This is a genomic window from Stenotrophomonas sp. YIM B06876, assembly GCF_030711595.1.
In the GTDB taxonomy this organism is placed as follows: Bacteria; Pseudomonadota; Gammaproteobacteria; order Xanthomonadales; family Xanthomonadaceae; genus Stenotrophomonas.
Window position 1 is genome coordinate 1 of the sequence record NZ_JAUJUJ010000026.1, and the last position, 41,357, is coordinate 41,357.

Below are 41,357 nucleotides of genomic sequence, written 5' to 3' on the forward strand. Positions count from 1 at the left end.
GACGTGACCGATGGTGCCGACGTTGACGTGCGGCTTGGTGCGCTCGAACTTACCCTTGGCCATGGCTGCTTCTTCTCGGTGATCGGTTGAATGTGGTGCGTCAGTAAGATGGTGCTCACGAAAGGAATCGAACCTTCGACCTCCTCCTTACCAAGGAGGTGCTCTACCGACTGAGCTACGTGAGCGAGTTGTCTATTGTGACACGTATTTTCGTTCAATGGAGCGGGAGACGGGAATCGAACCCGCACCATCAGCTTGGAAGGCTGAGGTTCTACCGTTGAACTACTCCCGCACCGGGAACTACTGCCACAACGTGAAACTGGTGGAGGGAGGTGGATTCGAACCACCGAAGGCGTAAGCCAGCAGATTTACAGTCTGCCCCCGTTGGCCGCTTGGGTATCCCTCCTTCTCATCCCTGCCGCAGCGGCCGTGGCCATTTCGGTATGGGTTGGAAGAGCCGACAATTTTGGAGATGAATCAGGAGTCTGTCAACAGTCTTTTCGATTATTTTCACAAAAAGAGCGCATCGCATCCGCAACCCGCTCAATTGCCCGGATCGGGCAGCGTCTCATCGGCAAAAATCGCGACATGCGGGATACCGTCCACACCAATCCAGCCACGATACATGCCCTGGGTATTGAATGGCAGCCCGATTCTGCCGTCGGCGCCCAGAACGATCGCGCCACCATCCCCACCGAGTTGCGGAATACGCTGGTTGATCACCGCATCGCCCGCCTGTGCCGGGGTCTGCCCGAGATAGTCGATCCGCGCACAGATGTCGTGGGCGGCAGCGGTACGGATATAGAACTCGCCCCAGCCGGTTGCCGACACCGCGCACTTGGCATTGGCATAGGTACCGGCACCGATGATCGGCGAATCCCCTACCCGCCCGTAACGCTTGTTGGTCATGCCACCGGTGGACGTACCGGCGGCCAGCTTGCCGGCGGCATCCAGCGCTACCGCGCCGACCGTGCCGAAATGTTTGGCGGTCTCAAGATCGGCGTGCGCCTGGCCGGCCGCCTCCTCCTTCAACGCCCGCTGCAACTGCTGCCAGCGCTTGTCGGTGCGGAAGTAGGAAGGATCCACCAGGGCGACCCCCTGCTCCCTGGCAAAGGCCTCGGCGCCATCGCCGACCATCATCACATGCGCGGATTTCTCCATGACCGCCCGCGACAACAGAATCGGATTGCGCACCCGGTGCACGCCAGCCACCGCACCGGCACGCAGCGTGGCGCCATCCATCAGCGAGGAATCCAGCTCGTTCACCCCGACATGGTTGAAGACCGCGCCCCTGCCCGCATTGAAGGTGGGATCGTCCTCCAGCACGGTGATCGCGGCGGTAACCGCATCCAGCGCCGGCCTGCCCGCCGCCAACTGCTCATGCCCCTTGCGCAATGCCGCCTCCAGCGCCGAACGCGCGGCCCGCTCTTCTTTCGCGTTCAGATCCTGCCGCTCGACCCCCGCGCCACCATGGATCACCAGCAGCGGTGACGGTGCGGCCACAGCCAGACCGCACGAAACCGTGGTCAACGCCAGCAACAACGCGGAAGTCAGCTTCATCAATCGAACTCCGTAAAGGGGTCCGCGATTCTAGGCATGCCAGCGGCCAAGTAGATAGCCTTCCGCCTTCGGCCGGCAGGGAGGCTCCGGAGGGCTATTCCGGCTGCAGCCGCAACTCACCGGCACTGACGTCGGCCACCGCGGTGAACGCGGCATCGTCGACGCGGAAACCATCCAGATACAGACGGCTGCCGGTACCTACACCGGTGACCGGAATCGAGGTGAAATCCAACGGCTCGCCATTGCGCAGGCGATCGGCCGTGCGCTGCGGCATCACCAGCCAGGCGTAGCCCTCGCTGCGGGTGTAGACCCGGCCACGGCCATCGGCCTCGACACACAGCGCGGTGTCCTCGTCCACGCCGATTCCCACGACATCCTCCCGCCCGCGCTCCTGCGCGGCCCGGGCGACAAACACGATCAGGCGCCCGAGCCGGTCACGCTTGGCGAAGTGGGTGTCGGTAACGACATTGGACAGGTAAGGCATGCTCAGGAAATCGCTGTCCATGGTCACCTCGCTGCCCATCGGATCGGCCAGCGCGGTAGGCGAATCCACACTGCCCCCATCGAGCGCGCCATAGCTGTACCCGCCCAGGATGGCCAGCCCGGCACTGGTGCCGGCGATCGGCTTGCCGGCACGGACGTGTTCGTTGAGCGCGGTATTGAGCGCGCTGCCTTTCCAGAAGCGGATGTAACGCGACTGGTCGCCGCCGGCGATGAAGATCGCATCGGCGCTGCGCACCACCCGCAATACGGCCGGATCATCGGCCGCCCGGCGGCTGTCAAACACCAGCGTCTGCACCGCGGTGACCCCGCCGATGTCGTGATACAGCTCGTCCTGCAACTCATCGGCACCCGAGGCGCGCAGGATCACCACCCGGCCATTGCCGGCACGCCTGACCCACCACTGGAAGGCCTCGGGCACCCACTCGCCGCCGCCCATCAGCATCATCGCCGCCTCGGTTTTCCCCGGGCGCGCCGCGTCCAGATTGCCTACCTCGTAATAGCGGTAGCCGGGCTGCGCAAGACCCCGCACGTCCCGCGCCGCAACGGTGCCTGCCATACCCAACGCAAAGACGATCAGGGCAACCCGGGGCAACCAGGACAGGCGACGGTTCATGCAAGCTCCTCGGGCGGAAAATGTAACCGGTTACACCCCTAATGCCAGATCGGACGCCAGTGGTCAAGAACGTAAAAAAGTAGTTACATGAGCTTACCCATTCACACTTTTCCTGAACGGGCCGCGCGCATCCGCCGGATGCCCGACATGACCTTCCAGAGAACCGACTTCATGCGCAGACACGCAATGGTGTGCTCCATCCAATTGGCGCTGCTGGGCACGGCCCTGCCCGCTGTCGCACAGACCACCGGCAACAGTGGCGTCCAACAACTTGATGCGGTGCAGGTAACGGGATCCCGCATCCCCCGCACCCAGGTCGAAGGTCCGGCGCCGATCACCGTAGTCACCGCCGAGCAGATCAGATCCGCCGGCTTCACCTCCGTTCCGGATGTGCTGCGCTCGCTCAGCCAGAACAGCGGCACCACCCAGGGCCAACAGAACACCACCGGTGCCCAATCCACCCCCGGCGCACAGGCGGTGGATCTGCGCGGGCTTGGCCCCAACCACACGCTGGTACTGGTCAACGGCCGCCGCACGGCCGACTTCCCGTTGCCGCTCAACGGCAAGAGCAACTTCACCGACATCGGCAACATCCCGCTGGGGATGATCGACCGCATCGAAGTGCTGACCGGCAGCGCCTCGGCGGTCTACGGCTCCGACGCGATGGCCGGCGTGATCAACTTCATCCTGAAGAAGTCCGCCGACGGCACCACCCTCGACTACCGCTACGGCGACACCAGCCGCGGCGGCGGCGAATCGCACGACCTGACCCTCACCACCGGCTTCGAGCACGGCAACTTCAGCGGCATCGTCGGCGTGGAACTGCAGGACAAGCGGCCGCTGTGGGGCACGCAGCGCAGCGTGCAGGACTCGACGCTCGATGGCCCCACCCCGCGCAGCGTCCTGCCTCGCGTCATCGCCCAGATCAACAAGAGTGCCCCGCCCGATGGCTGCAAGGCGCTGTCCGGCCTGAACGATGGCACCACGGTGTTGGCAGAAGACACCCGCGGCCGGCTCTACTGCGGCAGTGATCGCGCCATCGCCTATCGCACCATCCAGAACGAGCGCAAGGGCGCCAATGCCTACGGCTCGTTCGAGTATCGCTTCGACGACAACCTGTCCTGGTTCGCCGATGTCCAGGTCGGCCACCAGAAGGTCCGCCTGCTCTCCGGCACCAACGGCAACGTTGTCACCGGCAAAAGCGGCGTCGGCAATGTGGTGAGCGATTACATGGGCTGGGCCTTCCAGGACCCGAATTCCACCGATGTCGACGACAACATTTTCTACAACGACGTCACCGGCCGCTATGAAGTCTGGCAGCGGCAGTTCAGCCCCGAGGAAGTCGGCGGCCTGAAAAACCGTATGCATACCACCACGCAGAAGACGCTGGCGGTGACCAGCGGGCTGAAGGGCACGCTTGGCGAGAGCTGGAACTGGGAGGCCGCCTACAACCACTCCCAGTACAAGGCGGACGTGGCAATGCCGCGCATCAAGGCAGATGCCGCCAATCGTTTCTTCCTGGGCGAGCGCCTGGGCTACGACGACGATGGCTATGCCATCTACGCCCCCGATCCCACCCGCCTTTTCACGCCGCTGACGCCCGCCCAATTCGCATCCATCGCCGCCATGTCCACCTTCCACCCGAAGGCGGAAAACGACAACCTGAGCCTTATTTTCGATACGCCGGCGCTGTTCACGCTGCCGGCAGGCGACGTCGGCTTCGCGGGCGCGCTGGAGTACGGCAGGCAGTCCTATGCCATCCATCCCGACCCTCTCGCCCTGACCGCCGACGCGTATTTCGGCCCGCAGTATGGTGACGGCAGCGCCAGTCGCAATCGCTGGGGCGCTGCCGGTGAGCTGCGCGTGCCGGTGGCCTCCACGGTGCAGGCCAGCCTGGCCGGTCGCTACGACCAATACCGCTATGGCGGGCAAAATCCAGGGAAATTCACCTACAACATGGGCCTGGAATGGCGCCCGCTCGACAGCCTGCTCGTGCGCGGTTCCTACGGCACCGGGTTCCGTGCCCCGGACATGCACTACCTGTTCGCTGGCAACGATTACTACCGCAAGATTTCCACCGACTATTTCGCCTGCCGCAGCGATGAGCCGGACTTCAGCAACGGCGACTGCTACGACGAGGGCGACTGGGATACCAGCACGCGCGATGTGTATTCCGGCAACCGCAAGCTGAACGTGGAAACCAGCACGTCGTTCTCGGCCGGTTTTGTGTGGTCCCCGCTGGACAGCCTCGATCTGGCGGTGGACTACTACAAGATCAAGGTGACGAACCAGGTGCAGACCCAGGACCGCGAGCGGCTGCGCATCATGGAAGCCGACTGCCGTCTCGGCAAGACCGACAACGGTGCGGCCGTGGACATCAACTCGCCCACATGTCAGGACGCCCTCGCCCGCGTCATCCGCAGCCCCATCACCGGCGATATCACCAGCGTCCATTTCCAGCCGATCAACATCGCCAGCGAGGAAACCTCGGGAATCGACGTGGCCGCCAACTATCACTGGCAGACAGCGGCCGCCGGCGATCTCCGCATCAGCACCAACTACACCTGGACACGCCGCCACACCTTCCAGCGCTATCCGGGTGATCCGTCCGAGGACATGCTGGACTACCTCAGCTACAGCCCGGCCCTGCCACGCAACAAGGCCAACCTTGGCGTCAGCTGGGACAAGGGCGCGTGGGGCGCCAGCCTGTTCGGCAACTATCTCGGCCACGTCCCCAACTACGACGATGATGCCTGGACCCAGTCCACCTGGCGTTTCAACGCCGGCGCACGCTACGACATCAACGACCACCTGCGGGTCTCGCTGTCGGTCAACAACCTGTTCGACAAGATGCCGCCGAGGGATGCAACGTGGTCGGCCTACCCGTACTACGACACCTCGTGGTTCGACAGCGTGGGCCGCAGCTACTTCGTGCAGGTCACCTGGAAGCTGGGGGGCAAACCGCTGTAAGCGACTCCCGCAACAAGCCCGTCACACGCAGGGACGAAGGCACTGCCTTCGTCCCTTTTTCTTTGCGGGGATCCACGCCATCCACGCCGCGCATCGGCTCCCTTTCCCATCCCGCCACACCATCGGCCCCGGTAGCTGCGACAAAAAAAGAGCGAAATGCATGGCAACACAGTTCCCCACAGCGCAGGTGGAAAGACCCATGAGCAAACTGTGGACAAGTACGTGCAGGCCATACACGGCAAGACCCGTCAGCAACTGGCGATTATTTGGCCAGCATCATTGCGACAACCCGCTCGGCCGAATACACAAACGCCCCGCATTGCAGGGCGTTTGTTCAATCAGCCAATCGCGCGAATCACACGTTGAAGCGGAAGTGCAGGATGTCGCCCTCTTTCACGCGGTACTCCTTGCCTTCCAGGCGCAGGCGCCCGGCTTCCTTGCAGCCGGCTTCGCCGCGGTACTTGATGAAATCATCAAACGCCATGGTTTCAGCGCGGATGAAGCCCTTCTCGAAATCGGTGTGGATCACGGCGGCGGCCTGCGGCGCGGTGGAACCGGCCTTGACCGTCCATGCACGGACTTCCTTCACCCCGGCGGTGAAATAGGTCTGCAGCCCGAGCAGGCTGTAGGCGGCGCGGATCACCCGGTTAAGGCCCGGCTCTTCCAGCCCCAGATCGGCCAGGAACGCATCACGGTCGGCGTCTTCCAGCTGCGACAGCTCTTCCTCGATCGCGGCCGACACCGGCACCACTTCGGCACCTTCGGTAGCCGCACGCGCGCGCACCGCCTCCAGGTGCGGATTGTTCTCGAAGCCGTCTTCCAGCACGTTGGCGATGTACATCACCGGCTTGAGCGTGAGCAGGAACAGGTCGCGCACCAGCGCCTTTTCCTCCTCGTCCAGCCCGGCCGCACGGCCGGCCTTGCCGTCGGACAGCGCCGCCTGCAACTTGGCCAGCACCGGCTTGCGTGCGGCCGCATCCTTGTCGCCCCCCTTGGCCGCGCGCTCGGCGCGGTTGAGCGCCTTCTCGACGCTGTCCAGATCGGCCAGCGCCAGCTCGGTATCGATGGTGTCGATATCCGACAGCGGATCAACCTTGTTGTTGACGTGGATGATGTCGTCGTTCTCGAAGCAACGCACCACATGGGTGATCGCATCGACCTCACGGATGTGGGCCAGGAACTTGTTGCCCAGGCCTTCACCGCTGGCCGCCCCGGCCACCAGGCCGGCGATGTCGACGAACTCGACCGCGGTCGGAATCACCTTCTGCGGGTTGATGATCTCCGCCAGCTGGTTCAGGCGCGGGTCGGGCACCGGCACGATGCCCGTGTTGGGCTCGATCGTGCAGAACGGGAAATTGGCCGCAGCGATACCCGCCTTGGTCAGCGCATTGAACAGGGTCGATTTGCCGACGTTGGGCAGGCCGACGATGCCGCATTTGATACCCATGGGAACTCCACGATTCGAAACTCGGGATTGCGGTTTCCTGCGGGCGCACGCCGGCAAAAACCGCAAGCCCGAATCACGGCTTGGGGGTGTGCAGCCGCTTCATGGCCTCGTTGAAATCACCGGCCACCGCCAGCGGCAGCACCGAGACCGCATCGTCCACGGCGTGGCCGATCAGTACATCGTCATCCCTGCCCGGCCGCCCCAGCACCCACGGCACCACGCGGTCCTTGTGGCCGGGATGACCGATGCCGATACGCAACCGGTGGAACTTGCCATGGCCGAGCAGGCGGATGGTGTCGCGCAGGCCGTTCTGGCCGCCGTGACCGCCATCGAACTTCAGACGCGCCGTACCTGGCGCCAGATCCAGCTCGTCGTGCGCCAACAAGGCTTCTTCGGGCTCGATTTTCCAGTAGCGCAACGCGGCCGTGACCGATTTGCCACTGAGATTCATGAATGTGGCCGGCTTCAACAGCCATACCGGCTGGCCGCCGACGTCGATCTTGGCGATCTCGCCGAACAGCTTGGCATCCAGGCCCCAGCGCACGCCGGCTTGTTCCACCAGGGCATCAACGAAACGAAACCCGGCATTGTGCCGGGTCTGGGCGTGTTCGGTTCCGGGATTGCCCAGACCGACGATCAATCGCAAGCCAGTCATGTCAGATGCATTCGCTGCGCCCACCCCGACAGGGCAGGCGCAGCTGGAACGCTTACTCGGCCGAAGCGGCTTCGTCGGTTTCCTCGACACCCATCTTGGCAATCACGACGGCATCGTCGTGGGTCTTGCCGAGCTTGAGCGCGGGAATTTCAACGCCCGCCGGGAGCTTGAGGTCCGACAGGTAGATGATGTCACCCACCTTCAGCTCGCCCAGGTCGACCGTGATCGACTCCGGCAGATCCTTCGGCAGGCAGGCGATGCTGACTTCCTTCAGCTCGTGGGTGACCACAACGTCAGCGGACTTGCCGGCCGGCGAGGTGTCTTCGTTGATGAAGGTCAGCGGCACGTTGACGTGCAGCACTTCGTTCGCGTTCACGCGCTGGAAATCCAGGTGCATGATCAGCTGCTTGAACGGGTGGCGCTGGATATCACGCAGCAGCACGTTGTGCACCTGGCCGTCGAGGTTCAGGGCGATGATCGAGGAGTAGAACCACTCGTTCTGCTGCGCCAGCCAGATTTCGTTGTGGTTGAACTGCACGCTGGCCGGGGCGCTGTCGCCACCGTAGACGATACCCGGGACCACACCGGCGTGACGCAGGCGGCGGCTCGCACCCTGCCCGAGCTGTTCACGACGCTGGACCTTGATTTCATGACTCTTGGACATTTCTTCACTACCTAGGTTGAGGTGCCGCCAGAGGGCGACACGGTTTGGCACTTCCGCGACCAGAAGTGCCAGGGTTCCACCGGCCGTTGCCGGCCGGCAGGAAAATCAATCGACGTACAGCGAGCTGACCGATTCGCCAAAGGCGATGCGGCGCATCGTCTCGGCCAGCATCTCGGCCACGCTGATCTGGCGGATCTTGCCGCATACCCGCGCCGCGTCGGACAGGGGAATGGTATCGGTGACCACCAGTTCGTCGAGCTGGGAATTGTTCAGGTTGTCCACCGCCGGGCCGGAAAGCACGGCGTGGGTGCAGTAGGCAGCCACTTTCAGGGCGCCGCGCTGCTTGAGTGCGGCCGCGGCGGCGCACAGGGTGCCGGCGGTATCGACGATGTCATCGACCATCACGCAGGTCTTGCCCTCGACGTCGCCGATGATGTTCATCACCGTGGACACGTTGGCGCGCGGACGGCGCTTGTCGATGATCGCCAGATCGGCGTCATCCAGCCGCTTGGCGACCGCGCGCGCACGCACCACGCCGCCCACATCCGGGCTGACCACGATCAGGTTTTCGGTGCCGTAGGCGCGCCAGATGTCGGCCAGCAGCAGCGGCGAGGCATAGACGTTGTCCACCGGCATGTCGAAAAAGCCCTGGATCTGGTCGGCATGCAGGTCCACGGTCAGCAGCTGGTCGGTATGCACCGCGCTGAACATCTTGGCGGCCACCTTGGCGGTGATCGGCACGCGCGAGGAACGCATGCGGCGATCCTGGCGGGCATAGCCGAAGTACGGCACCACCGCGGTCACGGTGGCGGCCGAGGCGCGCTTGAGCGCGTCGATCAACACCAGCAGCTCCATCAGATTTTCCGCGCTCGGCGCGCAGGTCGGCTGAATCACGAACACGTCCTGCTTGCGCACGTTCTCCTGGATTTCGACCTGCACTTCCCCATCGGAGAAGGTCGACACCAGCGCCTTGCCCGGGCGCACGCCCAGTTCCTTGCAGATGCTTTGCGCCAGGCGCTTGTTGGCATTGCCGGAAAAAACCAGCAGGTTGGGAGCGTCTTGCATGAAGTTCTCTCGGGCGGGGGCGAGCAGCGGAGAAGCGGAATCGTGTCCAGGTACGACGCGCGACGGGTGCGATTTGCGCACGTCCTTGGCGCGGACCAACCGGGAAATCAGCAAGTGGCAGGGGCGGTAGGATTCGAACCTACGAATGCCAGGATCAAAACCTGGTGCCTTGGGCCTCTTGGCGACGCCCCTGCATCAAACTGTTTCCGTCGTCTCCAGCGCATCGAGCAATGGCGAGCGATCAACGCCCGCAACCACCCATGCCCGCAGTTCTTCCGGCAATTGCGCCAGGGCCTGCTCTGCAGCAGCGCGCGTGGCGAACTCGACGAAACAACCGCTTCCCGACCCCGTGAGCCGTGCCCGGCCAATACTGGACAACGCCTGGAAGACCGCCTCGATGGCAGGTTCCCGGCGACGCAGTACCGGTTCGAACGCATTTCCGAGGACGGTCCCGGAAGCGAAGTCGGCTATTTTCACGGGCGCGGCATCCCGCGTCAAATCCTGTGATCGGAAAAGGACGGCGGTGGGCACGTGAACCCCCGGGTCGACCAGCAAATACCAGGCTTGCGGCAGCGTGATCGGCACCAGCTTTTCACCCACGCCTTCGGCCCAGGCACTGTGTCCGCGCACGAAAACCGGCACGTCCGCGCCCAGCTGCAGGCCCAGTGCGGCCAGTGCGGGTTCATCCAGGCCGGTACCCCACAATGCGTTGAGGGCCACCAGCACGGTCGCGGCATCAGAGGAGCCGCCACCGAAGCCGCCCCCGGCAGGAATTTTCTTTTCCACCCGGATATCGCCCCCCAGCGCGCAGTTGGCGGCACGTTGCAAGGCGATGGCGGCACGGACCACCAGATCATCGGCCTCCGCGACACCGCTTGCCGATTCGCCGACACGCCGTATCCGGCCGTCGTCGCGCAGGCGCAGGCCGATCCGGTCGCCCCAGTCCAGCAGCCGGAAGACCGTCTGCAACTCGTGGTAGCCGTCGGCGCGACGGCCGGTGATCTGCAAAAAAAGGTTCAACTTGGCCGGTGCCGGCCAATACGACCAGTCCGCCGTCGGCGCATTCATTCCCTTCATGACTACTGCGCCCCCCAGCTGTCGACAATCAGCCGCACCTTGGCGTCGCCACTGACCGCTTCCAGGCGCCGCGGCAAGGCCGGCTGGTCCGCCGTGGCGGGAAACCAGTCCATGAACCGGATATCCCAGCCGCGCTGGTGGATGCGCCGCGGGCGGCCGTCGGCATCACGCTGCACCTGGTCGGGCGCGGCGGCGTCCACGGCCACCAGGCCCCGCACCCAGTCGGGCAACTGGTCGACAGGAATCTCCCAGCCGGTGGCCTCCCACAGCAACTGCTGCGCGTCGGCACCCTCGCGCGGGCCACCTTCCAGCCCTTCCAGGCGCCCGCCCGCACCGGCGCCGCCACTCAGGCGCCAGCTCTGCCGGGTGACCGGTGCACTGAGCTGGATCCGGTACTGGCCGGCCCGCTGCTGCCAGTCGATGCGGCCGCTGCCACCGTTGCGTCCCTTGCTGACCGCCACCCGGCCCTGGAAACCCCATTCAGTCTCGGCCTGCAGCGCCTGTTCGCGCGCCGCCTCGGCCTGCTGCGCCAGTGGCGACACCTCGACCACCGCTTCGGCGGTGCCACGGGGCTGCAGCGTCGAGCACGCGGCAAGTGCCAGCAATGCCAGCGCCAGCAGCGGCGTTTTGAAGATCATACGGTTCATACACCCAGCTTCTGGACGGCACGCTGCAGCGCGCGGTTTTCGGGATCCAGCTTGCGGGCCTCGTCGAAGAAGCGGCGCGCCTCCTCCTGCTGGCCCAGCCGCCACAGCACCTCGCCGACGTGAGTGGCGATTTCCGGGTCCTTGGCCAGCGTCCACGCCCGTCGCAGTTGTACCAGCGCCTCCTCGTTGCGGCCCAGGCGGTGCAACACCCAGCCATAGCTGTCGACGATGGCCGGATTGTCCGGTTCCGCCACGCGCGCGCGATCAATCAGCTCCAGCGCCTCCTGATAGCGGCTGGTGCGGTCGGCCAGGGTGTAGCCCAGCGCATTGAGTGCGGCGACGTTTTCCGGCTCGGTCACCAGGATCTTGCGCAGATCGGCCTCGGCCCGCGCGACGTCGTCGGCGCGCTCCCAGGCCAACGCCCGCGCGTACAGCAAGGCGTTGTCATCGGGGAACGCGGCCAGTCCGCGGCCCAGCACCGCCACTTCGGCGGCGCTGTCGCCATCGCGCTGGAACAGCTCGGACTCAAGCAGATAGGCGTCGCGGCGGACGTCGTCCTCGACGGTGGCATCGGCCTGGACCGCCTGCACCTCCTTCAACGCCTGCAGCTTGTTGCCCAGCTCATGCTGCGCGCTGGCCGCACGCAGCCGCGCCTCGCTGCGATGCGGCCCGTCGGTCACGCCGTGATACCAGTCCACGGCCTCCTGGTAGCGCTTGAGGAATTCGGCCATCTTGCCCAGCAGCAGGCGCTGGGCCGCATCCGGCGCCGACGACTGCGCGGCGATGTCCTGGTACAGCGCCAGCAGCGCCGGCTGGTCGTGCTGTTTGGCCAGCAGCGAGGCACGCATGCCCCAGGTCTGCAGATCCTGCACGCCGACGGCCAACACCCGGCCGGCCGCTGCCGGCTCGCCCAGCGCGTCGTAGGTGAGGGCCAGCGCGTTGCGCAATTCCATGTCCGTGGCCGCCTTCGGCTCGACCTGCTTGAGCACGGCCAGCGCCTCGTCCTTCTTTCCGGCCTGATCGAGCTGGGTCGCATGCAGCAGTGCCACGCGCGGCTCATCGGGGAAGCGCTTGACCACTTCGGCCACGATGCGCCGCGCCAGGTCCGGCTGGTCCATCCGCAGCGCCAGCCGGCCGAATTCCTGCCAGGCGTCGAGCTGGTCCGGAATGGCACCGGCGTCGACCAGCTCGCCGAGCACCTTGGTCGAGGCGGCCGGATCGCGGCTGCCACCGGCCAACGCCAGCAGCGCGAAGCGCCAGCCATCCGGGCCGGGGGTGCGCAGCAGCCCCAGCAGGTCGCGCCTGGCCAGCCGCAGATCACCGGTACGCAGCGCCAGCGCGGCGCGCGTGCTGCGCATGCCCAGTGACGCCGGATCACGCTTGGCCCACAACGCCAGTGCCTCGCGGGCGCGGGCATCGTCATCGGCAAGCATTGCAATCCGCGCCGCGCGCTCGGCCAGGCCGACGTCATCCTTGCCGGCCTTGGCCGCTTCCAGGTACCAGCGCGCGGCATCGGCCAGCTTGCCGGCCTGCAGCGAAAACTCGCCGGCCAGCACCGGGGTCAGCGGCGCGACTTCGTCCACCGGTGCGGCGACCACGGCCGGTGGACGGGCCGCCAACAGCGGGAAAGCGGGCAGCGAAAGCAGCAGAATGCTGCATATGCGAATCAATACGGGCATCTGGCGCCACCGGACCGTAAAATAGGGGTCTTGAATGGCCAGCAGCTTATCGCAAGCAACTGAACGAATGACCCTGTGGGTGCTCGGACTGAATCACCAGACCGCGCCGGTGGAATTGCGCGAACGCGCCTCCTTCGGCGGCGACGCGCTGCCGCGGGCGATGGATTCGCTGCGCCAGTCGCCGCAGCTGGCCGAAGCGGTGCTGCTGTCCACCTGCAACCGCACCGAGCTGTACGCGGTGGCCGACAACAGCCAGGCGCTGTCGCAATGGCTGGAAGCCCATGCCGGCGGACTGCAGGGCTACCTGTACCAGCACCGCGATGGCGAGGCCGTGCGCCACCTGTTCCGGGTCGCCACCGGGCTGGATTCGATGGTGCTGGGCGAACCGCAGATCCTGGGCCAGGTGAAGGATGCCTGGGCGCTGGCGCACGACAGCGGCGTCATCGGCCAACGCCTGGACCGTCTGTTCCAGCAGACGTTCTCGGTGGCCAAGCGCGCGCGCACCGATACCCGCATCGGCGCCAATCCGGTTTCGGTCGCCTCCACCGCCGTGCGGCTGGCGCAGAACTCGTTTGCGCGACTGGATGAATCCACCGTGCTGCTGGTCGGCGCCGGCGAAACCATCGAGCTGGCCGCCAGGCACCTGAGCGATGCCAGGGTGAAGCGGCTGCTGATCGCCAACCGCACCCTCGCCCACGCCCAGGACCTGGCCACCCGCCATGGTGGCGTGGCGTTGCCACTGACCGAACTGGAACGCCACCTGGGCGAGGCCGACGTGGTGTTCTCGGCCACCGCCGCACGCGAACCGGTGATCCTGCACCGGCATGTCGCCACCGCGCTGGGGTCGCGCCGGCACAAGCCGATGCTGCTGTTCGATCTGGCCGTGCCGCGCGATATCGACCCCCGCATCGCCGAGCTGCCCGACGCCTACCTGTACACCGTCGATGACATGGAACGGGCGGTGGAAGAAAACCGCCGCAGCCGCCGCGAGGCCGCCGCCGAGGCCGAAGCCATCATCGACCTGCAGGTGGCGCGCTATCTGGAAATCCTGCGGGCTGGCAACCTGCACGCCCCGCTCAAGCGCCTGCGTGCCTATGGCGAGGCCACCCGCAGCGAAATGCTGGAAAAGGCCCGGCAACAGCTGGCCCACGGCAGACCGGCCGACGAGGTGCTCGAGCAACTTGCGCACACCCTCACCAACCGCCTGTTGCACCCGCCAAGCGCCGCCCTGCGCGAAGCGGCGCTCAATGGCGATACCGACCTGACCCGCGCCGCCGAACGCCTGTTCCCGGCGGCTCCGGGCTATCACCACCCTGTAGTGAGCAACGATGACGCCGACCCTGCGCCGTAAGCTGGAGGCACTGGCCGAGCGCCGCGAAGAACTGGAGCGTCTGCTGTCCACGCCGGAAGTGGTCGCCGACAACGAGCGTTTCCGCAATTTCTCGCGCGAGTTTTCGCAGCTGGAGCCGGTCGCCACCGCCCTGGCCGATGAAGCCCGCGCCAAGGCCGATCTGGCCTCGGCCGAGGCGATGCGCGCCGACCCGGAACTGCGCGAGCTGGCCGAAGAGGAAATCGCCGCCGCGCAGCAGCGCCTGCAGCAGCTGGACCAGGCGCTGGCGCTGCTGCTGGTGCCGCGTGACCCGCGCGACGACGGCAACCTGTTCCTGGAAATACGCGCCGGCACCGGCGGCGACGAGGCGGCGATCTTCGCTGGCGACCTGTTCCGCATGTACGCCCGCTATGCCGAACGGCAGGGCTGGAAGGTCGAGATCGAGTCGGACCATCCCGGTGAACACGGCGGCTACAAGGAGGTGGTGGCGCGCGTGGTCGGGCGCGGCGCCTATTCGCAGCTGAAGTTCGAGTCCGGCACCCATCGGGTGCAGCGCGTGCCGGCCACCGAATCGCAGGGCCGCATCCATACCTCGGCCGCGACCGTGGCGATCATTCCCGAGACCGACGAGGTCGATGAGGTCGTCATCAATCCGGCCGACCTCAGGGTGGACACGTACCGCTCCTCCGGCGCCGGCGGCCAGCACGTCAACAAGACCGAGTCGGCGATCCGCATCACCCACGTGCCCAGCGGCGTGGTGGTGGAATGCCAGACCGAGCGCAGCCAGCACGCCAACCGCGACAAGGCGATGAAACGGCTGCGCGCGCAGCTGCTCGACGCCGAACGCGGCAGGCACGCCGCCGCGCAAGCCGAGAGCCGGCGCCTGCAGGTGGGCAGTGGCGACCGCAGCCAGCGCATCCGCACCTACAGTTTCCCGCAGGGCCGCATCACCGATCACCGGATCGAAGGACTGACCCTGTACGACCTGCCCAACATCATCGAGGGCGACCTTGGCGATCTGGTCAGCCGCCTGCAGCATGAACACCAGGCCGACGAACTGGCCCGGCTGGCCGAAGGCCCATGAGCGGTTGCCGGCCGCAGCGCGCGTGGACCGGGTGGCAATGAACCCGGCGCTGGCCGAACGCGAACACCTGCGCCAGGCCGTGCGGCGGCAGCCGTCCGACTTCATCGCCTGGGTGATGCTGGCCGATGCCGAACTGGAGATTGGCGATACCGGCGCCGGCGATGCCGCCGCCCAGCGCGCGTTGCAGTTGCGCCCCGGCCACCCCGAGGCATTGGCGCGGCTCGGCCGTACCCGCTGGATGCAGGGCCGTCATGGCGAGGCGGCCACCCTGTTGCAGCAGGCCTCGGATCTGGTGCCGCAACACCCGGGCATCGCGCTGTGGCTGGGACATGCACTGGAAGACGCGCAGCAGGCCGAAGCCGCCGCCGCGGCCTATCGCCGCGCCCACACGCTGCTGCCCGATGAACCCTATATCGCCGCGCAGCTGTTGAACTGGCAGCGCCGGCTGTGTGACTGGCGCGGCATCGACGCGCTTTCGCAGCAGGTGCGCAGCGCCGTGACCCAGGGCCGTGCCGCGGTGGAACCGTTCGCCTTCCTGAGCGAAGACGCCAGCGCCGCCGAGCAGCTGGCGTGCGCCCGCCAGCGCGCGCACGGGGTGCTGCAAGGTCTGCGGCCGTTGCCGCCCAGCCGCGTGCGCGGCCACGGACCGTTGCGCATCGGCTTCCTGTCCAATGGCTTTGGCGCGCACCCCACCGGGCTGCTGACCGTGGCGCTGTTTGAAGCCTTGCGCGCGGACCGCGACCTGCAGCTGCATCTGTTTGCGCTCACCGGCGACGATGGCAGCGCGATCCGCCGGCGCCTGCACGCCGCCGCACACACGCTGCATGAGGTCGCCGGCCGGCGTCATGCCGATATCGCCCTGCACATCCGCCACAGCGGCATCGACCTGCTGTTCGACCTGCGCGGCTGGGGCGGCGGCGGCACCCCGGAAGTGCTGGCGATGCGGCCGGCGCCGCTGCAGCTCAACTGGCTGGCCTATCCCGGCAGCTCCGGGGCGCCGTGGCTCGATTATGTGCTGGCCGACGGTTTCGTATTGCCGCCGGCGCTGAAGCCGCATTTCAGCGAGCAGGTCCTGCGCCTGCCGCGCGCCTTCCAGCCGTCGGACAGCACCCGCGCGATCGGCGTGCCGCCGTCACGCAGCGAATGCGGGTTGCCGCCGGACGCGGTGGTGTTCTGCTGCTTCAACAACAGCTACAAGCTCAATCCGCGCAGCGTCGCGCGCCTGTGCGAAGTGCTGCGCGGAGTTGCCGGCAGCGTGCTGTGGCTGCTTTCCGGACCCGGCGACGCCGATGCCCGGCTGCGCGCCGCCGCTGCGCGGCACGGCGTGGACCCGGCGCGACTGGTGTTCATGGCCAAACTGCCGCACGCCGACTACCTGGCCCGTTACCGGCACGCCGACCTGTTCCTGGACACCCATCCCTACAACGCGCACACCACCGCTTCCGATGCGCTGTGGGCCGGCTGCCCGGTGCTGACCGCCCCCGGTGACACCTTTGCCGCGCGCGTGGCCGGCAGCCTCAACCATCACCTGGGGCTGGATGACATGAACGTGGCCGGCGACCGCGCTTTCATCGATACCGCCATCCGCCTGGGCAACGACCGCGCAGCGCTGCAGCACCTGCGCCAGCGCCTGTCCGCACAACGGCAGACGTCGGGCCTGTTCGACATGGAAGGTTTCGCCCGCGACTTTGCCCGCGTGCTCAGGCAACTGGCCCGCACTGCCGGCTGGCAGGGCGCTGACGCCACCTGAATCCGGCGTGCGGCAGACTCCGGCTTCCACACCGGGAGTGACCATGGCCAAGCTAAAACGCAAGCCGTACGAACGGCTGCTGCAACCGATGCAGCTGGAACTGGCGCAGATGGCGCGCTGGGCCCAACACAGCGGGCAGCGCATCCTGGTCCTGTTCGAGGGCCGCGATACCGCCGGCAAGGGCGGGGTGATCCAGGACATCGCCCGGCACCTCAACCCGCGCCAGTGCCGGGTGGTGGCGCTGCCCAAGCCGAACGACCGCGAGTCCAGCCAGTGGTACTTCCAGCGCCACGTCGCGCACCTGCCGGCGGCCGGGGAAATCGTGCTGATGGACCGCAGCTGGTACAACCGCGCCGGCGTGGAGAAGGTGATGGGCTACTGCAGCCAGGCGCAGTACCACGCCTTCCTCAAGCACACTCCGATGTTCGAGCAGCTGCTGGTCGACGACGGCATCCTGCTGTTCAAGTACTGGCTGTGCGTGGACCAGGAACCGCAGGAGAAGCGCTTCGCGCAACGCCGCGACGACCCGCTGAAGGGTTGGAAGCTGTCACCGGTGGACCTGCAATCACGCCAGGCCTACAGCGAATACACCGCTGCCCGCGAGGCCATGCTGCAGGCCACCCACCGCCCCCATGCGCCATGGACGCTGGTGGAATTCAACGACCAGAAGCGCGGCCGCCTGACCCTGATCCGCAACCTGCTCGACCGCCTGCCCGACACCCGCATTGACGACCCGCCGGTCGAATTGCCACCGTTGCCGGGCAAGCCGAAAAAGGAAAAGTACAGCGTGGTGAAACCGCTGCCCTCCATCCCCATTGCAACGACATAGGTTGCAAGGCGGCGGCGCTCAAGGCAGCGCAGCGGCACCGGGTTTGCGGGGAATCCTCCGCAGCCCTGCCGATCCTGCGACGGCACAGGGCCGCTGCAGGGCGGCGTGCGGGCAGGCCGCGGGCTTACCCCACCTTGCCCCCGGCCACCACAATCGCCTGTTCGATCTCCTGCGCGTTGACCGGGCCGAGGAACTGCCTGGCGACCTTGCCGTCCGGTGCGATCAGATAGGTCATCGGCAATCCGCGCGGGGTGGCGAAATCCTTGGGCGGGTTGTAGGTGTCGACGATGGCGACCGGATAGGCGACCGGGTGTTTTTCAAGGAAGCCGCGCATCTCGGCCGGCTCGATATCCTCGTACGCCAGACCGATCACCTCGATGTTGTCGCGCATCGCATGCAGCGCCGACAGCTCGGGCATCTCCTTCAGGCACGGGGCGCACCAGGTCGCCCAGAAGTTCACCACCACCCACTGTCCGCGATGGGCGGCCAGATCGTAGCTGCCTCCGTCCACGGTCGCCAGCTGCAGCACCGGGATCTGGGCCGTCTGCTGCACCACCTGGGGCTGCCCGGCGTCACTGGGTGGCTCGGCCGCGACGCCGGGCGGTTCCGCCGGGGGTGCGACCGGGGCCTGCGGCGCCGGCTTGCAGGCCGCGAGCACCAGCAGGGTCAAGGCCAGCGGAAACATCTTCAACGTCATCGGCTCTCTCCGGATTGATCGTAAATATCGCCGACGCGCCGCTTCAGCAGCTCACGCAGCGGCACGCGCAGTTCGTCCAGCGCGCGGCAGGCAGCCTGCCCGAGGCTGTCGTCGCGGAACGGCAGCCACGCCTCGGCGGCCGGAATGCGCAGCTGCGAGCTCTCGTAAAGCTCGTGCAGCGTCACCTTGTCCAGATCACGCGCCAGCAACCATTGCCCGCGTTCGTCGCGACGCACCAGCCGGATCGCTTCCAGCTCGCACAGCAGTTCCTGCAGCAGCGAGTCGGTCAGCATCGGCTCCAGTTGCAGCAGTTCGTCCTCGTCCAGCCCCTGCCCGCCGTCCCGCGCTTCACGCAGTCGCCCCAGCAGGCGCAACAGCGCGTAGAACTCGCACCCCTGCGGCAGCCGGATCGCCAGCGGCTGGTAGCGGAATGCGGCGATGGACGAAGACAGCGAGGCGCCCAGCAGCACCGAGACCCATCCCAGATAGATCCACAGCAGCAGGATCGGCACGAACGCAACCGTGCCGTACAGACGCTGGTAGGACTGGAAGCTGCCCAGATAGATGCCCATGCCCCACTTCACCAACTCCAGCATCAGCACCGCCAGCAGCGCCCCGGGCACGGCATGGCGCCACTTCACCGTGTGGTGCGGCACCACCCGGTAGGCCAGCATCACGCAGATGAATTCAATCAGCACCGGCGTCAGCGTCAGCGCCACATCGGCCAGCCAGCGGCCTTCGACGGTGCCGAACAGCGGCAGCGCGAAGACCTTGGCCGAAATCGCCAGCGAGGCGGCGGCCAGCATCGCGCCCAAGGTCAGCACCGTCCAATACACCAGGAACCGGGTCAGCCGCGGCCGCGCCGAGGCCACCCGCCAGATGCGGTTGAAGGTCTGCTCGACGCTGTTGAGGGTGATCAGCAGCGACACCACCAGCGCGATGAAACCGGCGGCGGTGAGCTGGCCGGCGCTGGCCGAGAACTGGCGCAGATAGCCTTCGGCCGCGCGTGCCGCGGTGGGTACGAAATTGGAGAACACATAGTCGCTGAGCGCCTCGCTCCAGCGCTCGAACACCGGGAACGCCGACAGCACCCCGAACACCACGATCGCCAGCGGCACCAGCGCGAACACGGTGGTGTAGGCCAGCGAGCCGGCCGCCTGGAACAGGCGGTCATCCAGGAAGCGATGCCAAAGGAAACGGGCGAAACTGGTGGTGCGTGGCCGGTCACGCACCCGTTCCATCCATAGATTGAGCGTATCAAGCGGTTCCATCGGCCAAGGGTACCCGATGCAAAGCGACGCCGGCATCGCCGATACTGCCGGTCCCTGCATGACAAGTTGAAGGCCCGATGGCGGAAATACTGGTGCTGTACTACAGCCGTGGCGGCGCGGTGGCGCGACTGGCGCGGCAGATCGCACGTGGCATCGGCGAAGTTGCCGGCATGAGCGCGCGCCTGCGCACGGTCCCGCCGGTCGCCACGGTGACCCAGACCAGCGCCCCGCCGGTACCGGAGGACGGCGCACCCTATGTGGAAATCGCCGATCTGGGTGAGTGCAGCGGCGTGATCCTGGGCAGCCCGACCCGCTTTGGCAACATGGCCGCGCCGATGAAGCACTTCCTCGACAGCCTCGGCGCCGAATGGGTCAACGGCACCCTGGCCGGCAAGCCGGCAGCGGTGTTCACCTCGACCGCCTCGATGCACGGCGGCCAGGAATCCACCCTGCTGTCGATGCAGTTGCCGCTGCTGCACCACGGCTGCCTGATTGTCGGCATTCCCTTCACCGAACCGGCCTTGAGCCACACCACCAGCGGCGGCACCCCGTATGGCGCCAGCCATGTCTCCGGCGCTGACGGCAATCTGCAGCTCAGCGACGACGAGGCGCACCTTGCCCGGGCACTGGGCAGGCGGGTGGCCGATATCGCGCAGCGGTTGGCGCGATGAACGGCCGTCGGCGCGACCTCGCGCTCGCCGCGGCGTTGCTGGCGCTGGCAGTGCTGTTTGGCGGCTGGTTCCGCAATGACAAATACCCGCTGGCGGCGCTGCTGGTGTTCAGCCTGCCACCCCTGCTGCTGCTCGCCGGGGTGCTGGCCGGCAAGGCGGTCGCCCGCTTCTGGGCCGGGGTGCTGGCCCTGTTCTGGTTCAGCCACGGGGTGATGAGCGCCTGGGCGCAGCGCGAGACGGCGCTATATGCCGCGGCCGAGATCGCGCTGTCGCTGCTGATCATCGCGCTGGTCAGTGTGCCCGGCATGCGCGCGCGCTTTGCCGCCAGGCGCACCGCGGCCGGCGCTGAACCACGGCCTTGAGCGGCTTCCGCCGCGATGCCGCGCCCCTGCCGGGAACCGCGGTCGCGCTTTATCATGCGCAGCATCGCGGCGCCCCCGCCGCTGGCAGTCACCGCAAGGATTTACCGCAATGATGGAAGAACTCCTGATCGTCACCACCGGTGGCACGATCGACAAGATCTACTTCGACGACAAATCCGACTACCAGATCGGTGATCCGCAGATCGGCATGATCCTGCGCGAGCTGGGCGTCACCTTCCGTTTCAATGTGATTCCGATCCTGCGCAAGGATTCGCTGCACATCACCGACGATGACCGCGAACTGATCCGCGCCACCATCGCCGCGCAACCGACCCGCCATGTCCTGGTCACCCACGGCACCGATTCGATGGTCGCCACCGGCAAGGTGCTGAGCACCATTCCCGGCAAGACCATCGTGATGACCGGCGCGCTCAGCCCGGCCCGGTTCCGCGGCTCGGACGCCGAGTTCAACATCGGCTGCGCGATCGGTGCGGTGCAGTCGTTGCCCGAAGGCGTCTACATCGCCATGAACGGTCGCATCTGGGACCCGCAGAAAGTCCGCAAGAACGTCGACGCCAACCGCTTCGAAGCGATCTGATGGCCAAGGGCACCCGCGCCACTGCCGCGCTGGACAAGGCCGGGATCGCCCACGGCCTGCACGGGTACGACTACTCGGCCGAGGTCGACAGCAAGGGCCTGGCAGCGGCGCAGGCACTGGGCATCGACCCGGCGCGGATGTTCAAGACGCTGATGGCCTGGGTGGACAAGCAGCCGCTGATCGCGGTGATTCCCAGCGACCGGCGGCTGTCACTGAAAAAGCTCGCCGCCCGGTGTGGCGGCAAGCACGCGCAGCTGATGGAAGTGTCCGAAGCCGAGAAGCGCAGCGGCTACAAGGTGGGCGGTATCAGTCCGTTCGCGCAGCAGCGCCCGGCCAGCATCGTGTTCGCCGATGACGTGCAGCAGCACGGGACGGTCTACATCAACGCCGGCCAGCGCGGCCTGTTGCTGGATCTCGCCCCCGCTGACGCGTTGCGCTTCCTGCAGGCACAGTTGGCCGATATCTGCGAAGACTGAAAGCCGGCATGTCACGCAAAAGAAAGCCCCGCATCGAGCGGGGCTTTGCTGTTTGACGCAGCAGTGCCGGACTCAGCCGTCCAGACGCACCAGCCAGCCATGGCGATCAGCCTGGCGACCGTACTGGATATCGGTCAGTTCCTTGCGCAGCGACATGGTCACTTCACCGGCCGGGGCATTGATGTCGCCCACCGAGAAGTCTTCACCCTTGAGCTGGCCGATCGGGGTGATCACCGCAGCGGTGCCGCAGGCAAACACTTCGGTGATCGCGCCGGAGGTCACGCCATCCTTCCACTCGTCGATGCTGACCTTGCGCTCGACCACCTTCATGCCGCGGTCGCGCGCCAGCTGCAGGATGCTCTCGCGGGTGATGCCTTCCAGGATGCTGCCGGACAGTTCCGGCGTCACCAGGGTGCCGTCCTTGTAGACCAGGAACACGTTCATGCCGCCCAGTTCCTCCAGGTACTTGCCCTCGACCGGGTCGAGGAACAGCACCTGCGAGCAGCCCTGCGCCTGCGCCTTCTGCTGCGGCAGCAGGGAGGCGGCATAGTTGCCGCCGCACTTGGCCGCACCGGTGCCGCCCTTGGCCGCACGCGCGTAGTCGGTGGACAGCCAGATCGACACCGGCGCCACCCCCTTGGCGAAGTACGGACCGGCCGGGCTGGCGATCACGTAATACGTGGCCTTGTGCGCGCCGCGCACGCCGAGGAACGCCTCGTCGCCGATCATGAACGGGCGGAAATACAGGCTGGCCTCATCGGCACCGGACACCCAGTCCTTGTCCAGCGCGACCAGCTGCTTGAGCGATTCGACAAAAATCTCCACCGGCAGCGACGGCAGCACCAGACGCGCGGCCGAGCGCTGCAGGCGCGCGCCGTTGGCTTCCGGACGGAACGTCCAGATCGAGCCGTCGGCGTGACGGTAGGCCTTGATGCCCTCGAAGATTTCCTGGCCGTAATGCAGCACGGCCGCGGCCGGGTCCAGCGAAATCGGGCCATACGGCGTTACCGCCGCATCATGCCAGCCGGTGTCCTTGTCCCAACGTACGGCCACCATGTGGTCGGTGAAGTACACACCAAACCCCGGCTTCTCCAGGATCTTGGCGCGCTCCTCGGCGCTACGCGGATGGTCCGAACGGGTGACAGCAAAGCTCAGCGAAGACTGGGACACCGGATAATTCCTTCCAGATTGCGGGATGGGACACCGCCCGATGCCCTTGCGGCATCAGGTCGGGCTTACAACATGCCGGTTTCGAGCCGGGCGGCTTCGGACATCATGTGCCGGCCCCATGGTGGATCGAACACCAGATCGACATCAGCTTGGGCCACCGTCGGAATCATTTCCAGCTTGCTGCGCACATCATCGACCAGGATCTCGCCCATGCCGCAGCCGGGCGCGGTCAGCGTCATCTTCACATCGACCTCGCGCTGGCCATCGTCCAGGTGCTTGATGTCCACTTCGTAGATCAGCCCAAGGTCGACGATGTTGAACGGAATTTCCGGATCAAAACAGGTGCGCAGCTGCTGCCACACCAGCTTTTCGACGTCCTCGTCGGCGGCGTTCTCCGGCAGCTCCAGCCCCGGCGGCGGTTCCTTGCCGATCGCATCGCCATCCTTGCCGGCAAGGCGGAACAGGTTGCCTTCGACAAACACGGTATAGCTGCCACCCAGCGCCTGGGTGATATAGCCATAACTGCCGGCCGGAAGGGTGACGACTTCGCCCTGCGGCACCATGACGGCCTGGCAATCGCGCTCGAAGTGGACGGGTTCGCTGCTACGGGAATACATGGGCATGGATATGGGGACGCGGACAGTTCCCGCAAGGCCACCATTTTATCCGACTGGGCGCCCTCTCCGCTGAAAGGCTATGCTGTGGCACTTCTTCAGGAACCCCCATGGCTCCCACGTCCGCAGCGGCCAGCCGCACTGTCCACTGGCTTTGGCCCCTGCTGTTGGTGCTGGGCAGCGTCACCCTCACCATCGCCTGGCTGCTCGTGGCGCTGTCCACCGGAACCCAGGCCGGCTGGATGGCGGTGGTGGCGGCACTGGAAGCGGCGTGGATGCTGCGACTGGGCACGTTCCGTCCTGGCCGCGCGCGGGTACTGGTCGCGGCAGCCGCCACGCTGCTGATCACGCTGGCGGCCAACTGGAGCATCGCGGCGGCCCATATCGGCAGCACGCTGGGCCTGACCCCGTGGGAATCCTCGCTCAAACTCGGCCCGCACCTGGCCTGGACCCTGTTCGGGCTGGCCAATGGCCTGGGCGAACTGCTGTGGCTGCTGCTGGGCCTGGTGGTCGCCTGGCGCCTGGCGCGCTGAGCCCCTGCCGCCGTAGCGCATCGGCGCCGGTGCCGGCGGTCCCTGTAGTGCCGGGCAACGCCCGGCAGCGCTTGGCTGGCAGCGCTTGGCCTGTAGCGCTTGGCCGGCAGCGCTTGCCCAGGAAGCCCGCAGCGGGGCAGCGCATCGGCGCCGGTGCCGGCGGTCCCTGTAGTCCCTGTAGTGCCGGGCAACGCCCGGCAGCGCTTGGCTGGCAGCGCTTGGCCTGTAGCGCTTGGCCGGCAGCGCTTGCCCAGGAAGCCCGCAGCGGGGCAGCGCATCGGCGCCGGTGCCGGCGGTCCCTGTAGTCCCTGTAGTGCCGGGCAACGCCCGGCAGCGCTTGGCTGGCAGCGCTTGGCCTGTAGCGCTTGGCCGGCAGCGCTTGCCCAGGAAGCCCGCAGCGGGGCCGCGCATCGGCGCCGGTGCCGGCGGTCCCTGTAGTCCCTGTAGTGCCGGGCAACGCCCGGCAGCGCTTGGCTGGCAGCGCTTGCCCAGCAAGCCCGCAGCGGGGCGCTGCCTCGTTCTTGTCTGTCCGCAATCTGCCGCGTCAGTGCCCGCTATCCAGCGCCTTCAATTCGCTGACCAGCGCGCCGGCCATTTCGGCGCCATCGCCGTAGAGCATGCGGGTGTTGTCGGCGTAGAACAGCGCATTTTCGATACCGGCAAAGCCGGTGCCCTTGCCGCGCTTGATAACGATGGTGTGCCTGGAATTGACCACATCCAGGATGGGCATGCCGTAGATCGGGCTGGCCGGATCGGTCTTGGCGACCGGGTTGACCACGTCGTTGGCGCCGATCACCAGCGACACGTCGGTGTTGGCGAACTCGGGGTTGATGTCGTCCATGTCGGCGATCAGGTCGTAAGGCACGCCGGCCTCGGCCAGCAGCACGTTCATGTGCCCGGGCATGCGCCCGGCCACCGGGTGGATCGCGAACTTCACCTTGACCCCGCGGTCGATCAGGCGCTGCGCCAGCTCCCAGATCTTGTGCTGGGCCTGGGCCACGGCCATGCCATAGCCGGGCACGATCACCACGCGCTCGGCAAACGCCATCATCGCCGCCACGTCGCCGGCCTCGATCGGCTTCTGGCTGCCGCTGATGTCCTGGGCCTGGCCATTGCTGCCACCGAAGCTGGAGAACAGCACGCCGCTGATCGGACGGTTCATCGCCTTGGCCATCAACCGGGTCAGCAGGATGCCGGCCGCGCCCACCATCATGCCGGCGATGATCAGCGCCTCGTTGCCGAGCACATAACCCTCGAACGCCACCGCCAACCCGGTGAACGCGTTGTACAGCGAAATCACCACCGGCATGTCGGCACCGCCGATCGGCAGCGTCATCAACACGCCCAGCACCAGCGCCACCACGAAGAAACTGACGATCGCCAGCGGCTCGAGGCTGAGCGCGGCCCACGTCCCCAACGCCACCATCGCCACGGCGACCAGCAGGTTGAACGCCTGCTGCCCGGGGAAGGTGACGCGGCGGTCGAGCCGGCCGTCGAGTTTGGCCCAGGCGATGACCGAGCCGGACAGCGAGATCGCGCCAATCGCCGCACCGATCACGCCCAGCGCCAGCACCGTGGTCGAGGGCTGGCGCGCGGCCAGTTCGGCCAGGGCCGGCGCGCTCCAGTGGCTGGTATCGCGATGGGCCAGGAACGAGAAGCGCAGCAGTTCCACCGCACCGATCGCCGCGGCCGAACCGCCGCCCATGCCGTTGTACAGCGCCACCATCTGCGGCATGTCGGTGATGGCCACCTTCTTGGCCGACACCCAGGCCAGCCCGGTGCCCAGCACCAGCGCCAGCGCGATCAGCGCGATGTTGTGCAGCCCGGGCAGGAAGAACGTGGCCACGGTGGCGATCAGCATGCCCAGCCCGGCCCAGCGGATGCCGCTGCGCGCGGTCATCGGCGAGGCCATGCGTTGCAGGCCCAGCAGGAACAGGGTGGCGGCGGCCAGGTAGCTGGTGTTCACCAGCCAGGCAAGCACTCCGGCAGTGGTCACGTTCAAGCCTTGTGCTCCGGCTTGGCGACGGGTTTGCGGCTGGACTTGAACATGTCCAGCATGCGCTCGGTCACCACATAGCCGCCGGCGGCGTTGCCCGCGCCCAGCAGCACGGCGACAAAACCCAGCGCCTTTTCCAGCGTGGTATCGGCATGCCCCAGCACCACCATCGCGCCGATCAGCACGATGCCGTGGATGAAGTTGGACCCCGACATCAACGGTGTATGCAGGATCACCGGCACCCGCGAGATGATCACGTGGCCGGCGATTGCCGCCAGCATGAAGATGTACAACGCTACGAACCCGTCGCTCATTGGCTGTCCTCTCCGAGGCTGGAATCGCCCGTCCGGCATCATAACCGCGGCCGGAAAGCGGATGCGAACCCGGTCGTGTCAACCGCGTGCGCCTCCGGACGTTTGCACAGATGACCACGTCCTGGAACGCTAAGCTGTGCTGGTGCCGAGCCCCACCCTTCCGCCGCAGAACCCCGCCGAGACCGCGACCCCGGTTTCGCTGGACGCCTTTCTGGCGGGCATCGGCCCGCGTGCGTTCCGTTTCGCCGAGGCCGGGCTGCGCCAGCGCGAAGATGCGCTGGATGCGGTGCAGGACGCGATGGAACGGATGCTCGGCTACCGCGACCAGCCGCCACAGGAATGGACGCCGCTGTTCTGGAGCATCCTGCGCCGACGCATCATCGATCTGCAGCGGCGGCGCAGCTTCCGGTTGCGCTTCTGGGCGCCGCAGCAAACGCACAGCCAAGACAGCGCCATCGACTGGGCCGACGAGGCGGCCGGTCCGGCGCAGCAGCACGAGCAGCGCGAAGGCTACGCGCGCCTGGTCGCCGCGTTGCGCACGCTGCCCGCCCGCCAGCGCGAGGCGTTCACCCTGCGCGTGCTGCAGGAGCTGGACGTGGCCACCACCGCCAAGGCGATGGGCTGCTCGGAAGGCTCGGTCAAGACCCACCTGTCGCGGGCGCGCGACGCTTTGCACAGACAACTGGAGGCCCCCCGGTGAACAGCCGCTCCCACAGCGACCCATTCGAGCAGTCATTGCAGCACCTGCATGACCGCGCGCTGGCGTCGGTTTCATCCTCCACGCTGGCGCAACTGCGCCATGCCCGCCACAGCGCCCGTGCGGCACCGGCGGTTTCGCCGTGGCGGCAGCATCGCTGGTGGCTGGCGACCGCCTGCTCGGCGGTGCTGGCGGTGACCGCGGCACTGAACTTCCACGCGTTCGCCCCCCACCAGACGGCGCCGGTGCGCCCCCAGGCCGCCAGCACGGCCATGGCGGATGATGACACCCTGCTGTTGGACGAAAGCCCGGAACTGTACCTGTGGCTGGGTTCGGACAACGCCTTGGCCATGGAGTAAACCCGATGAAAACGTACCTGCCGCTGCTCTTCCTGCTGGCCTGCATCAGCACCCGGGCGGCCGCCCAGCAAACGCCGTTGCCCGAATGGGACAAGCTCAGCGCGCAGCAGCGCGAAACCCTGATCGCGCCACTGCGCGACCGGTGGAATGCCGCGCCGGAACGGCGCCAGCGCATCTACGAGCATGCCCGCGACTGGCAGGCCATGACCCCGCAGCAGCGGCAGCAGGCGCGCACGGGCTTGAACCGTTTTGAAAACATGCCGCCGCAGCAACAGCGCGAGGCACGCGCACTGTTCGCCAGGATGCGCGGCATGGACAAGGCACAGCGCGAACAGCTGCGCACCCAATGGCAGGGCATGAACGCCGAACAGCGCCGGCAGTGGACCGAGGCCAACCCGCCACCGCGCGAGGTGCCGCGCCCCGCGCGCTGAACAGCCGCTGGCGGGCACGGCGGGTGCCCGCTGCAGTAACCGGATCAGACCGGCGGAATTTCCCCGGTGACCGGACGTGGCGGCCATACCGTGCGCGCCAGCAGTTCATCGTTCCAGTCGAACGCCAGCGCACCGTCTTTCAAGAACAGCGCGACGAAGTTGTAGACGTTGCGCGCAAACATCTCGCTGGCATGCACCGCGCCCATGCTGGCCAGATCGCGCGGACCGGCAACGGTCACCCCGTCCACCTGCACGGTTTCCCCCGGTTGCGTCGCCGCGCAGTTGCCGCCGCTTTCGGCGGCCAGGTCGACAATCACGCTGCCCGGTTTCATCCCGGCCACCATCGCCGCACTGATGATTTTCGGCGCCGGTCGCCCCGGTACCGCCGCGGTGGTGACGATCACGTCCACCGACTTCAGATGCTCGCCCAGCCGCCGCTGCTGTTCGGCCAGTTCCTCGGCGGTCAGTTGCCGCGCGTAGCCTCCCTCGCCGGCCGCATTGACCCCCAGATCGAGGAACCGCGCGCCCAGCGACTCGATCTGCTCACGGGTTTCCGGCCGCACGTCGAACCCTTCCACCTGCGCGCCCAGACGCCGGGCGGTGGCGATCGCCTGCAACCCGGCCACCCCGGCGCCCACCACCAGCACTTTCGAGGGCCGGATCGTACCGGCGGCGGTGGTCAGCATCGGGAAGAAGCGCGGCGCCAGCTGCGCGGCGATCAGCATGGCCTTGTAACCGGCCATGCCCGCCTGCGAACTGAGCACGTCCATCGATTGCGCGCGGGTGGTGCGTGGCAGCCGCTCCAGTGGGAACGCGCACACCTGGCGTGACTGCAGGGCCTCGGCGCGCGCGGCGTCAGCCTGCGGCTGCAGACTGCCGACCAGCACGGCTTCCGGCTTGAAGTGGGCGATCACCGCCGCGGGCGGCGCCTGCACGCACAGCACCACGTCGGCGCTGGCAACACTGTGGGCCTCGGCGATGTGCGCGCCGGCCTCGCGATAGGCCTGATCTCCAAAACCGGCGGCACTGCCGGCGCCGGCCTCGATGCGTACCGTGGCGCCTGCGGCCGTCAGCTTCCTCACCGTTTCCGGCGTTGCCGCCACCCGCCGCTCGCCTGCGGCGGACTCCTTCAACACCAGCACTTCCACGGCCATGCCTGTTCCCCGATCCGCGACGGAATATCTCCAGGATCCTAACAAAGCCCTCTCGCGGCCGCTGCGCTCAGTGCACGGTGGGGGTCTTCAGCTGCGGGTCGAGGCGCTCGATGACGCCCGCCATGGCACTGTCGAACGCGCCGTCGTCGACGTGGGTACGCAGCCGTCCCAGCCGCACCATCACCGCCAGCTCTTCCGGCGAGGCGACGCAGAACCGCACGCCGCGGCGGTTGACGAACAGCAGCCGCGAGGAGATCGGACTGACCCACGACAGCTTGCCGGCCTGCACCTTGCCGTCCTTGTCGACAAAATCCAGCCAGGTACCGATCTCCAGGGTGCGGAAACGGTCGGCATCGGCGTTGTCGAAATCCTCGGCCTTGGCCTCGCCAGCCAGCTCCATGGCAGGCGCCTCCTGTGCCGGCGGCAGCGGCAGCGCCACCTGCGGCAATTCCGGCAACGCGCGCTCCAGCTCCGGCCGGGTCTCGGCGATCGCCTGCAGCGTGTCGTGCAGCACGTCGATCGCCGCACCGCTGCTGTCGCCATGCAGGCCAACGCTGGCAAACACCTTTTCCAGTGCCGGCTGGCAGGACTGCAACCACGGCTTGCCGACGATATGGCGGCGCGCCTGGGCAACCTCCTCGAGCATGTCATCGGCCAGCTTCAGGGTTTCCTGCACAGCCTCGCCCTCTTCGCCTTCGCGCAGCAGGTTCAAGGTCAGGTGATGGCTCCACGGCTGGCGCAGGAAATCCTCGATGGCCTTGGGCAGCGTGGCCGAACCCACCCGCGTGTCCAGTTCGGCGGCAGCGCGGGCGCGGGCCAGCTCCAGCTTTTCCTGGCCGCGCTGGGTCTCGGCGGCACGCCGTTCGGCAATCTCGATCCGGCGCCGGTGCTGGGCCAGAAAGTCGCGGAATTCTTCTTCCAGGGTCAGGAAGATCGCCAGGTTCTCATTGAATTCGGCCACCAGCCGCTCGATGATTTCCTCGACCTTGCCCATCAGCACGCGCTCGGAGGCGCTTTCGCCGGTATTGCCTTCACAGGCCTCGGCCAGCGAATTGAGCAGCTTGCGCGCCGGGTGGGTCTTCTGCACGAACATGCGCCGGTCAAGCATGGCCACCTTCACGAACGGCACCACCAGGCGCCCGATCAGCTCGCGCGAGCGCCCTTCCAGGTCGCGCTCGTCGAGCATCACGTCGAACAGCATGCCGACCAGATCGATCGCATCCTCATCCTGCGGGTCCAGCCGCGCACTGGCCGGATCGACCCCGAGCTGGGTGGCTCCGGACAGCACTTCACTCTTCAGCCGCTGCGCCAGCGATTCGCCGTCCTCGCCGATCGCCGCGCGCAACGTGGCGCTGGGCGTGGCCTGCAACAGCGACAGCACCGACATCATTTCGCGCTGGCTCAACGGCCGCTGCTGGCCCACGGCCGCCTGCGCCGCGGACGTCGCGTCCTCGCGCACGCTGCGGGTCTGCGCCAGCAGGCCATGCAGGGCCTCCATCAGCATTTTCTGGTTGCCGGCGACCGCATCGGCTTCATTCGCATAACCGCCGTCACCGCCACCGGGCATGCGCCCACGGTTTTGCGGCCAGCGTTCGGCAAAACGTCGCGCCCACGCCGGGGCATAGCGCGGATCGTAAGGGTCGTCCTCGCCGGCATCGGCCATGCCGCCTTCACCGGCGGGTCTGGGCGCCGGTGGCCGCGGCGGCGCACGCCGGACCTGCGAGATCTCCGGCATCACGCCGGCTTGCGCGAGCTTTTCATCCAGCGCTTCATACAATTTGGCAATACCGGCAGCCAGCGCGCGCTCGCACAATTTGATCAGCACCAGCCGCACTTCCGGGGCCAGGTCACAGGTGGCGAAGGCTTGATGGATCGCCACGGCCACATGTTCCGGCGCGATCGGATTGGTGTCGGCATCCAGCTCAGCCACTCCGGCCACCCAGGCCAGGCGGCGGTCGATGCGCGCCAGCACCGGCTTGCACTCGCGCAGCAGCACCGTGGCGAAGTTGCGCACGGCCAGCCGCGATTCCAGTACATGCTCGGGCACCAGGCTCAGGCCGCTGTCGCTGCGCGCGGCCAGCGTGGCCTCGGCCGACAACGGTGCGCCCGCTTCCAGCGCGGCCCATGCCGCTTGCAGGTGCGCACGGAACCGGCTGGCGATCTCGTCCTGGCGCCGGCGCAGCTCGCGCATGCCATCGAGGAACAGCAGCTGCGACGCCCCGGCCTTTTCCGCCCGGTCGAACAGGACATCGTCAAAGCCGGCAAGCACCGAGCTGAACGACTGTCCCAGCACCGGCAGGACGGCCTCGCGGGCGAGGGCCAACAATTTCTGATCGCGGCCGCCAGGGCCCGACGGATGCGGATTGGACATCATGCGCTAAGGCCCCACGTCCTCGCGGACGCTGAACTTCTGGAGATCAAAAAGGAAGATGCAGACGCGGCCCCTGTTTCCGCCATTGCATGGTAGGCGCTGAACATGAATGGGGTAAGTGATGCAGTCCGCACTTTGAGCCTCGTTACCGGCAACCCGGCAGGCCTTGTATCGTAAGCCTCCCAGGGTGACCGCGCGACAAACACGTGGCTGTGCCCGCACCAACGCAGCGCACAGAAATCCCGGCCGTTCAGTCGACAGGCCGGGGGTACAGGCGCCCCGCCTATAATCGGCCGGTCGATTTGAACCATCGTGACCATGACTGATACCCCTTTGTTGCAGGCGCTGGACCAGCGCCGCTCTGTTCCTTCCCGGCAGCTGGGCGAACCCGGTCCCGACGAGGCCACGCTGCTGCGGATGCTGCAATCGGCCGTGCGCGTCCCGGACCACGGCAAGCTGGTGCCGTTCCGGTTTCTGCGCCTGCAAGGACCGGCCCGGCAGGCACTGGGGGAGTTCCTGGTGCAGCGCACCCGCGAGCGGGATCCCGCTGCCGGTGAAACCGTCATCGAGAAGGATCGCCAGCGGTTTTCGCATGCGCCACTGATCATCACCGTAATCGCGCAGCTGCAGCCCGACGCCAAGATCCCGGTGCAGGAACAGCTGCTGACCGCCGGATGCGTGTGCTTTGCGTTGCTGCAGGCCGCGCAGGCGCATGGCTTCGGTGCCCAATGGCTGACTGCGTGGATGGCCTATGACACCGAGGTCGCCCGCCACCTGGGGCTGGTCGACAACGAACGCATCGTCGGTTTCATCCACATCGGCACACCCAGGCTGCGGATCCCCGAGCGCGACCGCCCCGATCCGGCACAGCTGCTGCAGGACTGGCAGCCGTGAGCAGGTTGCAGCGATGAACCAGCCTGCGCCCCGCCCGCCGCTGTATCTGGTCGATGCCAGCCTGTACGTGTTCCGGGCCTGGCACTCGATGCCCGACGAATTCCAGGACGCCCAGGGTTGGCCGACCAATGCCGTGCACGGGTTTGCGCGTTTCCTGCTGGACCTGCTGGAACGCGAACGGCCCGGCCATATCGCCGTCGCCTTCGACGAAGCGCTGGACAACTGCTTCCGCCACCGTCTCTATCCGGCGTACAAGGCCAACCGCGATCCGGCCCCGGACGCGCTGCGCCGCCAGTTCAGCCACTGCAAGGCGCTGTGCGCCGCCCTGGGCTTGAACGTGCTGGCCCACCACGAATACGAGGCCGACGATCTGATCGGCGCAGCCCTGCACAGCCGCCGCGACGCCGGCTACCGCGGGGTGATCGTTTCGGCCGACAAGGACCTGTCGCAGCTGCTGTACGAGCATGACGAGCAGTGGGACTACGCCCGCAACGTGCGCTGGGGCATGGGCGGGGTCAAGGCCCGCCACGGCGTGCATGCGCACCAGATCGCCGACTATCTGGCGCTATGCGGCGATGCGGTGGACAACATCCCCGGCGTCACCGGCATCGGCGCCAAGTCGGCGGCGGTATTGCTGGCGCATTTCGGCAGTCTCGATGTGATGCTGGAGCGGATCGATGAAATCCCGTTCCTGCGCCTGCGCGGCGCCGCCACCATCGCCAGCCGGCTGCGCGAACAGCGCGGACACGCGCTGCTGTGGCGGCAGCTGACCACGATTGCGCTGGACGCCCCGCTGGGTACCACCCAGGCCGACTTCGCCCGCGGCGGCGGCGATGCGGACATGCTGCTGGGCCTGTGCGAAGCGTTGCGCTTTGGTCCGCTGACCCGGCGCCGGCTGCTCACCGCCGCCGGACTTTCCGATTCCCCCCTCGCCCCGGAGGTCGCATGAGTCCGGATACCCAAGCCCCACGGGTGGTCTACGAGGGCAAGTACCAGCGCATGGTCGTGCGCGGCAGCTGGGAGTACAGCGAGCGCACCCACGCCGGCGGTCTGGCCGCGATCATCATCGCGGTGACGCCGGACGACAACGTGCTGTTTGTCGAACAGTTCCGGGTACCGCTGCAGGCGCGCACCATCGAGATGCCGGCCGGGCTGGTGGGTGATGTCGATGCCGGCGAGTCGATCGAGCGCTCGGCGCTGCGCGAGCTGGAAGAGGAAACCGGCTGGACCGCCGATCATGCCGAAGTGCTGATGATCGGCCCGACCTCGTCCGGGGCCAGCAGCGAGAAGATCGCCTTTGTCCGCGCCACCGGCCTGCGCAAGGTCGGCGTCGGCGGCGGCGATGCCAGCGAGGACATCACCGTGCACGAGATTCCACGCGCCCGTGCCGCGGCGTGGCTGGTGGAGAAGATGGGCCAGGGTTACCAGCTGGACGCCAAACTCTGGGCCGGGCTGTGGATGATCGAACACCGGCTGGATGGCACGCCCCGTGATTGATTCACTCACGTGCGCCCGCGCGCGCGCTGTCTGCACCGCCCCCCTGCTGGGACCGGACGATCCGCCGCCGTTCCAGGTCCATCATCCCCACGGCCGCTCGCCGTTCGTGCTGATTGCAGACCACGCCGGGCAACAGGTGCCGCAGGCCCTGGACGGTCTGGGCCTGGCGCAGGCCGAACGGGACCGCCATATCGGCTGGGACATCGGCATTGCCGGAGTCACCCTGGAACTGGCGCGGCGCCTGGATGCCTGGGCGATCACCCAGACCTATTCGCGGCTGGTGATCGACTGCAACCGGCCGCTGGCGTCGCCGACCCTGATCGCCCCGATCAGCGATGGCACCGTGATCGCCGCCAATGCCGGGCTCGACGCCGCCGCGCGGCAACAGCGCATCGATGCGATCCATGCGCCGTATCACGCGCGAATCACCGCCGAACTGGACCTGCGCCAGCAACGCGGGCAAGCAACGATCCTGGTGGCGATGCACAGCTTCACCCCGGCCATGAACGGGGTGGAGCGGCCGTGGCATGCCGGCGTGCTGTACCACCGCGACATCCGGCTTGCCCACGTGCTGCGCGATGCGCTGGCGGCCGAGCCGGGACTGGTGATCGGCGACAACCAGCCCTATGCGGTCACCGCAACCAGCGACTACGCCGTGCCCATCCACGGCGAAGCCCGCGGCCTGGTGCATGTGGAGCTGGAGATCCGCCAGGACCTGATTGCCGATGTCCGCGGCCAGCACGAATGGGCACAGCGTCTGGAGCGCATCCTGCGCCAGCTGGCACCGCAATTCACCGCGATTTGAATTAATGAAAAAAGGCGGCCCGTGGCCGCCTTTTTCCTGTCCATCGGCGCCAGGCTCAGGCGAACGAATCGGTCGCGCGCACCAGGGCGTCCACGTTCTCGGCTTCGAACGCCGAATGCCCCGATCCGGGGGTGATCTGCAGCCGCGCCTTCGGCCAGGCCTTGTGCAGCTCCCAGGCGTTGGCCAGCGGGCAGACCACGTCGTAGCGGCCGTGCACGATCACCCCGGGGATATCGGCAATCCGGTGCACGTCGCGCAGCAGCTGGTCTTCCACCTCGAAAAAACCCCCGTTGACGAAATAGTGGTTCTCGATGCGGGCGAAGGCCAGCGCGAACTGCGGATCCTCGTGGCTGTTGATGAAGTCCTCGTCCACGTGCAGGTAGCTGGTGGCGCCCTCCCACACGCTCCAGGCGCGGGCGGCGGCCAGCCGGGTGGCTTCATCGTCACCGGTCAGGCGCCGGTGGAAGGCGCTGATCAGGTCGTGCCGTTCCACCAGCGGAATCGCCTGGATGTAGTGCTCCCACGCATCCGGGAACAGGCGGCTGGCGCCTTCCTGGTAGAACCACTCCAGCTCCCAGCGGCGCAGCATGAAAATGCCGCGCAGCACCAGCTCGGTGACGCGCTGCGGATGGGTTTCGGCGTAGGCCAGCGCCAGCGTCGAGCCCCAGCTGCCACCGAACACCTGCCAGCGTTCGATCGCAAGGTGCTCGCGCAGCTTCTCGATATCGGCCACCAGATCCCAGGTGGTGTTGTCGGTCAGGTCGGCATGCGGGGTTGAACGCCCGGCGCCGCGCTGGTCGAACAGGATGATGCGGTACTTGGCCGGGTCGTGGAAACGCCGCATCTTGTCGTTGCAGCCGCCGCCGGGGCCACCGTGCAACATCACCACCGGCTTGCCATCCGGGTTGCCACACTGTTCGAAGTACAGCGTGTGGCGATCGTCGACCTGCAGCGAACCGATGGCGTAGGGGGTGATTTCGGGATAGAGCGTGCGCATGTCGTGACTCACTGGCAATGAGATGCCGATTCTATCGCAGCCGGCCCGGCCGCTTTCCTTCACCTGCGCGTTGCCGCCGGCCGCAGCCCCGCCCACCTTTCCCGGTTTGCCAGACCTGGACCGGCCCGAGCGGCCGCGCGTCCCGGGCCTGCCGCCCGTGGCCCGGCCACGGCGCGCCCTCGAAGGATCACAACCGCGTTGGAACCCGGCGTGAGCGGCTGGCCGGCTCACGTCTCCTGCGCAAACGCCAGGCACCGGATCACCCGGGCAGCCGCCCCAGGGTGACGCGATCACGCTGTTCCAGATCCTGCGCCGTGGCGACGTCGACAAAACCGGCGCGCTGCAACAGCGCGCGTACCGCCGCGCCCTGGTCCCACCCGTGCTCAAGCAACAACCAGCCGCCAGGATGCAGATGGCCCGGCGCGGCGGCGGCAATTTCGCCGAGCGCCTGCAGCCCATCGGCCCCGGAGGCCAGCGCCGACAGCGGTTCATGACGCAGGTCGCCCTGGTCCAGATGCGGATCGGTGCTGGCGATATACGGCGGGTTGCTGGCAATCAGATCGAAGCGTTCACCGGCCAGCGGCGCCAGCCAGTGGCCCTGGCGGAACTGCACATTGCCCAGGGCGTGCGCCAACGCGTTGGCACGCGCGACCGCCAACGCCCCTTCGCTGAAATCGGTGGCCACCACCTGCGCCCGCGGGCGCTCGCTGGCCACGGCCAATGCGATGGCACCGGACCCGGTGCCCAGGTCGGCGACCCGCCACGGCACCTGCTGCGCCAGCCGCGCCAGCGCCAGTTCCACCAGCAGCTCGGTTTCCGGGCGCGGAATCAGCGTGTCCGCGCTGACCTGCAGATCCAACGTCCAGAACCCGCGGCGGCCGGTCACATAGGCCAGTGGCGCGCCCTCCGCGCGCAACGCCACCACCTGCTCGAAACGGGCAACAACGTCGGTGGCAACCGTATCGCCGGCATGGGCGAACAGCCAGGCCCGCTCGCAGCCCAATGTATGCAGCAGCAACGCTTCGGCTTCATGGCGGGCGGTGTCGCCACCCAGCCGCGCGGCGGCCTGCCTCAACAATTCGGCAACAGTGATCGGGGACAATTCAATTTCCTCGGCGGCGAACGCGACAGAGGAATTTTACGGCGTAGCCGGCCGGCGCGACTTGCCGGCGCCGTGGCCTTGGCCACTTCAGCAGGCGGAGAATTGCCGATACCCCTGGCACCCGTGCCACCGGAGCGGGCCGGTCCATATAGCCGGCCTATGCCTCCATTCAGCAACCTCCATACAGCCGGCTTGGAAATTATGCAGAACCCCCAATATCCACCCGTAGGCCAGATAAAACACGCACCAAGATAGGCCAAGCCTATTGAAACCATGAATTCAATTCATTTGTTTTATTAGGCAGGGCCTATTAGTCTTTGCTTCACGTTCTCCACCCCCGTCCCTTCAACAAGAGGAAGTCACATGTCCCTTATCAATACCCAGGTCCAGCCGTTCAAGGTCAACGCGTTCCACAACGGCAAGTTCATTGAAGTCACCGACGCCAGCCTGAAGGGCAAGTGGTCGGTGATGATCTTCATGCCGGCCGCGTTCACCTTCAATTGCCCGACCGAGATCGAAGACGCCGCCGACCATTACGCCGAGTTCCAGAAGGCCGGCGCCGAGGTCTACATCGTCACCACCGATACCCATTTCTCGCACAAGGTGTGGCACGAAACCTCGCCGGCCGTGGGCAAGGCCAAGTTCCCGCTGGTTGGCGACCCGACCCACCAACTGACCAACGCCTTCGGCGTGCACATTCCGGAAGAAGGCCTGGCCCTGCGCGGCACCTTCGTGATCAACCCGGAAGGCGTGATCAAGACCCTGGAGATCCACTCCAACGAGATCGCCCGTGACGTGTCCGAAACCCTGCGCAAACTGAAGGCCGCCCAGTTCACCGCCGCCCACCCGAACGAAGTGTGCCCGGCCAAGTGGAAGGAAGGCGAGAAGACCCTGACCCCGTCGCTGGATCTGGTCGGCAAGATCTAAGCAACACCCGCTCCCACCCCGCCTCGCGGCGGGCGTGGGGGTGAACCGCAACATGTTGATCCCCGCCAGCGGCACGCCAGCCCAGCGGACAAGCAGGTTGCGGTTCACCCCTACCTTTCCCGGCGCGTTGCCCAGGCAACCGCGTCCTCCCCCGTTTTGCCTCGAACAAGGAGTTGCGCCGTGCTCGACGACACCCTCAAGACCCAGTTGCAGCAGTACATGGGCCTGCTGCGCCAGCCGCTGCGCCTGATCGCCTCGCTCGATGACAGCGCCGCCAGCCAGGACATGCGTGGCCTGCTCGACGACATCGTCGCCGCCGGCAACGGCAAGATCACCCTCGACGCCGGCGGCACCGATGCGCGCCGACCGTCGTTCGTCGTCGCCCGTGAAGGCCAGGACCATGGCGTGCGTTTCGCCGGCCTGCCGCTGGGCCACGAGTTCGAATCGCTGGTGCTGGCCCTGCTGTGGACCGGCGGCCATCCGCCGAAGGTGGCGCAGGACGTGATCGACAGCATCAAGGCGATTGATGGCGACTTCGACTTCGACGTCTACATGTCGCTGACCTGCCACAACTGCCCGGACGTGGTGCAGGCGCTGGCGCTGATGGCGATCCTGAATCCGAAGATCCGCACCACGGTGATCGAGGGCGGCACGTTCCAGCAGGAAGTGGAGCAGCGCCAGGTGATGGCGGTGCCGATGGTGTTCCAGGGTGGCGAGATGTTCGACTCCGGCCGCATGAGCCTGGAGCAGATCGTCGCCAAGCTCGACACCGGTGCCGCCGCCCGCGAGGCCGAGAAGATCAAGGCCAAGGACGTGTTCGACGTGCTGGTGGTCGGTGGTGGCCCGGCCGGTGCGGCGGCGGCGATCTATGCCGCGCGCAAGGGCATCCGCACCGGTGTGGCGGCCGAGCGTTTCGGCGGCCAGGTGCTGGACACCCTGGCGATCGAGAACTTCATCTCGGTGCAGCACACCGAGGGCCCGAAGCTGGCCGCGGCACTGGAAGCCCACGTGCGCGAGTACGAGGTGGACATCATGAACCTGCAGCGCGCGACCAAGCTGGTGCCGGCCGGCGCCGATGGCCTGGTCGAAGTGAAGCTGGAGAACGGTGCCTCGCTGAAGTCCAAGAGCGTGATCCTGTCCACCGGCGCGCGCTGGCGGCAGATGAACGTGCCCGGCGAGAACGAGTACCGCAACAAGGGCGTGGCCTATTGCCCGCACTGTGACGGTCCGCTGTTCAAGGGCAAGCGCGTGGCGGTGATCGGCGGCGGCAATTCCGGCGTGGAGGCGGCCATCGATCTGGCCGGCCTCGTCAGCCACGTCACCGTGTTCGAGTTCGACAGCCAGCTGCGCGCCGACCAGGTGCTGCAGGCCAAGCTGCGCAGCCTGCCCAACGTGAAGGTGATCCTCAACGCGCAGACCACCGAGGTGCTGGGCGACGGCCAGAAGGTCAACGGCATCGTCTACACCGACCGTATCGGTGGCGATTCGCACCGGGTCGAGCTGGAAGGCATCTTCGTGCAGATCGGCCTGCTGCCCAACACCGAATGGCTGCGCGGCACGGTGGAGCTGAGCGGACGCGGCGAGATCGTCATCGACGAGCGTGGCCAGACCAATGTGCCGGGCGTGTTCGCCGCCGGTGACTGCACCACGGTGCCGTACAAGCAGATCATCATCGCCATGGGCGCCGGTTCGACCGCGGCACTGAGCGCGTTCGATCATCTGATCCGCAGTTCCGTGCCGCAGGCCGAGGTGGCCATCGCCGAAACCGCCTGAGCCCGGTCGCCGCCGCACGCGGCAACGGACCGGCCATCGGCCATCACCACGGGCGATCCTTCGATCGCCCCGCTTCGTTTCCGGAGTCCAGCTTGAATCTGCGCGATCTCAAATATCTGGTGGCACTGGCCGAGCACCGGCACTTCGGCCGCGCCGCCAGCGCCTGCTTCGTCAGCCAGCCCACGCTTTCCACCCAGATCAGGAAGCTGGAGGAAGAGCTGGGGGTGTCGCTGGTCGAGCGCGCGCCGCGCAAGGTGATGCTGACCCCGGCCGGCCGTGAGGCGGCCGCGCGCGCGCGCGGCATCATCGCGGAAGTGGAACAGATGAAGGAAGCCGCCCGCCGCAGCCGCGCCCCGGAGGCCGGCACCGTGCGCCTGGGCATTTTCCCCACGCTCGGGCCGTACCTGCTGCCGCATGTGATCTCGCGCATCCGCGCGCGCTTCCCGCAACTGGAGCTGCTGCTGGTGGAGGAAAAAAGCGACGTGTTGCTGGCCCAGCTGCGCAACGGCCAGCTCGACGCCACCGTGCTGGCGCTGCCCCTGCACGACGACCAGCTGCATACCGAATTCCTGTTCGAGGAGCCGTTTGTCCTGGCCGTGCCGGAGGGCCATCCGTTGGCCCAACGCAGCAGCGTGCACCTGAACGAACTGGCCGATCAGCGCCTGCTGCTGCTGCAGGACGGCCACTGCCTGCGCGACCAGGCTCTGGATGTCTGCCACCTGGCCGGCGCGCTGGAGAAATCCGAGTTCCAGGCCACCAGCCTGGAAACGCTGCGGCAGATGGTGGCAGCCAATGTCGGCATCACCCTGCTGCCGCTGCTGGCGGTCAAACCGCCGGTGGCACGTTCAGAAAACATCCACCTGCTGGGCTTTGACGGCGCCCCCCGGCCCAGCCGGCGAATTGCCCTGGTCTGGCGGCGCAGTTCGGCCATGAACGGGTTCCTTGAACAGCTGGCCCGCCTGTTCCAGTCATTGCCGGACACACTGCTGCAGCCTGCGCCGCTGCGGCCCGAGGAACCGTCCACACCGACCTGAACCGCCGGTTTGCAGCGCCGCGGCCTCGCGACGCCGGCACCGGCGCTGACGGCCTCGCGGCATCCATTGCTTTCAGGCCGCCGCAGGCGCGATGATCGCAATGGGTCGCTTCCGGCCCCCATTGTCAGCACAATAGAACCGGGCGGCGCCAACAGGGTGCCGCCTTTTGCTTGTCTTTTGAATAACTGCAGGAGCTTTCCCATGACGACCAACAGCGGTCTACCGCCGTCAATCATTGTTTCCAGCCGAGATATGGCCCGCCTAGAGGCCATGCTGGAATCCCCCGCGCTGAGCCGGCACCCGGCGGCCGTGGCGCTGAGCCAGGAGCTCTACCGCGCGCAGGTGCTGCCCCCGGAAGAAGTGCCCGAAGGCATCGTCACCATGCACTCGCGGGTGGAGTGCGTGGACGAGCTGCATGACGAGAAACATTCGCTGACCCTGGTCTACCCGCACGAGGCCGATTTCGACAAGGGCCGCGTTTCGGTGCTGGCGCCGGTCGGCAGCGCGCTGCTGGGCCTGTCGCTGGGCCAGACCATCGACTGGACCGCCCCGGGTGGCCGCCAGCTGCGCCTGCGTGTGACCGCGATCCATTACCAGCCCGAAGCCGCCGGTGATATCCACCGCTGAGCGCGCCCGCGCGCCAGCGTTGTACCTGCAAGACAAGAAAGGAAGTAGCAATGACCCATGTCCAGCCCTCCAAACTCGCCCAGCTGCGCGAACTGTCCGTGGTGGTGGCCGAT

At 67.0% G+C, this 41,357-nt stretch carries 40 protein-coding genes and 4 tRNA genes; 21 read left to right on the plus strand and 23 right to left on the minus strand.

Annotated features, from left to right (window positions below):
- Positions 1-109 precede the first annotated feature (109 nt).
- From QZH66_RS10900 to QZH66_RS10920, 5 genes are all read right to left on the minus strand, one after another.
- Positions 110-185: transfer RNA gene (locus QZH66_RS10900), tRNA-Thr, on the minus strand.
- A gap of 33 nt (positions 186-218) precedes the next feature.
- Positions 219-292, minus strand: a tRNA-Gly gene (locus tag QZH66_RS10905).
- 28 nt (positions 293-320) lie between these two features.
- A tRNA-Tyr gene (locus QZH66_RS10910) sits at positions 321-406 on the minus strand.
- A 137-nt stretch (positions 407-543) separates the two neighbouring features.
- Positions 544-1,560: an isoaspartyl peptidase/L-asparaginase gene (locus QZH66_RS10915; protein WP_305805967.1), complete on the minus strand. Its 1,017-nt coding sequence runs from the start codon at positions 1,558-1,560 to the stop codon at positions 544-546.
- 94 nt (positions 1,561-1,654) lie between these two features.
- Complete coding sequence (locus QZH66_RS10920) at positions 1,655-2,677, minus strand: cyanophycinase (RefSeq protein ID WP_305805968.1); 1,023 nt, start codon at positions 2,675-2,677, stop codon at positions 1,655-1,657.
- Positions 2,678-2,848: 171 nt separating this feature from the next.
- Between QZH66_RS10920 and QZH66_RS10925 the strand changes: the two genes are divergently transcribed.
- Positions 2,849-5,647 (plus strand): TonB-dependent receptor, encoded by a 2,799-nt coding sequence (locus QZH66_RS10925; RefSeq protein ID WP_305806002.1) that lies wholly within the window; start codon positions 2,849-2,851, stop codon positions 5,645-5,647.
- 355 nt (positions 5,648-6,002) lie between these two features.
- Here QZH66_RS10925 and ychF read toward each other — a convergent pair whose 3' ends face one another.
- The 8 genes from ychF to QZH66_RS10965 all read right to left on the minus strand — a co-directional run bounded on the left by ychF (position 6,003) and on the right by QZH66_RS10965 (position 12,881).
- Positions 6,003-7,094, minus strand: a complete 1,092-nt coding sequence (ychF, locus tag QZH66_RS10930) for a redox-regulated ATPase YchF (RefSeq protein WP_305805969.1) — start codon at positions 7,092-7,094, stop codon at positions 6,003-6,005.
- 73 nt (positions 7,095-7,167) lie between these two features.
- Positions 7,168-7,749, minus strand: a complete 582-nt coding sequence (gene pth / locus QZH66_RS10935; RefSeq protein ID WP_305805970.1) for an aminoacyl-tRNA hydrolase — start codon at positions 7,747-7,749, stop codon at positions 7,168-7,170.
- A 52-nt stretch (positions 7,750-7,801) separates the two neighbouring features.
- Positions 7,802-8,413, minus strand: coding sequence for a 50S ribosomal protein L25/general stress protein Ctc (locus QZH66_RS10940; RefSeq protein WP_305805971.1), 612 nt, complete (start codon positions 8,411-8,413; stop codon positions 7,802-7,804).
- Positions 8,414-8,518: 105 nt separating this feature from the next.
- Positions 8,519-9,478, minus strand: a complete 960-nt coding sequence (locus QZH66_RS10945; RefSeq protein ID WP_305805972.1) for a ribose-phosphate diphosphokinase — start codon at positions 9,476-9,478, stop codon at positions 8,519-8,521.
- Between the two features lie 115 nt (positions 9,479-9,593).
- Positions 9,594-9,670 (minus strand) — tRNA-Gln (locus QZH66_RS10950).
- A 3-nt stretch (positions 9,671-9,673) separates the two neighbouring features.
- Positions 9,674-10,546 carry a 4-(cytidine 5'-diphospho)-2-C-methyl-D-erythritol kinase gene (gene ispE / locus QZH66_RS10955; RefSeq protein WP_305806003.1) on the minus strand — a complete coding sequence of 291 codons (873 nt, stop codon included), beginning with the start codon at positions 10,544-10,546 and terminating at the stop codon, positions 9,674-9,676.
- An 11-nt stretch (positions 10,547-10,557) separates the two neighbouring features.
- Positions 10,558-11,202 (minus strand): lipoprotein insertase outer membrane protein LolB, encoded by a 645-nt coding sequence (gene lolB / locus QZH66_RS10960; protein ID WP_305805973.1) that lies wholly within the window; start codon positions 11,200-11,202, stop codon positions 10,558-10,560.
- Positions 11,199-12,881 (minus strand): tetratricopeptide repeat protein, encoded by a 1,683-nt coding sequence (locus QZH66_RS10965; RefSeq protein ID WP_305805974.1) that lies wholly within the window; start codon positions 12,879-12,881, stop codon positions 11,199-11,201. The genes lolB and QZH66_RS10965 overlap by 4 nt, the downstream gene beginning before the upstream one ends.
- Positions 12,882-12,948: 67 nt before the next feature.
- Here QZH66_RS10965 and hemA point away from each other — a divergent pair, with 67 nt between their 5' ends.
- The 4 genes from hemA to ppk2 are packed head-to-tail and all read left to right on the plus strand — an operon-like array spanning position 12,949 to position 17,874.
- Positions 12,949-14,232 carry a glutamyl-tRNA reductase gene (gene hemA, locus QZH66_RS10970; protein ID WP_305805975.1) on the plus strand — a complete coding sequence of 428 codons (1,284 nt, stop codon included), beginning with the start codon at positions 12,949-12,951 and terminating at the stop codon, positions 14,230-14,232.
- Positions 14,210-15,295, plus strand: a complete 1,086-nt coding sequence (gene prfA / locus QZH66_RS10975) for a peptide chain release factor 1 (RefSeq protein WP_305805976.1) — start codon at positions 14,210-14,212, stop codon at positions 15,293-15,295. Before hemA ends, prfA begins: the two co-directional genes overlap by 23 nt.
- 37 nt (positions 15,296-15,332) lie before the next feature.
- Positions 15,333-17,045, plus strand: coding sequence for a tetratricopeptide repeat protein (locus QZH66_RS10980; protein WP_305806004.1), 1,713 nt, complete (start codon positions 15,333-15,335; stop codon positions 17,043-17,045).
- Between the two features lie 43 nt (positions 17,046-17,088).
- A complete protein-coding gene (ppk2, locus tag QZH66_RS10985; protein ID WP_305805977.1) occupies positions 17,089-17,874 on the plus strand; it encodes a polyphosphate kinase 2 in 786 nt (261 codons plus the stop codon).
- 124 nt (positions 17,875-17,998) lie between these two features.
- Here the strand turns inward: ppk2 and QZH66_RS10990 are convergent, their stop codons facing one another.
- The gene (locus QZH66_RS10990; RefSeq protein WP_305805978.1) at positions 17,999-18,571 is read right to left on the minus strand and encodes a TlpA disulfide reductase family protein; all 573 of its coding nucleotides are present in this window, start codon (positions 18,569-18,571) and stop codon (positions 17,999-18,001) included.
- On the minus strand, positions 18,568-19,842 hold the full coding sequence (locus QZH66_RS10995) for a YihY family inner membrane protein (RefSeq protein ID WP_305805979.1): 1,275 nt from the start codon (positions 19,840-19,842) through the stop codon (positions 18,568-18,570). The genes QZH66_RS10990 and QZH66_RS10995 overlap by 4 nt, the downstream gene beginning before the upstream one ends.
- A gap of 77 nt (positions 19,843-19,919) precedes the next feature.
- Here QZH66_RS10995 and wrbA point away from each other — a divergent pair, with 77 nt between their 5' ends.
- The 4 genes from wrbA (at position 19,920) to ybaK (ending at position 21,949) form a co-directional block, all read left to right on the plus strand.
- Positions 19,920-20,513 carry an NAD(P)H:quinone oxidoreductase gene (wrbA, locus tag QZH66_RS11000; RefSeq protein WP_305805980.1) on the plus strand — a complete coding sequence of 198 codons (594 nt, stop codon included), beginning with the start codon at positions 19,920-19,922 and terminating at the stop codon, positions 20,511-20,513.
- The gene (locus QZH66_RS11005; RefSeq protein WP_305805981.1) at positions 20,510-20,875 is read left to right on the plus strand and encodes a DUF2069 domain-containing protein; all 366 of its coding nucleotides are present in this window, start codon (positions 20,510-20,512) and stop codon (positions 20,873-20,875) included. The genes wrbA and QZH66_RS11005 overlap by 4 nt, the downstream gene beginning before the upstream one ends.
- A 112-nt stretch (positions 20,876-20,987) precedes the next feature.
- Positions 20,988-21,473 carry an asparaginase domain-containing protein gene (locus QZH66_RS11010; protein ID WP_305806005.1) on the plus strand — a complete coding sequence of 162 codons (486 nt, stop codon included), beginning with the start codon at positions 20,988-20,990 and terminating at the stop codon, positions 21,471-21,473.
- On the plus strand, positions 21,473-21,949 hold the full coding sequence (ybaK, locus tag QZH66_RS11015) for a Cys-tRNA(Pro) deacylase (protein WP_305805982.1): 477 nt from the start codon (positions 21,473-21,475) through the stop codon (positions 21,947-21,949). Before QZH66_RS11010 ends, ybaK begins: the two co-directional genes overlap by 1 nt.
- Positions 21,950-22,021: 72 nt before the next feature.
- On the opposite strand, the gene QZH66_RS11020 is transcribed toward ybaK, so the two are convergent.
- Entirely contained in the window at positions 22,022-23,119 is a 1,098-nt protein-coding gene (locus tag QZH66_RS11020) for a branched-chain amino acid aminotransferase (RefSeq protein WP_305805983.1), read from the minus strand.
- Positions 23,120-23,184: 65 nt separating this feature from the next.
- Positions 23,185-23,736: a putative Fe-S cluster assembly protein SufT gene (sufT, locus tag QZH66_RS11025; protein WP_305805984.1), complete on the minus strand. Its 552-nt coding sequence runs from the start codon at positions 23,734-23,736 to the stop codon at positions 23,185-23,187.
- A gap of 107 nt (positions 23,737-23,843) precedes the next feature.
- Here sufT and QZH66_RS11030 point away from each other — a divergent pair, with 107 nt between their 5' ends.
- On the plus strand, positions 23,844-24,266 hold the full coding sequence (locus tag QZH66_RS11030; RefSeq protein ID WP_305805985.1) for a hypothetical protein: 423 nt from the start codon (positions 23,844-23,846) through the stop codon (positions 24,264-24,266).
- Between the two features lie 544 nt (positions 24,267-24,810).
- Here QZH66_RS11030 and QZH66_RS11035 read toward each other — a convergent pair.
- Both QZH66_RS11035 and QZH66_RS11040 read right to left on the minus strand, forming a co-directional pair.
- Entirely contained in the window at positions 24,811-26,268 is a 1,458-nt protein-coding gene (locus tag QZH66_RS11035) for an NAD(P)(+) transhydrogenase (Re/Si-specific) subunit beta (protein ID WP_305805986.1), read from the minus strand.
- Positions 26,265-26,576: an NAD(P) transhydrogenase subunit alpha gene (locus tag QZH66_RS11040; protein ID WP_305805987.1), complete on the minus strand. Its 312-nt coding sequence runs from the start codon at positions 26,574-26,576 to the stop codon at positions 26,265-26,267. Before QZH66_RS11040 ends, QZH66_RS11035 begins: the two co-directional genes overlap by 4 nt.
- 136 nt (positions 26,577-26,712) lie before the next feature.
- Here QZH66_RS11040 and QZH66_RS11045 point away from each other — a divergent pair, with 136 nt between their 5' ends.
- Genes QZH66_RS11045 through QZH66_RS11055 form a run of 3 tightly spaced genes read left to right on the plus strand, consistent with a single transcriptional unit; the run spans position 26,713 to position 28,063 of the window.
- Positions 26,713-27,276: an RNA polymerase sigma factor gene (locus tag QZH66_RS11045; protein ID WP_305805988.1), complete on the plus strand. Its 564-nt coding sequence runs from the start codon at positions 26,713-26,715 to the stop codon at positions 27,274-27,276.
- Positions 27,273-27,632: a hypothetical protein gene (locus tag QZH66_RS11050; protein WP_305805989.1), complete on the plus strand. Its 360-nt coding sequence runs from the start codon at positions 27,273-27,275 to the stop codon at positions 27,630-27,632. Before QZH66_RS11045 ends, QZH66_RS11050 begins: the two co-directional genes overlap by 4 nt.
- A gap of 5 nt (positions 27,633-27,637) precedes the next feature.
- The gene (locus QZH66_RS11055) at positions 27,638-28,063 is read left to right on the plus strand and encodes a DUF3106 domain-containing protein (RefSeq protein WP_305805990.1); all 426 of its coding nucleotides are present in this window, start codon (positions 27,638-27,640) and stop codon (positions 28,061-28,063) included.
- 44 nt (positions 28,064-28,107) lie between these two features.
- On the opposite strand, the gene QZH66_RS11060 is transcribed toward QZH66_RS11055, so the two are convergent.
- Complete coding sequence (locus QZH66_RS11060; RefSeq protein WP_305805991.1) at positions 28,108-29,217, minus strand: NAD(P) transhydrogenase subunit alpha; 1,110 nt, start codon at positions 29,215-29,217, stop codon at positions 28,108-28,110.
- 67 nt (positions 29,218-29,284) lie between these two features.
- Positions 29,285-31,591 carry a DUF1631 domain-containing protein gene (locus QZH66_RS11065; RefSeq protein WP_305805992.1) on the minus strand — a complete coding sequence of 769 codons (2,307 nt, stop codon included), beginning with the start codon at positions 31,589-31,591 and terminating at the stop codon, positions 29,285-29,287.
- Between the two features lie 315 nt (positions 31,592-31,906).
- Between QZH66_RS11065 and QZH66_RS11070 the strand changes: the two genes are divergently transcribed.
- Genes QZH66_RS11070 through QZH66_RS11085 form a run of 4 tightly spaced genes read left to right on the plus strand, consistent with a single transcriptional unit; the run spans position 31,907 to position 34,784 of the window.
- Positions 31,907-32,482, plus strand: a complete 576-nt coding sequence (locus QZH66_RS11070) for a nitroreductase (protein WP_305805993.1) — start codon at positions 31,907-31,909, stop codon at positions 32,480-32,482.
- Between the two features lie 13 nt (positions 32,483-32,495).
- The gene (locus QZH66_RS11075; protein WP_305805994.1) at positions 32,496-33,431 is read left to right on the plus strand and encodes a 5'-3' exonuclease H3TH domain-containing protein; all 936 of its coding nucleotides are present in this window, start codon (positions 32,496-32,498) and stop codon (positions 33,429-33,431) included.
- A complete protein-coding gene (locus tag QZH66_RS11080) occupies positions 33,428-33,979 on the plus strand; it encodes an NUDIX hydrolase (RefSeq protein ID WP_305805995.1) in 552 nt (183 codons plus the stop codon). The genes QZH66_RS11075 and QZH66_RS11080 overlap by 4 nt, the downstream gene beginning before the upstream one ends.
- A complete protein-coding gene (locus QZH66_RS11085) occupies positions 33,972-34,784 on the plus strand; it encodes an N-formylglutamate amidohydrolase (protein WP_305805996.1) in 813 nt (270 codons plus the stop codon). The genes QZH66_RS11080 and QZH66_RS11085 overlap by 8 nt, the downstream gene beginning before the upstream one ends.
- A gap of 55 nt (positions 34,785-34,839) precedes the next feature.
- On the opposite strand, the gene pip is transcribed toward QZH66_RS11085, so the two are convergent.
- Together pip and prmC are read right to left on the minus strand one after the other, a co-directional pair.
- Complete coding sequence (pip, locus tag QZH66_RS11090; protein WP_305805997.1) at positions 34,840-35,781, minus strand: prolyl aminopeptidase; 942 nt, start codon at positions 35,779-35,781, stop codon at positions 34,840-34,842.
- A 259-nt stretch (positions 35,782-36,040) separates the two neighbouring features.
- A complete protein-coding gene (gene prmC, locus QZH66_RS11095; protein WP_305806006.1) occupies positions 36,041-36,874 on the minus strand; it encodes a peptide chain release factor N(5)-glutamine methyltransferase in 834 nt (277 codons plus the stop codon).
- A 372-nt stretch (positions 36,875-37,246) separates the two neighbouring features.
- On the opposite strand from prmC, the gene ahpC reads away from it, so the two are divergent.
- The 4 genes from ahpC (at position 37,247) to rnk (ending at position 41,244) form a co-directional block, all read left to right on the plus strand.
- Positions 37,247-37,810 carry an alkyl hydroperoxide reductase subunit C gene (gene ahpC, locus QZH66_RS11100; RefSeq protein WP_305805998.1) on the plus strand — a complete coding sequence of 188 codons (564 nt, stop codon included), beginning with the start codon at positions 37,247-37,249 and terminating at the stop codon, positions 37,808-37,810.
- 180 nt (positions 37,811-37,990) lie between these two features.
- Positions 37,991-39,583 carry an alkyl hydroperoxide reductase subunit F gene (gene ahpF, locus QZH66_RS11105; protein ID WP_305805999.1) on the plus strand — a complete coding sequence of 531 codons (1,593 nt, stop codon included), beginning with the start codon at positions 37,991-37,993 and terminating at the stop codon, positions 39,581-39,583.
- A gap of 92 nt (positions 39,584-39,675) precedes the next feature.
- Entirely contained in the window at positions 39,676-40,617 is a 942-nt protein-coding gene (gene oxyR, locus QZH66_RS11110) for a DNA-binding transcriptional regulator OxyR (RefSeq protein ID WP_305806000.1), read from the plus strand.
- A 201-nt stretch (positions 40,618-40,818) separates the two neighbouring features.
- Positions 40,819-41,244 carry a nucleoside diphosphate kinase regulator gene (rnk, locus tag QZH66_RS11115; RefSeq protein ID WP_305806001.1) on the plus strand — a complete coding sequence of 142 codons (426 nt, stop codon included), beginning with the start codon at positions 40,819-40,821 and terminating at the stop codon, positions 41,242-41,244.
- Positions 41,245-41,357: the final 113 nt, after the last annotated feature.

Bases quoted from the DNA above. Each gene is read 5' to 3' on its own strand.
- QZH66_RS11055 (WP_305805990.1), top strand. From the start codon at position 27,638: ATGAAAACGTACCTGCCGCTGCTCTTCCTGCTGGCCTGCATCAGCACC.
- pth (WP_305805970.1), bottom strand. From the start codon at position 7,749: ATGACTGGCTTGCGATTGATCGTCGGTCTGGGCAATCCCGGAACCGAA.
- QZH66_RS10940 (WP_305805971.1), bottom strand. From the start codon at position 8,413: ATGTCCAAGAGTCATGAAATCAAGGTCCAGCGTCGTGAACAGCTCGGG.
- QZH66_RS10990 (WP_305805978.1), bottom strand. From the start codon at position 18,571: ATGACGTTGAAGATGTTTCCGCTGGCCTTGACCCTGCTGGTGCTCGCG.
- QZH66_RS11065 (WP_305805992.1), bottom strand. From the start codon at position 31,591: ATGATGTCCAATCCGCATCCGTCGGGCCCTGGCGGCCGCGATCAGAAA.
- QZH66_RS11070 (WP_305805993.1), top strand. From the start codon at position 31,907: ATGACTGATACCCCTTTGTTGCAGGCGCTGGACCAGCGCCGCTCTGTT.
- QZH66_RS10980 (WP_305806004.1), top strand. From the start codon at position 15,333: ATGAACCCGGCGCTGGCCGAACGCGAACACCTGCGCCAGGCCGTGCGG.
- wrbA (WP_305805980.1), top strand. From the start codon at position 19,920: ATGGCGGAAATACTGGTGCTGTACTACAGCCGTGGCGGCGCGGTGGCG.
- QZH66_RS10995 (WP_305805979.1), bottom strand. From the start codon at position 19,842: ATGGAACCGCTTGATACGCTCAATCTATGGATGGAACGGGTGCGTGAC.
- QZH66_RS10915 (WP_305805967.1), bottom strand. From the start codon at position 1,560: ATGAAGCTGACTTCCGCGTTGTTGCTGGCGTTGACCACGGTTTCGTGC.
- ispE (WP_305806003.1), bottom strand. From the start codon at position 10,546: ATGAATGCGCCGACGGCGGACTGGTCGTATTGGCCGGCACCGGCCAAG.
- QZH66_RS11005 (WP_305805981.1), top strand. From the start codon at position 20,510: ATGAACGGCCGTCGGCGCGACCTCGCGCTCGCCGCGGCGTTGCTGGCG.
- QZH66_RS11075 (WP_305805994.1), top strand. From the start codon at position 32,496: ATGAACCAGCCTGCGCCCCGCCCGCCGCTGTATCTGGTCGATGCCAGC.
- sufT (WP_305805984.1), bottom strand. From the start codon at position 23,736: ATGTATTCCCGTAGCAGCGAACCCGTCCACTTCGAGCGCGATTGCCAG.
- ppk2 (WP_305805977.1), top strand. From the start codon at position 17,089: ATGGCCAAGCTAAAACGCAAGCCGTACGAACGGCTGCTGCAACCGATG.
- QZH66_RS10925 (WP_305806002.1), top strand. From the start codon at position 2,849: ATGCGCAGACACGCAATGGTGTGCTCCATCCAATTGGCGCTGCTGGGC.
- ahpC (WP_305805998.1), top strand. From the start codon at position 37,247: ATGTCCCTTATCAATACCCAGGTCCAGCCGTTCAAGGTCAACGCGTTC.
- hemA (WP_305805975.1), top strand. From the start codon at position 12,949: ATGACCCTGTGGGTGCTCGGACTGAATCACCAGACCGCGCCGGTGGAA.
- prfA (WP_305805976.1), top strand. From the start codon at position 14,210: ATGACGCCGACCCTGCGCCGTAAGCTGGAGGCACTGGCCGAGCGCCGC.
- pip (WP_305805997.1), bottom strand. From the start codon at position 35,781: ATGCGCACGCTCTATCCCGAAATCACCCCCTACGCCATCGGTTCGCTG.
- ybaK (WP_305805982.1), top strand. From the start codon at position 21,473: ATGGCCAAGGGCACCCGCGCCACTGCCGCGCTGGACAAGGCCGGGATC.
- QZH66_RS10965 (WP_305805974.1), bottom strand. From the start codon at position 12,881: ATGCCCGTATTGATTCGCATATGCAGCATTCTGCTGCTTTCGCTGCCC.
- lolB (WP_305805973.1), bottom strand. From the start codon at position 11,202: ATGAACCGTATGATCTTCAAAACGCCGCTGCTGGCGCTGGCATTGCTG.
- QZH66_RS10920 (WP_305805968.1), bottom strand. From the start codon at position 2,677: ATGAACCGTCGCCTGTCCTGGTTGCCCCGGGTTGCCCTGATCGTCTTT.
- QZH66_RS11010 (WP_305806005.1), top strand. From the start codon at position 20,988: ATGGAAGAACTCCTGATCGTCACCACCGGTGGCACGATCGACAAGATC.
- QZH66_RS11040 (WP_305805987.1), bottom strand. From the start codon at position 26,576: ATGAGCGACGGGTTCGTAGCGTTGTACATCTTCATGCTGGCGGCAATC.
- ychF (WP_305805969.1), bottom strand. From the start codon at position 7,094: ATGGGTATCAAATGCGGCATCGTCGGCCTGCCCAACGTCGGCAAATCG.
- QZH66_RS11080 (WP_305805995.1), top strand. From the start codon at position 33,428: ATGAGTCCGGATACCCAAGCCCCACGGGTGGTCTACGAGGGCAAGTAC.
- QZH66_RS11030 (WP_305805985.1), top strand. From the start codon at position 23,844: ATGGCTCCCACGTCCGCAGCGGCCAGCCGCACTGTCCACTGGCTTTGG.
- rnk (WP_305806001.1), top strand. From the start codon at position 40,819: ATGACGACCAACAGCGGTCTACCGCCGTCAATCATTGTTTCCAGCCGA.
- QZH66_RS11060 (WP_305805991.1), bottom strand. From the start codon at position 29,217: ATGGCCGTGGAAGTGCTGGTGTTGAAGGAGTCCGCCGCAGGCGAGCGG.
- QZH66_RS10945 (WP_305805972.1), bottom strand. From the start codon at position 9,478: ATGCAAGACGCTCCCAACCTGCTGGTTTTTTCCGGCAATGCCAACAAG.